General features: G+C 63.3%; 51 protein-coding genes (2 of these 51 running past the window's edge). 29 read left to right on the top strand and 22 right to left on the bottom strand.

The genetic code is table 11. The features are described from left to right. Positions 1-1,070, top strand: partial view of an alanine/glycine:cation symporter family protein gene (locus Q390_RS0103355; RefSeq protein WP_027994807.1) — the 3' portion only. 283 nt of this gene lie to the left of the window's left edge; the window shows 1,070 of its 1,353 coding nt (coding positions 284-1,353); its start codon lies beyond the left edge, outside the window; it ends in the stop codon at positions 1,068-1,070. A 353-nt stretch (positions 1,071-1,423) separates the two neighbouring features. Here the strand turns inward: Q390_RS0103355 and Q390_RS19840 are convergent, their stop codons facing one another. Further along, the gene (locus tag Q390_RS19840; protein WP_156949813.1) at positions 1,424-1,585 is read right to left on the bottom strand and encodes a hypothetical protein; all 162 of its coding nucleotides are present in this window, start codon (positions 1,583-1,585) and stop codon (positions 1,424-1,426) included. A gap of 56 nt (positions 1,586-1,641) precedes the next feature. Between Q390_RS19840 and Q390_RS0103365 the strand changes: the two genes are divergently transcribed. Beyond that, complete coding sequence (locus Q390_RS0103365; RefSeq protein WP_084153748.1) at positions 1,642-2,460, top strand: PEP-CTERM sorting domain-containing protein; 819 nt, start codon at positions 1,642-1,644, stop codon at positions 2,458-2,460. A gap of 405 nt (positions 2,461-2,865) precedes the next feature. On the opposite strand, the gene Q390_RS0103370 is transcribed toward Q390_RS0103365, so the two are convergent. Further along, positions 2,866-3,690 carry a carbon-nitrogen hydrolase family protein gene (locus tag Q390_RS0103370; protein WP_027994809.1) on the bottom strand — a complete coding sequence of 275 codons (825 nt, stop codon included), beginning with the start codon at positions 3,688-3,690 and terminating at the stop codon, positions 2,866-2,868. Continuing rightward, positions 3,687-7,874: a YhdP family protein gene (locus Q390_RS17370; RefSeq protein ID WP_037472033.1), complete on the bottom strand. Its 4,188-nt coding sequence runs from the start codon at positions 7,872-7,874 to the stop codon at positions 3,687-3,689. The genes Q390_RS0103370 and Q390_RS17370 overlap by 4 nt, the downstream gene beginning before the upstream one ends. 100 nt (positions 7,875-7,974) lie before the next feature. On the opposite strand from Q390_RS17370, the gene glnE reads away from it, so the two are divergent. The 4 genes from glnE to Q390_RS0103395 all read left to right on the top strand — a co-directional run bounded on the left by glnE (position 7,975) and on the right by Q390_RS0103395 (position 14,422). Then, positions 7,975-10,734, top strand: coding sequence for a bifunctional [glutamate--ammonia ligase]-adenylyl-L-tyrosine phosphorylase/[glutamate--ammonia-ligase] adenylyltransferase (gene glnE, locus Q390_RS0103380; protein ID WP_027994810.1), 2,760 nt, complete (start codon positions 7,975-7,977; stop codon positions 10,732-10,734). A gap of 120 nt (positions 10,735-10,854) precedes the next feature. Beyond that, positions 10,855-12,057: an HD-GYP domain-containing protein gene (locus Q390_RS0103385; RefSeq protein ID WP_027994811.1), complete on the top strand. Its 1,203-nt coding sequence runs from the start codon at positions 10,855-10,857 to the stop codon at positions 12,055-12,057. A 293-nt stretch (positions 12,058-12,350) separates the two neighbouring features. Beyond that, a complete protein-coding gene (gene purB, locus Q390_RS0103390) occupies positions 12,351-13,730 on the top strand; it encodes an adenylosuccinate lyase (protein ID WP_027994812.1) in 1,380 nt (459 codons plus the stop codon). Between the two features lie 131 nt (positions 13,731-13,861). Next, positions 13,862-14,422: a YaeQ family protein gene (locus tag Q390_RS0103395; protein WP_027994813.1), complete on the top strand. Its 561-nt coding sequence runs from the start codon at positions 13,862-13,864 to the stop codon at positions 14,420-14,422. A gap of 16 nt (positions 14,423-14,438) precedes the next feature. Here the strand turns inward: Q390_RS0103395 and Q390_RS0103400 are convergent, their stop codons facing one another. After that, positions 14,439-15,329, bottom strand: coding sequence for a DNA/RNA non-specific endonuclease (locus Q390_RS0103400; RefSeq protein WP_027994814.1), 891 nt, complete (start codon positions 15,327-15,329; stop codon positions 14,439-14,441). A 464-nt stretch (positions 15,330-15,793) separates the two neighbouring features. Between Q390_RS0103400 and Q390_RS0103405 the strand changes: the two genes are divergently transcribed. Further along, positions 15,794-17,101, top strand: coding sequence for a Glu/Leu/Phe/Val family dehydrogenase (locus tag Q390_RS0103405; RefSeq protein ID WP_027994815.1), 1,308 nt, complete (start codon positions 15,794-15,796; stop codon positions 17,099-17,101). Positions 17,102-17,185: 84 nt separating this feature from the next. On the opposite strand, the gene Q390_RS17375 is transcribed toward Q390_RS0103405, so the two are convergent. Beyond that, positions 17,186-18,346: a hypothetical protein gene (locus Q390_RS17375; RefSeq protein WP_211250407.1), complete on the bottom strand. Its 1,161-nt coding sequence runs from the start codon at positions 18,344-18,346 to the stop codon at positions 17,186-17,188. A 62-nt stretch (positions 18,347-18,408) separates the two neighbouring features. Further along, positions 18,409-19,488 carry a homocysteine S-methyltransferase family protein gene (locus Q390_RS0103415; RefSeq protein WP_027994816.1) on the bottom strand — a complete coding sequence of 360 codons (1,080 nt, stop codon included), beginning with the start codon at positions 19,486-19,488 and terminating at the stop codon, positions 18,409-18,411. Positions 19,489-19,652: 164 nt separating this feature from the next. Between Q390_RS0103415 and Q390_RS17380 the strand changes: the two genes are divergently transcribed. From Q390_RS17380 to Q390_RS0103430, 3 genes are all read left to right on the top strand, one after another. Next, positions 19,653-20,624 (top strand): helix-turn-helix transcriptional regulator, encoded by a 972-nt coding sequence (locus Q390_RS17380; RefSeq protein ID WP_037472108.1) that lies wholly within the window; start codon positions 19,653-19,655, stop codon positions 20,622-20,624. Between the two features lie 47 nt (positions 20,625-20,671). Beyond that, on the top strand, positions 20,672-20,836 hold the full coding sequence (locus tag Q390_RS19845) for a hypothetical protein (RefSeq protein ID WP_156949814.1): 165 nt from the start codon (positions 20,672-20,674) through the stop codon (positions 20,834-20,836). A 168-nt stretch (positions 20,837-21,004) separates the two neighbouring features. Beyond that, entirely contained in the window at positions 21,005-21,370 is a 366-nt protein-coding gene (locus Q390_RS0103430) for a hypothetical protein (RefSeq protein ID WP_027994817.1), read from the top strand. Between the two features lie 272 nt (positions 21,371-21,642). Here Q390_RS0103430 and alkB read toward each other — a convergent pair whose 3' ends face one another. Further along, complete coding sequence (alkB, locus tag Q390_RS0103435) at positions 21,643-22,320, bottom strand: DNA oxidative demethylase AlkB (RefSeq protein WP_027994818.1); 678 nt, start codon at positions 22,318-22,320, stop codon at positions 21,643-21,645. A 207-nt stretch (positions 22,321-22,527) separates the two neighbouring features. Here alkB and recQ point away from each other — a divergent pair, with 207 nt between their 5' ends. Further along, positions 22,528-24,390: a DNA helicase RecQ gene (gene recQ / locus Q390_RS0103440; RefSeq protein ID WP_037472110.1), complete on the top strand. Its 1,863-nt coding sequence runs from the start codon at positions 22,528-22,530 to the stop codon at positions 24,388-24,390. Between the two features lie 72 nt (positions 24,391-24,462). Here the strand turns inward: recQ and Q390_RS17385 are convergent, their stop codons facing one another. From Q390_RS17385 to minC, 4 genes are read right to left on the bottom strand one after another with little or no spacing between them, the layout of a single operon-like run. Beyond that, positions 24,463-25,428, bottom strand: a complete 966-nt coding sequence (locus tag Q390_RS17385) for a M14 family zinc carboxypeptidase (RefSeq protein ID WP_245606852.1) — start codon at positions 25,426-25,428, stop codon at positions 24,463-24,465. Beyond that, entirely contained in the window at positions 25,403-25,663 is a 261-nt protein-coding gene (gene minE / locus Q390_RS0103450; RefSeq protein ID WP_027994820.1) for a cell division topological specificity factor MinE, read from the bottom strand. Before minE ends, Q390_RS17385 begins: the two co-directional genes overlap by 26 nt. Then, positions 25,664-26,482: a septum site-determining protein MinD gene (gene minD, locus Q390_RS0103455; protein ID WP_027994821.1), complete on the bottom strand. Its 819-nt coding sequence runs from the start codon at positions 26,480-26,482 to the stop codon at positions 25,664-25,666. It abuts the gene before it with no gap. A gap of 29 nt (positions 26,483-26,511) precedes the next feature. After that, positions 26,512-27,285 (bottom strand): septum site-determining protein MinC, encoded by a 774-nt coding sequence (gene minC, locus Q390_RS0103460; protein ID WP_027994822.1) that lies wholly within the window; start codon positions 27,283-27,285, stop codon positions 26,512-26,514. Positions 27,286-27,381: 96 nt separating this feature from the next. On the opposite strand from minC, the gene Q390_RS19850 reads away from it, so the two are divergent. Then, positions 27,382-27,540: a hypothetical protein gene (locus tag Q390_RS19850; protein WP_156949815.1), complete on the top strand. Its 159-nt coding sequence runs from the start codon at positions 27,382-27,384 to the stop codon at positions 27,538-27,540. 174 nt (positions 27,541-27,714) lie between these two features. Then, positions 27,715-28,101, top strand: coding sequence for a hypothetical protein (locus Q390_RS18990; protein WP_051603011.1), 387 nt, complete (start codon positions 27,715-27,717; stop codon positions 28,099-28,101). Between the two features lie 17 nt (positions 28,102-28,118). Here Q390_RS18990 and pssA read toward each other — a convergent pair whose 3' ends face one another. The 3 genes from pssA to Q390_RS0103485 all read right to left on the bottom strand — a co-directional run bounded on the left by pssA (position 28,119) and on the right by Q390_RS0103485 (position 30,011). Further along, entirely contained in the window at positions 28,119-28,748 is a 630-nt protein-coding gene (pssA, locus tag Q390_RS0103475) for a CDP-diacylglycerol--serine O-phosphatidyltransferase (RefSeq protein WP_037472035.1), read from the bottom strand. A gap of 262 nt (positions 28,749-29,010) precedes the next feature. Continuing rightward, the gene (uraH, locus tag Q390_RS0103480) at positions 29,011-29,424 is read right to left on the bottom strand and encodes a hydroxyisourate hydrolase (protein WP_027994824.1); all 414 of its coding nucleotides are present in this window, start codon (positions 29,422-29,424) and stop codon (positions 29,011-29,013) included. 41 nt (positions 29,425-29,465) lie between these two features. Continuing rightward, positions 29,466-30,011: a GlcG/HbpS family heme-binding protein gene (locus Q390_RS0103485; protein WP_037472037.1), complete on the bottom strand. Its 546-nt coding sequence runs from the start codon at positions 30,009-30,011 to the stop codon at positions 29,466-29,468. Between the two features lie 146 nt (positions 30,012-30,157). On the opposite strand from Q390_RS0103485, the gene Q390_RS0103490 reads away from it, so the two are divergent. The 4 genes from Q390_RS0103490 to scpC all read left to right on the top strand — a co-directional run bounded on the left by Q390_RS0103490 (position 30,158) and on the right by scpC (position 35,336). Then, a complete protein-coding gene (locus tag Q390_RS0103490; protein WP_027994826.1) occupies positions 30,158-30,829 on the top strand; it encodes a heavy metal response regulator transcription factor in 672 nt (223 codons plus the stop codon). Continuing rightward, a complete protein-coding gene (locus Q390_RS0103495) occupies positions 30,826-32,229 on the top strand; it encodes a heavy metal sensor histidine kinase (protein ID WP_037472038.1) in 1,404 nt (467 codons plus the stop codon). The genes Q390_RS0103490 and Q390_RS0103495 overlap by 4 nt, the downstream gene beginning before the upstream one ends. Positions 32,230-32,353: 124 nt before the next feature. After that, a complete protein-coding gene (locus Q390_RS0103500) occupies positions 32,354-33,640 on the top strand; it encodes a solute carrier family 23 protein (protein ID WP_027994828.1) in 1,287 nt (428 codons plus the stop codon). 178 nt (positions 33,641-33,818) lie between these two features. Then, positions 33,819-35,336, top strand: coding sequence for a succinyl-CoA:acetate CoA-transferase ScpC (gene scpC, locus Q390_RS0103505; RefSeq protein WP_027994829.1), 1,518 nt, complete (start codon positions 33,819-33,821; stop codon positions 35,334-35,336). Between the two features lie 29 nt (positions 35,337-35,365). Here the strand turns inward: scpC and Q390_RS0103510 are convergent, their stop codons facing one another. After that, positions 35,366-36,520: an ABC transporter substrate-binding protein gene (locus Q390_RS0103510; protein ID WP_027994830.1), complete on the bottom strand. Its 1,155-nt coding sequence runs from the start codon at positions 36,518-36,520 to the stop codon at positions 35,366-35,368. Positions 36,521-36,710: 190 nt separating this feature from the next. Here Q390_RS0103510 and Q390_RS0103515 point away from each other — a divergent pair, with 190 nt between their 5' ends. Next, positions 36,711-37,133 (top strand): hotdog fold thioesterase, encoded by a 423-nt coding sequence (locus Q390_RS0103515; RefSeq protein ID WP_027994831.1) that lies wholly within the window; start codon positions 36,711-36,713, stop codon positions 37,131-37,133. 26 nt (positions 37,134-37,159) lie between these two features. Here the strand turns inward: Q390_RS0103515 and Q390_RS0103520 are convergent, their stop codons facing one another. The 3 genes from Q390_RS0103520 to Q390_RS0103530 form a co-directional block, all read right to left on the bottom strand. Continuing rightward, positions 37,160-37,579, bottom strand: coding sequence for a bacteriohemerythrin (locus tag Q390_RS0103520; protein ID WP_156949816.1), 420 nt, complete (start codon positions 37,577-37,579; stop codon positions 37,160-37,162). A 75-nt stretch (positions 37,580-37,654) separates the two neighbouring features. Then, on the bottom strand, positions 37,655-39,232 hold the full coding sequence (locus Q390_RS0103525) for a methyl-accepting chemotaxis protein (protein ID WP_027994833.1): 1,578 nt from the start codon (positions 39,230-39,232) through the stop codon (positions 37,655-37,657). A gap of 157 nt (positions 39,233-39,389) precedes the next feature. Next, on the bottom strand, positions 39,390-39,962 hold the full coding sequence (locus Q390_RS0103530) for a cob(I)yrinic acid a,c-diamide adenosyltransferase (protein ID WP_027994834.1): 573 nt from the start codon (positions 39,960-39,962) through the stop codon (positions 39,390-39,392). 204 nt (positions 39,963-40,166) lie between these two features. Between Q390_RS0103530 and Q390_RS0103535 the strand changes: the two genes are divergently transcribed. Together Q390_RS0103535 and Q390_RS0103540 are read left to right on the top strand one after the other, a co-directional pair. Then, positions 40,167-40,520: an EF-hand domain-containing protein gene (locus tag Q390_RS0103535; RefSeq protein ID WP_027994835.1), complete on the top strand. Its 354-nt coding sequence runs from the start codon at positions 40,167-40,169 to the stop codon at positions 40,518-40,520. A 141-nt stretch (positions 40,521-40,661) separates the two neighbouring features. Then, positions 40,662-42,086 carry an FAD-binding oxidoreductase gene (locus Q390_RS0103540; protein ID WP_027994836.1) on the top strand — a complete coding sequence of 475 codons (1,425 nt, stop codon included), beginning with the start codon at positions 40,662-40,664 and terminating at the stop codon, positions 42,084-42,086. 69 nt (positions 42,087-42,155) lie between these two features. Here the strand turns inward: Q390_RS0103540 and Q390_RS18995 are convergent, their stop codons facing one another. The 3 genes from Q390_RS18995 to Q390_RS0103555 form a co-directional block, all read right to left on the bottom strand. Further along, on the bottom strand, positions 42,156-44,852 hold the full coding sequence (locus Q390_RS18995; protein WP_084153751.1) for a sensor domain-containing protein: 2,697 nt from the start codon (positions 44,850-44,852) through the stop codon (positions 42,156-42,158). Between the two features lie 32 nt (positions 44,853-44,884). Then, complete coding sequence (locus Q390_RS0103550) at positions 44,885-46,009, bottom strand: ABC transporter substrate-binding protein (RefSeq protein ID WP_169737261.1); 1,125 nt, start codon at positions 46,007-46,009, stop codon at positions 44,885-44,887. Positions 46,010-46,270: 261 nt separating this feature from the next. After that, the gene (locus Q390_RS0103555) at positions 46,271-48,550 is read right to left on the bottom strand and encodes a heavy metal translocating P-type ATPase (RefSeq protein ID WP_027994838.1); all 2,280 of its coding nucleotides are present in this window, start codon (positions 48,548-48,550) and stop codon (positions 46,271-46,273) included. 144 nt (positions 48,551-48,694) lie between these two features. Here Q390_RS0103555 and Q390_RS0103560 point away from each other — a divergent pair, with 144 nt between their 5' ends. The 6 genes from Q390_RS0103560 (at position 48,695) to Q390_RS0103590 (ending at position 51,581) form a co-directional block, all read left to right on the top strand. Then, positions 48,695-48,889 (top strand): heavy-metal-associated domain-containing protein, encoded by a 195-nt coding sequence (locus Q390_RS0103560; protein WP_027994839.1) that lies wholly within the window; start codon positions 48,695-48,697, stop codon positions 48,887-48,889. 17 nt (positions 48,890-48,906) lie between these two features. Next, positions 48,907-49,392 (top strand): Cu(I)-responsive transcriptional regulator, encoded by a 486-nt coding sequence (gene cueR, locus Q390_RS17400; RefSeq protein WP_051603014.1) that lies wholly within the window; start codon positions 48,907-48,909, stop codon positions 49,390-49,392. Between the two features lie 352 nt (positions 49,393-49,744). Next, positions 49,745-49,957 (top strand): restriction endonuclease subunit S domain-containing protein, encoded by a 213-nt coding sequence (locus tag Q390_RS0103570; protein ID WP_027994840.1) that lies wholly within the window; start codon positions 49,745-49,747, stop codon positions 49,955-49,957. Between the two features lie 142 nt (positions 49,958-50,099). Beyond that, a complete protein-coding gene (locus tag Q390_RS20270) occupies positions 50,100-50,807 on the top strand; it encodes a helix-turn-helix domain-containing protein (protein WP_245606853.1) in 708 nt (235 codons plus the stop codon). 109 nt (positions 50,808-50,916) lie between these two features. Next, on the top strand, positions 50,917-51,105 hold the full coding sequence (locus tag Q390_RS17405) for a hypothetical protein (protein WP_037472040.1): 189 nt from the start codon (positions 50,917-50,919) through the stop codon (positions 51,103-51,105). A gap of 257 nt (positions 51,106-51,362) precedes the next feature. Next, a complete protein-coding gene (locus Q390_RS0103590) occupies positions 51,363-51,581 on the top strand; it encodes an HP1242/YdcH family protein (protein WP_027994843.1) in 219 nt (72 codons plus the stop codon). A gap of 102 nt (positions 51,582-51,683) precedes the next feature. On the opposite strand, the gene Q390_RS0103595 is transcribed toward Q390_RS0103590, so the two are convergent. Continuing rightward, positions 51,684-53,246 carry a YifB family Mg chelatase-like AAA ATPase gene (locus Q390_RS0103595; protein ID WP_027994844.1) on the bottom strand — a complete coding sequence of 521 codons (1,563 nt, stop codon included), beginning with the start codon at positions 53,244-53,246 and terminating at the stop codon, positions 51,684-51,686. 199 nt (positions 53,247-53,445) lie between these two features. Here Q390_RS0103595 and Q390_RS0103600 point away from each other — a divergent pair, with 199 nt between their 5' ends. The 3 genes in view from Q390_RS0103600 to amt are tightly spaced (at most 42 nt apart) and all read left to right on the top strand, a layout consistent with a single transcriptional unit that may run on beyond the window. Next, positions 53,446-54,177, top strand: coding sequence for a TorF family putative porin (locus tag Q390_RS0103600; protein WP_027994845.1), 732 nt, complete (start codon positions 53,446-53,448; stop codon positions 54,175-54,177). 42 nt (positions 54,178-54,219) lie between these two features. Further along, entirely contained in the window at positions 54,220-54,558 is a 339-nt protein-coding gene (gene glnK / locus Q390_RS0103605; RefSeq protein ID WP_027994846.1) for a P-II family nitrogen regulator, read from the top strand. Positions 54,559-54,596: 38 nt separating this feature from the next. Further along, positions 54,597-55,850: the 5' portion of an ammonium transporter gene (gene amt, locus Q390_RS0103610; protein ID WP_027994847.1), read on the top strand. 177 nt of this gene lie beyond the right edge of the window; the window shows 1,254 of its 1,431 coding nt (coding positions 1-1,254); it begins with the start codon at positions 54,597-54,599; its stop codon lies off the right edge, out of view.

The following is a 55,850-nucleotide window of genomic DNA, read 5'->3' on the forward strand; positions in this document are numbered from 1 at the left end:
CGGGCGCGCTGTTCTGGATGTGGATGACCGCCTTGGTAGGAATGGCCACCAAGTACGCCGAAGTGCTGTTGGCCGTCCACTACCGCGAAAAGGATGACCAAGGTGAATATGTCGGCGGCCCGATGTACGCCATCAAGAACGGCCTGGGCCGCCACTGGCGCTGGGTTGGCACCGCCTTTGCACTCTTTGGCGGTTTGGCCGGTTTTGGCATTGGCAACATGGTGCAGTCCAACAGCGTGGCCCACGTCTTGCAAGCCAATTTCGGCATCAACCCCTGGGTTTCCGGTGTCGTGATGATGGCGCTGACCGGCTTCGTCCTGCTCGGTGGCATCAAGCGGATTGGCGCGGCGGCAGAAAAGCTGGTGCCTTTCATGTGCATCGGCTACATCGCCGTGTCGCTGGTGGTGCTGGGCCTCTATGTCGATCAAATCCCGGCGGCGTTAGCGCTGATTTTTCACAGTGCTTTCAATCCCACTGCGGCCACGGGTGGTTTCGCTGGCGCCGCCATCCTGCTGGCCATGCGCTATGGCGTGGCGCGCGGTATTTTCTCCAACGAAGCCGGCCTCGGCACGGCCGGCATTGCCCAGGCTGCGGGCCAGACCAAGAGTTCGGTCGAATCGGGCTTGGTCGGCATGATGGGCACCTTCATCGACACCATCATCGTCTGCACCATGACCGGCCTGGTGCTGATCGTCACCGGCGCCTGGAACAGTGGCCTCACCGGTGCGGCGCTCAGTTCCAGTGCGTTTGCGCTGGCCTTCCCGGGCATCGGGCCGTATCTGCTGGCGATCCCGCTGGCGGTGTTTGCCTTCACCACCATTTTGGGCTGGTCTTATTACGGTGAGAAATGCTGGGCGTACCTGCTGGGCAGCGCCGTGGAAAAGCCCTACCGTATCTTGTGGACGCTGTTTGTCCTGATGGGCTCGGTCACGCAGCTGGACTTTGTCTGGCTGGTGGCGGATACCTTGAATGCCTTCATGGCGGTGCCGAACTTGATTGCGCTGCTGCTGTTGTCGCCGGTGGTGGTGCGGTTGACGCAGGAGTATTTTGTGGAGCAGCGCAATACCTGAGCTGCAATTGTTGGGGTTGGATGCCAATGAGCGCGATGGCGGTGGCATTGGGCGGCTGGATGGGGCGGGCCGCCCGTAGGTCGGGTTAGCCCCAAAGGCGTAACCCGACAGGTTTTCTGAATCAAAGGCCACCCACTTCAGTTGGCGCCATCAACAATCCGCTGTCAGTTGAATGCGCTGTTAGCACATGCAACTCCCTGACGATGCGTGGCGTCAGCGTGATGCGTATCCACGTGGATGGCCAAGGCGCCTACCAGCCGATTGCGTCCAATGCCACTGCCAGGGGCTGCGCACAAAACCGCCACGTTGAGATTTTTGTCGGTAAGCGTCCGCACTGAGGCACTCACCACGGTTCAATCTGTTTTTCTAACTTGCGCTGGCGCGCGTTGTATTTTGAAAGCTGCACACCCTAAGTCGATATTTTTTACGTTGCCGATAAAAATATCAGCACATTTTATTTTAATTGATTGATTTAAAAGGGAAAATTTAATTGGTATAAAAAATGCTTTAGCCATGTGTGCAACCACAGTTGCAGCCTGCAAGGGTTTACTTGCTATTAGTGAGGTAACACATGAAAGCATTTTCTTGGAAGCACATGGCTGGTGCTTTTGCACTCGCCTGCACGCCGCTTTTGACGCAAGCAGCACCGATTTATTACACAGACTGGGCTCCTGCACAATCAGTCAGTTTCTCTGCACTTCCGCCACCAGACATTTCTGGACGGATTGCCGGCTACATGTGGTACTGCGACCCTGCAATTCCCAACGGCACTTGTTCTGGCACCCATGCTTTTCCCGACATGGCGGAATTCCGATACGCTTTTAACTTGCCCAGTAGGGCAGATTTTGGTCTTCCGCTTTATATCCAGAATGCCTACATCTCTGTGGCTGCCGACGATTACTTCTCACTCTACGTCAACGGTAACCTAAAAACACCCAACGGCGTGTGGCATGACGATACGGGAGGCAGTGAGGTTACTTTCGATTTAACGAGCTCTCTCATCCTCGGGGCACCGAATGAAATTCTCATTTTTGCTTGCGATGGCAATCCGCCTAATCCGCGCGTTGCCGCCGGCGCAACGCCTGCGGGAGGCTGGGGCGGGTGCCCGAAAGCCTCGGATCGGGTGAACAGTTGGCTGCTGACGGATGGGCTGATCGAGGTTAATTACAACACCCCAGGAGGCGCGACTGTCTTCCGTACCACCTTAAACAGCACGAGTGCAGAAGAGCTTACCAATTGGGAAGCGCGCGGCGCTTTCACGGTACCTGAACCGGGCAGCGTCTTCTTGGTCATTGCGGGGGTGGGCTGGCTGCTAGTGCGGCGCAAGGGAGGCAGCATGGCTGCCAAAGGATCTCAGGCAGCGCAGACGCAGGTCTTCCCAGTGGTGTAAAGCTGTTTTTGGATCAAAAAAGCTGTGTTATTGGGGGTCGGATTTCAATTGGCGCGATGGCTCTGTATTCCGCCCACGGGGATAGAGCACGAGTTTTTTGTCTGCAAGCGTCCAAAAAATTGTGATCCAACCCCATGACCTGCTGTTGTGGGTTATCAAACTATTGAATTCACGGTGTGCGATGGCGGCAGGTTGTAGGTCGGGTTAGCCCAAAGGGCGTAACCCGACAGGTTTTTCGGCTCCGGAAATGTCGGGTTACGCTGCGCTAACCCGACCTACGCGATAAACGCAATCCTGATTTGATAGCTGCTACCGCACGTTAAATGGCTGTTTCAAGCCTATTAAACGCTGAGTTTATTGAAATACGTGCGCTAGTAGCTATCAATTTTGCATGGCGCCCACGTCTCACAGCACGCGGTGCTGTAGCGCTGGCAGTTGCATCCGCACTTGCTGCACGCGCGTGGCGTGCAGCTCGCTCAGGACCACGCCGGTGCCTTGGGCTTGCAGCGCCAGCACCTCGCCCCACGGATCGATGGCCAGGCTGTGGCCCCAGGTGTGGCGGCCGTTGTCGTGCACGCCGCCTTGGGCTGCGGCCAGCACGTAGGCCTGGTTTTCAATGGCGCGGGCGCGCAGCAGCAGTTCCCAGTGCGCCTGGCCGGTGGTGTAGGTGAAGGCGCTGGGCACCAGCAGCAGGTCGGCGCCGGCGCGGGCGTGTTGGCGGTACAGCTCGGGAAAGCGCAGGTCATAGCAGACGCTTAGACCGATGCACCAGCGGTGGCCGTCGCCGGACGGCAGGTGAAACTGCACCGGCGCCGTGCCGGCCTCGATGGTGTGGCCTTCGTCGTAGTGCTCGCGGCCATTGTCGAAACGGAATAGGTGGATTTTGTCGTAGCGCGCCACGCACTCGCCGGTGGGGGCATACACCAGACTGCTGTTGCGCACGCGCTGCGCGTCGCCACTGTCCGTGCAGGCCAGCGGCAGTGTGCCGCCGACCAGCCACAGGCCCAGTTCGCGGGCGGCGCTGGCCAGAAAATCTTGCACTGGCCCGTGGCCGAAGGGCTCGGCCAGCGCCAGTTTGTCGCTGTCGCGCAGCCCCATCACCGAGAAATATTCGGGCAATACCGCCAGTTCGGCGCCCAGGGCGGCGGCCTGCTCCAGCAGCGTGCGCGCTTGCGCCAGGTTGTCGGTCAGGCGAGGGGACGAGACCATCTGGATGGCGGCAATTTTCACGGGGCAACTCCTTCTGCGCTCGGCGCTGTGGGTGATGTGGGTGATATGGGTGATATGGGTGATGGTGCTTTGTCGGCTGCGGCGGCGGCCTTGCTGCCGCGTGCGATGCGCTCGACGCGCGGATCGGCCCAGGTGCCGTCAATGCGAAATTCTTGCGTCGCCGCCTGCATCAGTGGGCCGCGCAAAAACATCTGTGCCAGAAAGCTGCCCAGGCCAATCACCGGGTTGATGGCGGTGGCTACCAGCGAGGCGGTCATGGCGTTGATCTCGGGCACGACGACGACGTGCAGGTTTTGCGTTTCGTCGGCCACGTTGGCGCTGCCTTCCATCAGTACGGCGGCGTTGACGCCTTTCATTTGCAGGTTGTTGGTGCTGGCCACGCCATCGGTCAGGGTGACGTCGCCGCGCACAAAGTCAAAGGCAAAGCCCTGGCTGAAGACGTCGCGGAAATCCAGCGTCAGCCGCCGCGGCAGGGATTGCAAACTGAGCACGCTGAGCAGTTTGGCCAAGCCGGGGTCGGCCTTTAAAAACTGGCCGGATTCGATGTCTAGGTGGATCTGCCCGTTCATTGAGGTGTAGTCGGGACTCAGGGGCGCGCCGCGCCAGGCCACCTGTCCCTGCATTTGTCCCTTGCCCCGGCGCACCACGTCGGCCATGCCAAAGCGTTGCAGTAGCGCGCCCGTGTCGCGGATGTCCAACTGAAAATTGAGCGCGGTACGCCGCTGTGCGCCCTGGGCCGTAGCGGGGGTGGTCGGGTTCGGTAACGCCCAGTTGCCGGAGGCGCTCAGCGCAGCGTCGGGCGTGGTCAGGTTGAATTTGCTCAGGCGCCATTCGCGCTGTGCGCCTTCGCCGGCGCGGTTGTGGGCCTCCACCTCCAAGCGGCCCAGGGCGTGGCCGCGCAGGTGCAGGTCGTTGACCACAATGTCCAGCGCTGGCAGGGTGCCGGGCTGTTCGTTGAGCAAGGCTTCCACCTCGGTGTCGGCGCTGGGTGGCACCGTCAGGTGCGACAGGCGGGCCAACAGGCGTCCGTTGGCAGCTTGCGGCGCGCCGGCCTGGTGGTATTCCAGGTAGCCACTCAATTCGCTGGCGTCCAGATTGGCGCGCCACACCCCGCCCTCGTGCGCACCGCCGGCCACCACGTTGTGCAGGGTGCGGCCCTGCACCGTGAGCGCGGGGGTGCGCAGCGCCAGTACGGTCGGCAGGTAGTCGGTGCTGGGGGCGGTGGCGGGGGCGGACGCCGTGGTCGCTGTGCCGGTGTTTTTATCGACTGGCAACAACACCGCCTCCCAGGCATCGACATCGACCAGCGCGGTATGGACGTTGGCTGCCACGCCGTGCGCCGGCATTGGCGCGGCCTCGTCCGGCGCCAGCCCGATGGCGATGGCGCCGCGCAGCACGCGTGACGCAGCGCCGCTGATGTCGCGCACATAACGCACGTGGCCCAGCGCGCCGGCGTCCAGCGTCAGCTGGTCTTGCAGCGCAGCGTCGGATGCCAGCGACTCGGGCGTCAGCTCGGTGGTGTAGCGCATCGGCAGGGCGCTGTCGGCGCCTTTACTGAGCGGCGCGGGCAAGGACAGGGCCAGGCCTTGCAGGCTGGTGTGGACCACTATTTCTGGCACGCCCCGGCGCATCGTCAGGGCCAGCGTATAGGGCGTGCTGCCGTTGGCGTGGCGTGCCAGTTGCGATAAAAAGCCCAGCTCGCGGGCTTGGGCCAAGCCTTCGGCGGAGGCCACACCCTGCGCGCGCATTTGCAGTGCGCTGGCGCTGGGTGGGGCGTTGGCGGCTAACACTTGCATACCGCCTTCGAGTCGCACTTCGCCGCCCAGTGCCTGGGCTTGCACGCCTTGCAGGGTAAAGCCGTTGTCGGTGAACTGCACCACGCCGCGCGCGCGGGTCAGCGCCGGCGTGTCGGGTGTCATGCGCACGTCGCTGCTGGCCAGCGTGACGCCGCCGCGCACTGTGGACTGGTGCAGGTCGCTGATCGGCAGGCGCAAGTCCAGTTGCAGGTCGGCGCTGCCGCTGCCCGTGGCTTGCGCCAAGGCATGGTGGATCAGGCCGTCGATGGGCGAGCTTTTGACGATGTCCAGGAACTCCGGCAGCGGCCCCCGCGCTTGCGCCGAGACTTCGACCACCGGATGGGCGAGATCGGCAATCTGCGTCTGTGCCTTGCGGATGTGGATATTGCGCGCACCGGTGAATAGGCCGGTGGCACCGATGACGTGCATTGACGAGCGCTCAAACACCAGTTGACCGCTCAAGCGCGTCAATGCTGGCCAGGGCCGTTCGCCTTTGGGTTGCACGCTGGGCGGCACAAAGGCGTAAGTGGCGTTTTGCACCTGCGCAGCAATGCGAAATTCGCCCTGTTTCGGGTCGTTGAAGGGGATGTCGTGCAGGTCGCCCTTGACGCGAAAGGCCACGCTGCTGGTGTTGCCGGCGAGTACCGCGTCGCGCACATAGTGGCGCGCATCGGCCGGGATGACCAGGGGCAGGTAGCGGTGCACGCGCGTGCCATCGCCGCGTGTCAGCGTGCCGTTCAAATCGAGCACCCCCGGAAAGCGCGACCCACTGCCCGAGCGCGCTGGGTCACTGGTGCGCCAAGTGGCGCGCAACTGGCCCTGGGCGTCGGCGTTGGCAAAGCGTGTCTCGCCCACTTGCACGCTGATGTGCGGGCCGTCTTTAGCGTCCTTGCCGTCTTGGTTTTCGATCTTCCAATGCACTTCGGACGCTAGCTGGTGCAGCGCCAGCACCGGGTCTTCAAAAATGCCCGGCAGCAGCAGCGCGCCATCGGCCATGCGCAGGGTGGCTTTGCCGCCGGCTTGTGTCATCTCGGCATCGACCGTTGCGCCGCGCAGGCCGATAACGCCAGCGCTGGCGGCCTCGGGCGTGTCGGCCACTGCCAGTCCGCGCACGCGGGCCTTGATTTGGTAGCGGCCCTGCGCATTGAACGGGCCTTGCCATGTCGCCTGCAGCGCCTCGACCTGGCCTTGGGGTGCGTAGGTGCGCAGGGCGTTGTGGGCGGCGTCGCCCAGTGGCAGGCCCTGTGCAATCCGGGCCAGCGCGGCCAGATCCAGGCGGTCGGCGGTCAGTTCGCTGCGCTCTTGGCCGGCGCGCCCGCCGCCGTCGCTGTGTTGCAGGCGCAGATTGCCGCCCGGCCAGCGCAGGCCGTCGTCGGTCACAAACTGCAGTCCCTGGGTCGAGGCTTCAAAGCCGCCGTCCAGCCGGCGCCCGGTGACCCGGCCTTGCACCTGCGGCAATGCCAGCGGCTGCAAATTCTGGCCCAGCGTGGCGCGCACCTGGGCCAGCGCGATGTCGGCACTGCCGCCGACGACTTGGCCACGCGCCACGTCCACCCAGGCGCGCACGGCGCCGTGGCCTTGGGCCAGATCGATGCCGGGGTCGAGCTTCAAGTGATGGCGCAGCTGCGCGGCGTCGATGCGCGTGAAATCGGCAAACAGCTGACCGCTCCATTGCTGCCAATCGCCGCGGTGGGTGGACAGCAAGGGCTGTCGAAAGCGACCCATCAACGTAAAGCGCTCACCCCAGGCGGCTGGCGGTGTGGCGTCGATGCGCAGGCGGTGGCGCCAATTGCCGTTGCGCAGCAACATATCCACCGCGTCCAGCGCCAGCGGTGGGGCGCCGCGCAGTTCGTCCGTCCAGCGCAAGGTGCCGCCGCGCACCACCACTTCGGTCTGGCCAAACAGCCAGTCGGCGGCGCGGGTGTCGCCGGAAGAGGTGTCGGAAAACAGCAATCCGGCGATAAAGATGCGCCCGTCGGCGGTGCGGCGAATGTCCAGTTCGGGGCGCTCGATGTAGAGCTGTTCAAACCCCAGGCGCCACAGCGAGCGCGGCGACAGGGCGACCACCACCCGGGGCAGGCGCAGCGCTTCGCGGCCTTGCGCGTCCAGCAGCGCCACGTCGCCCAGTTCGACCGCCGGGATCAGGCCGTCGCTGCGCGCGCTCAAAGTGCCTATGCGCACCGGTATCCCCAAGGCGTGTCCGGCCTGCTCTTGCAGCTGCACGCGGTAGTCGCCGATACGCGGCACAATCCAGCCGTGAAGTGCCCCCCAGGCTGCTGCCAGCACCAGCAGAACCACCAGCATCAATCCCAGAGACCACCGCGCCAACCATGCCGCTGATTTCAGCAGGCGTGAGGGGTGCGAAGAAGGTGGCAAGGGGTCATGCATGGCGGGCTTGGGGGAGGCAGGAATTATGACCCGCGCTCCTAGTGTGGGTTCCATGCGACCCCGGTCGTTTTACATGCGGCTTACCCTGGCCGCGCAGGCCATGCAGACAGCTCACCTTGACAGCACCGCCCCCGAAGTTCACTGCCCCGCAGCAGCCTATTCGCGATTTTTTCAGCGCCTGCACCGCCGTTATGGCGCGCAACTGTCCTTTCTGGAGCCCGGCGCGCCGGTGCGCTCGCGCATGGCCAGCACCCTGGCCGCGTTAGAGGCCCGCGGCAACGACGTCGGCACCGCCCTGCGCATCCTGCGCCAGCTGGTGCTGGAGCGGCTGATGTGCCTCGATTGCGCCGAGCAAGCCCCGCTAGAGACCATCACCCGCGCCATGACCGATCTGGCCGAGCTGGCGCTGGACCGGGCCTGCCAGCAGGCGCGTGCCGACCTGGATGAGCGCTACGGCCCCCCCTGCGGGCCGCAGGGCCAGGAGGTGCAGTTGTGGGTGATCGGCATGGGCAAGCTGGGCGCGCGTGAACTCAATGTGTCTAGCGACATCGACCTGATCTACGTCTATGAGCACGACGGCGAGACGCGTGGCCGGCCCGATGGGCGTGGGCGCATCTCGCACCACGAATACTTTGCCTATGCCGTCAAGACCATCTACAGCCTGATTGGCGACACCACCGAGCACGGCTTTGTGTTTCGCGTCGATCTGGCGCTGCGCCCGAACGGCAACTCCGGCCCGCCCGCCGTGTCGCTGGCCGCGCTGGAGGAATACCTGCAGGTGCAGGGGCGCGAATGGGAGCGTTTTGCCTGGCTCAAAAGCCGCATCGTGGCGCCCGCTGCCAGCATTGCCAGTCCGGCGGTGCAGGCGCTGCGCGCGGTGGTGCTGCCGTTTGTCTTTCGCCGTTACCTAGACTACAGCGTGTTCGACGCACTGCGTGCGCTGCACCAGCAAATCCGCGACCACGCGGCCAAGCGCAGCGCCGGCCGGCCTGAGCGCGCCAACGACGTCAAGCTCTCGCGCGGCGGCATCCGCGAGATCGAGTTCACCGTGCAGTTGCTGCAGGTGGTGCGCGGCGGCCAGTTCCCTGAATTGCGCCGGCGTCCGACGCTGGAAGCCCTGCAGCGCCTGGCCGAGGCCGGGCTGATGCCGCAGCAGACCGCACAGGCGCTGGCCGAGGCTTACACCTTTTTGCGCCGCGTCGAGCACCGCATCCAGTACCTTGACGACCAGCAAACCCATGTCCTGCCGACACGCGACGACGATTTGGGCTGGATTGCGCAGACCCTGGGCTGCGCCGACAGTTGCAGCTTTTTGCACCAGTTGGACGCACACCGCGAATTGGTGGCGCAAGAATTTGACACCTTGCTGGGCGGCAACGATAAAAAAACATGCCAGGGCGGTGGCTGCGGCGCGCAAAAAAACGGCTCCGCTGCCCCGCCCGAGCTGCAATCGCTGCTCGATACGCTGCCGCCGTTGCTGCGCGAGCGCGTGGCCGAATGGCGCAGCCATGCGCGTGTGCTGGCGCTGCGCGACGAAGCGCGCGCGCGCCTGTTTCGCGTGGTACAGCGCACCGCACAATGGGTCAAAGAGGGTACGGTCAACGAAGCGGCCGCCGTGCGCCTGGTCGATTGGCTCGAACCGCTGTTGCGCCGCGAAAGCTACTTGGCGCTGCTGCTGGAGCGTCCGGCCGTCCATGAGCAAATGCTGCACCTGCTGGGTGCGGCGCGTTGGTCGGCGCGCTACCTGCTGCAGCACCCTGGTGTGATTGACGAACTGGCGGGCAATTCGCTGCTGTCCGAGCGCTTTGTCGCCGCCGACTTTGAGCGCGATTTGCAGCTGCGCCTGGCCTCGGTGCGCTCGACGCAGGAAGACGACACCGAAACCCTGCTCAATCTGCTGCGCCGTGCCCACCACGCCGAAACTTTTCGCACCTTGGCACGCGACGTCGAAGGGCGCCTGACGGTCGAACAGGTGGCCGACGACCTGAGTGCGCTGGCCGACAGCGTGCTGCGCATCACCGCGCAGTGGTGCTGGGCCCGCCTGAAAAACCGCCACCGCGACGAGCCGCAATTCGCCATCATTGGCTACGGCAAGCTGGGGGGCAAAGAGCTCGGCTACGGTAGCGACCTGGACATCGTGTTTGTCTTTGACGATGACGACGAGCGTGCCCCTGAGGTCTACGCCGCCTTTGTGCGCAAGCTGATCAACTGGCTGGCCGTCAAGACCGGTGAGGGCGATCTGTTCGAGATCGATACTGCGCTGCGCCCCAACGGCAGCTCGGGCCTGCTGGTCACCAGCTTTGAGGCCTACGCCAACTACCAGCAGCAGCGCGGCAGCAACACCGCCTGGACCTGGGAACACCAGGCCATGACGCGCGCGCGCTTTGTGTTGGGCAGCGAGGCCCTGCGCGCTCGCTTTGATGTGGTGCGCGAGGCCGTCATCAGTGCCCCGCGCGATGCAGCGGCGCTGCGCGCAGAAATTGTTGCCATGCGCGAGCGCGTGCGCCAGGCCCACCCGGTGCACAGTGACAAATTTGACGTCAAGCACAGCCCCGGTGCCATGGTGGACGCCGAATTTGCCGTGCAGTACCTGGTGCTGTCGCAATCGGGCACACACCCGCAATTGCTCGGCAACGTCGGCAATATCGCCCTGTTGCAACGCGCCGAAGAAACTGGACTGCTGCCCGCTGGCGTGGGCAATGCCGCTGCCGCTGCCTATCGCCAGCTGCGCAGCGTGCAACACAAGGCGCGGCTCGATGAGGCGTCGCTGGAAGTCGAGCCGGCCACGCTGGAGCCAGAGCGCCGCGCCGTGCTGGCGCTGTGGACGGCGGTATTTGGCGCTCCTTTCGCTGTGGCTTGAGGGCGTCCGATAGGCCCCCGATGGCGATGCCCATAAACTTCTGCGCTCGGGTGTCAGGGAATTCCCTTGGCGCATTGCCAGTGACGTATCGCCACACGGTCTGATAATTCGCCCATTACCATGAAACTCATTGCCCTCAATATCGAGTCCATTCAGCTCGGCCAGCCGCTGCCGTTTGCGCTGCGCGCCGCCAGTGGCGCTTTGTTGGCGCGAAGAGGTTATGTCATCCGCTCGCGCTCAGAGTTGGACTCGTTAATTACGCGCGGCGTCGAGCTGTGCATCGATACCACCGAGTCCGGGGACAGCCATCGCCACTATTTGGCCCGTTTGCAAGGTTTGTTGCTGTCGGATAAGTCGTTGGGCCACATTGCTTCTGTCAAATTGGCGGCGGCCGGCCAAAGCCCGCGTGGCAGCGCCTTGGGCGCTGCGCTGGACTGGACGGGCCAGCAAACGCGTGCCACGCAGCTGCTGCGCTCGCCTCAGTCGGCAGACTTCAGTTCACGATTTTGGGCGCTGCATGAAGACCTGGTGCAATCGAGCCAGCAAGTGCCCGACGCCACGCTGTTGGCACTGGTGCATATCTCGGCGCAGGAAACCCGCATGTACAGCGCCACGCACAGCATGTTGGTGGCCTGCGTCTGCATGATCGTGGCGCGCAGCACGCTGCGCTGGCCCGAAGCGCAGGTGCGGCGTGTCGGCTGTGCCGCCCTGGGCATGAACCTGGCCATGACCGAGTTGCAAGACCAGTTGGCGCTGCAGACCGAGCCGCTGGACGCGGGGCAGATCGCCGCCGTCGAAAGCCACGCGCTGCGCTCGGCTGATTTGCTGCAGCAGATGGGCTTTGACGACCCGGTGGTGCTCGAAGCCGTGCGCCACCACCACCACCGTGCACCCGGCTCGCTGGCCAACAAGACCGAAACCCAGCAGGTCGCGCGCCTGTTGCAGCGCGCCGACATTTTTGCTGCCCGCTTGGCGCCGCGTGCGGCGCGTACCCCCATGCCGGTCACGGCCGCCATGCAGGCCTGTTACTACGACGAAGAACAGCAGGTGGACGAAGCCGGCGTGGCCATCGTCAAGACGCTGGGCGTGTATCCGCCCGGCGCTTTTGTGCGCTTGACCAGCCAGGAGGTGGGGCTGGTATTCAAGCGCGGCAGCACCGCCACCACGCCGCGCGTGGCCGTACTGCTCAACCGCGACGACATGCCCACCGGCGAGATGATTCCGCGCGACACGGCGTTGCCCGCCTGGAAGATCACCGGCGCGGTGGCACAGCGTGACGTGCGGGTCAGTATTTCCCTCGAGCGCCTGCTGGCCCTGGTGTGAGATAGCGCCCGCCGCTGGCGCCGCAGCGCTGCAGAACCTCACTTTTTGCAACACAAAGAGACGGGAACTTTCCCGAAATTGCGGCACCATAGTGGAATGCGGCTGGTGTCTGGCCCCCTTCTTTTACTGTTGTGATGCCTTTCAGGCGTGTGCCTGACTGAAAACCCTGGAGTGCTCCTCCTCCCTCCCTCTCTTTCTTCGCTTCGGGGCGCATCACAACATTTTTATTCCGGCCTGGCGTGCTAGACAGGCCTTGTGAACAGGCTCTTTCGGCCCCCTACAATCGGGTCCCTATGAGCCTCACAACCCTTACTGCCCTGTCGCCGCTGGATGGCCGCTACGCCGCCAAGCTTTCTGTTCTGCGCCCCATCATGAGTGAGCACGGTTACATGCACCGCCGTGTGCAAGTGGAGATGGCGTGGTTCATGGCGCTGTCGGATGCCGGTTTTGCCGAATTCAAACCGCTCACCGTTGGCGCCCGCGCCTACCTGTTGGGCTTGGTGAAAAATTTCTCGGAGGCCGACTGCGCCGCCATCAAGGAATTTGAAAAAACCACCAACCACGACGTCAAGGCGGTCGAGTACTGGATCAAGAGCAAGTTTGAAGCGCGTCCAGAACTGGAAAAAGCCACCGAATTTGTCCACTTTGCCTGCACCAGCGAAGACATCAACAACACCAGCCACGCGCTGCAACTGCGCTCCGGGCGTGACCAGGTGGTGCTGCCGGCATTGGATCGCATCATCCTCAAGCTGCGCGAGATGGCGCATCTGCACGCTGGCGTGCCCATGCTCAGCCGCACGCACGGCCAGACTGCCAGCCCAACCACCGTCGGTAAAGAGCTGGCCAACGTCGTGGTGCGCCTCCAAACAGCGGTGGAGCGCATTGCCGGCGTGAAGATCATGGCCAAGATGAACGGCGCGGTCGGCAACTACAACGCCCACTTGGCGGCGTGGCCCGACTTCGATTGGGAAGCTTTCAGCAAAAACGTCGTTGAAACCCCCGAGCCGATGGGCCTGGGCCTGACCTTCCAGCCCTACAGCATCCAGATCGAGCCGCACGACTACATGGCCGAGCTGTTTGATGCCGTGGCGCGGGCCAACACCATCCTGATCGACCTGTCGCGTGACATCTGGGGCTATGTCAGCCTGGGCTACTTCAAGCAGCGCCTCAAGGCCGGCGAGATAGGTTCCAGCACCATGCCGCACAAGGTGAATCCGATCGACTTTGAGAATGCCGAAGGCAACCTGGGCCTGGCCAATGCGCTGCTCAAGCACCTGTCGGAAAAACTGCCGATCAGCCGTTGGCAGCGCGACCTGACCGACAGCACCGTGCTGCGCAACATCGGCGTGGCGCTGGGCTATGCCGCGCTGGCCTACAGCTCGCTGCTCACCGGCCTGAACAAACTCGAACTGAACGAGGCTGCGCTGGCCGAGGATCTGGACGCCGCCTGGGAAGTGCTGGCCGAACCGATCCAGACGGTGATGCGCCGCTATGGCGTGCAGGGCGCCTATGAAAAGCTGAAAGAAGTGACGCGCGGCCAGACCGTGACCGCCGCTGATCTGCATGGCCTGATTCGCTCGCTGGAGATTCCCGACGCTGAAAAAGAGCGCCTGCTGGCCATGACGCCAGGCAGCTACACCGGCAAGGCGACCGAACTGGCGCGCCGCGTCTAAGGTAGCGTAATTTTAAGTATTTTTGGTCTCAAGCGCTTATGCTGTAAGCGCTGATAGCTATCATTTTCAATGCCCTGGCCCCCCAGGGCATTGCTTTTTACGGACCCCCGTCCACCCCTTTGGGACTGCCCATGGCCATCAAATCCACCATCTTCAAGGCGAACCTGCAAATCGCCGACATCGACCACGGCTACTACGCCGACCACGCGCTGACCCTGGCACGCCACCCGAGCGAGACCGACGAACGCATGATGGTGCGGCTGGTCGCCCTGGCGCTGCACGCGCACGAACTGCAGGACACCTGCCACGGCGACGGCACGCTGGCGTTTGGCGCCGGCTTGTCCGACCCGGACGACCCGGATGCCTCGTTGACCGACTTCACCGGTCGCAAGCGCCTGTGGATCGAGGTCGGCCAGCCGGAGGACAAATCGATCAGCAAAGCCTGCAGCAAGGCCGATGCCGTGGTGCTGTACGCCTTCAACCACGCCGCCGAAGTCTGGTGGAAGGGCATTGAAACCAAGCTCTCGCGCCTGGAGAAGTTGCAGGTCTGGCGCATCCCGTCCGAGGCCGCGCAAGAACTGGCGCAATTGGCCCAGCGCAGTATGCAATTGCAGGCGACGGTGCAGGAGGGCGCCATCACCCTCAGCAGCACGCAGGGCAGCGTGCATGTGGAGCCGTTGCGCTGGAAGTGAGCCGATCGGCCGCGCGCTATAGCGCCGCCTTGGGCAGCAACTCCATGCCGATGCGCTGTGTCAGTTCGCTGTAGCTGATGGGCGGACCGACGCGCGCGTCGGCGCTGTTGGCCTGCCAATGCGCCCAAGCCTTGTGTGTGCTCGGGTCGTACACCAGCTTGAACAAGTGCGTCGGCACGGCCACCTGGCCGGAGCCGATGGCCGGGCTGCCGGGCGCAAACACCGGACCGGTGATGACATACACCTCACCCTGGGCACGCAGCGCGTACTGGCGCGTGTCGTTTTCAATTTTTGCCCACGGCCCAGAATTTTGCTTGGGATTCTGCGGAATCATGTTGGCCAGGCTGAACGACTGCGCCATGGCACTGGCGCTGGGCATATTGCCCGCCGGCGCCATGTGGCCCCGGGCGTAGCCGCTGCCTTTGTAGTCGCTCAGTTCGGCGCGCTCGGCGCGCGGCAGGCGGGCGTCGGCAAAAAAGCGGTCGGTGCGCTTTTCGCCGCGCGCCGCCAGGGTCGATTCCCGGCTCAAGCGCTCGGCGACAAACACCGGTGTGCGTGTGTTGCCGCTGTGCAGCACGGCAAAAGCGTCGTAGCACAACTCGCGCAGCCGGGGCGCGGGCGGGGTGCGCGGTGTGACGCCACCGGCAAAAAATTGCGGACAGTCCTTGAAGCTGGTCGGCACCAGCGCTGCCGTGGACTTGCTGACCGCGCCCGTCTTATGCGCCGGGGCGCTGGCGCTGGGGCGCTCGAAGCCGGGCAGGGGGAGGGAGGGCAGCACGCCGCAGCTAGAGGCCTGGAACAGCACCACGCCGCTGGTGACCAGCCACACGCTGGTGCGCCGCAACAGCGGCCAAGGCAGACGCGATTTTGTTGCCTGACGGCGTGGAGATTTTTTGGGGAGAGCCATAGGAAAAAAGCAGTGCGTGAAGAAAAAATCACCAGCGCCGCCGCTGCGCAGGCACTCCGGACAGCGAACAGCCCGGAGTGCTCAGACCGGGGGCAGGCGTGGCACGGCAACGCTGGCGCCTGGCCCTGGCGCAAAGCGCAGGGAGTGAGAGGTGCAGCGGGGGGGGGGAGAGAAACCGGGCGCGCGCGGCGCCGTTACATGAAGAAAGGCATCAAAAGTGGCTTTTTCGCTTACCAGTCAAGCGCTTTAAGCTATGAATTCAATAGTTGTCGAAGCGTAGCGCTTTGTGCATCAACGTGCAGCTGCAGAGGTGAATAGACCTTCTTGGCGCTGCCGTATACGCTCTCCTGCAGAGGCGCCCTTTCATGCCGTACGCACATAACCTTGAAAGTGTCTGGCCTTGGACAACTGCCCCGCATCCTTCTAAGCTGGCTGTCTCGACTTATTGCCTCAAGGACTCCGCCATGTCTTCCGTTCCCAGCACGTCCGCCGTGCCCCAGCACGTCTTGCCTTCGTACCTGCAGGCCGACCACCTCGGCCCGTGGGGCAACTACCTCAAGCAGGTGGACCGTGTCACGCCCTACTTGGGCCACCTGTCGCGCTGGGTGGAAACCTTGAAGCGCCCCAAGCGCATCCTGATCGTGGATGTGCCGATCGAGATGGACAACGGCACCATCGCCCACTTCGAGGGCTACCGCGTGCAGCACAACCTCAGCCGTGGCCCGGGCAAGGGCGGGGTGCGCTTTCACCAGGATGTGACGCTGTCCGAAGTGATGGCGCTGTCGGCCTGGATGTCGGTGAAGAACGCGGCCGTCAACGTGCCCTATGGCGGTGCCAAAGGCGGCATCCGCGTCGATCCGAAAAAGCTCTCGCGCGCTGAACTGGAGCGCATGACGCGCCGTTACACCAGCGAGATCGGCTTGATCATCGGCCCGACCAAGGACATCCCAGCGCCGGACGTCAACACCAACGGCCAGATCATGGCCTGGATGATGGACACCTACTCCATGAACACCGGCTCCACCGCCACCGGTGTCGTCACCGGCAAACCGGTCGATCTGGGCGGCTCGCTGGGGCGCAACGAAGCCACCGGGCGCGGCGTGTTCACGGTGGGCGTGGAGGCGGCGCAGCACCTCGGTCTGAAGATCGAAGGCGCGCGCGTGGCAGTGCAAGGTTTTGGCAACGTCGGTGGCACCGCCGGGCGGCTGTTTGCCGATGCAGGCGCGCGGGTGGTGGCGGTGCAGGACCACACCGGCACCCTTTACCAAGAGGCTGGAATGGACGTGCCGGCGCTGCAAGCGCATGTGCAGCAGACCGGCGGCGTCGCCGGCTTTGCGGGCGCTGAAGTGCTGGCCCACGAGGCCTTCTGGGGCGTGCCGTGCGACATCCTGATTCCGGCCGCGCTGGAGAGCCAGATCACCGCCGATAACGCCGACCAGATCCAGGCGCGCCTGATCATTGAAGGTGCCAACGGCCCGACCACCCCCGAGGCCGATGACATCCTGCACGACAAGGGCGTGCTGATCCTGCCCGACGTGATCGCCAACGCCGGTGGCGTGACGGTGAGCTATTTCGAGTGGGTACAGGATTTTTCCAGCTTCTTCTGGAGTGAGGAAGAAATCAACGCCCGTCTGGTACGCATCATGAAAGAAGCCTTTGCCGGCATCTGGCAGGTGGCGCAAGAGCACCAGGTGAGCCTGCGCACCGCCACCTTCATCGTTGCCTGCACCCGCATCCTGCACGCCCGCGAAATGCGCGGTTTGTACCCTTGAGATAGGACTGTCCGGCCAACGCAGCCGGCACTTTCGCCAACCCCACCGCCTCTGGCGCCCGCCCAACGGAGCCCGGGGCTTTTTTCAGCCGGTGGCGTCTTCGGCGGGCCGGCCTGACAGGGCCTCCCGCACCGCCCTGGGTGCGCCAACCGGTGCGGCCACGCTCATCTCCAGGCAGAACGGCTGGGCGCAGGACGCGCGCAAGGCGTAGGGGCAGCCCACGGTTTGGCACAGACCGGCTTCGCGCTCGCGCTCGCGGGCGATCTCTTCTTCCTTGGCTAGCTGTCCACTGGCTTGCAACTGCGCCTGCTGCACCCAGGGGTCATGGCGCGCTTGCAACATGTCGCGGCCATACACGGCCGCTCCTGCCGCCGCCAACAGTGGCTGAAAATCCAGCACCAGCAGGGCACTGGTGCGCGCCGCCGCCGGCTCCATGCCCTGCAGCACCAGCGCCAACACCCCCGACTGCAAGTTTTGCGCCGCGCCGGTGTAGGCCGTCTGCAGCGACCCGGTTGCTGCCGTGGCAGGTGCTGCGGCTTGGGTGGCCTGCGACGCCAGCCAGGACGCGGGCACGCGCAGCGTCAGCGCCAGACCGCGCAGGCCGTCGGCGGTTTGCACCGTGCCTTGGCGCACCAGCCAGGTTTGCATGGGGGAGGCTTCGCCACCCTCGGCGCCACTTTCCAGTGCGTGCGCCAACGCCAGCGGCCAGACCTGCGCCGCCACCACGCGCTGCGGCCCGACCTGTGCCGTCAGCTGCTGCACCAAGCTGTGCACCATCTGGCGCAGTGGCGTCTCCAGCCCCGCCGCCGGCCAGGCGGCAGTCGCGAGGGAAGCGCTCGCGAGTGCACCCGACAACCCGGCTGCCGCACCGGCACCGGCCGCCCCCATTGGCAGCGGTACCCCCGCACCACCGGGCAAGCCGCCCGCCCGTGCGCCGGCCGACAACAGCGCCGCACCACGCGGATCAAAACCTGCTCCCAGTGCCTCGCGCGCCTGCGCAGAAATATGTGTTTGGTCGGCCTGCGGCAGCACCGGTATTGGCAGGGCGGTGGACGTTGGCGCTGGCGCCGCCGTCAGCCATGGCACCGCGGCCGCTCCGGCCGCGCCACTGATCGCCGGTGCCAGCGTCGCCGCTCCCAGCCCTTGGACGCCCAACAACGTGCTCTGGCGCTGCAAGGCCGCCTCGGCCAGCACCTGCGCGATCGGCGGCAATGGGCCAGCGGAAGAGGGGAGGTTGACGCTCATGGAAATTTAAAAAACAGAGCTATAAGCGCTTGCTGCATAAAGGCTGGAGCCATTTTTGACTCTTATTCCGCCGCACGGTAGAACAAGGGCCGCGTCTTGGTCTGGGCGATGGCCTGGGCAATGGCGCCGATGTGCTCGGGCGTGGTGCCGCAGCAGCCGCCGACGATGTTCACCAGTCCTTCGGCGGCAAACTCATGCACCAGCCGGCTGGTGACTTCGGGCGTCTCGTCAAAACCGGTGTCGCTCATCGGGTTGGGCAGGCCGGCGTTGGGGTAGCAGCTGATGAAGGTCTCGGGCGCGGCCTTGGCCAGCTCCTGGATGTAGGGCCGCATCAGCGCCGCGCCCAGCGCGCAGTTCAGGCCGACCGCCAGCGGCCGCGCGTGGCGCACGCTGTGCCAGAAGGCGGTCACCGTTTGCCCTGACAAAATCCGGCCCGACGCGTCGGTGACGGTGCCGCTGATGATCAGCGGCAAGCGCACGTTCATGTTTTCAAACACCTCTTCGACGGCAAACAGCGCCGCCTTGGCGTTGAGCGTGTCAAAAATCGTCTCCACCAGAATCACGTCCGCGCCGCCTTCGATCAGCGCCTCGGTTTGCTCGTAATAGGCCTGGCGCAGCTGCTCAAAGGTGATGTTGCGCGCACCGGGGTCGTTGACGTCAGGGCTGATGCTGGCCGTTTTGGGTGTCGGGCCCAGGGCGCCGGCAACAAAGCGCGGCTTGTCGGGCGTTGAAAATTTGTCGCAGGCCGCGCGCGCCAACTGCGCCGAGCGCAGATTCATCTCGCGCGCCAGATCGGCCATCTTGTAGTCCTCCTGCGCCACGGTGGTGGCGCCAAAGGTGTTGGTCTCGATCAGGTCAGCGCCAGCGGCCAGATAGCCCTCGTGGATGTCGCGGATCACATCGGGCCGGGTGATGCTGAGCAGCTCGTTGTTGCCCTTCACATCACGCGGAAACTCCTGGAAGCGCTCGCCCGCCGCGCCCGGCCCGCTGTAGCCCTCGCCCCGGTACTGTGCCTCGCCCAGCTTGAAGCGCTGGATCATGGTGCCCATGGCGCCATCGAGGATGGCAATGCGTTGGGCCAGGATGGCGGGAAGCTCGGCGGCGCGGGTGTATTGGAGGGTGGGGGGGGTATGGGATTGCATGGGGACGATTGTAGGAAGGGCGCCTCGGTCCGGTGGGGCGCGCGGGTTTGAAAAAATGCACCACCGCGCAGAAACGACATGCGCTGTCAGGGCCGCCACTTACGATCGCTCACATGCAGCAACACTTTGATTTGTTGCCCGCTCCACCCCACCAAGCATCTGCCATGACCCGTACGACCCGCAAGACAGCTATCGCCGACACCATTGCCTACCGCCTGACGCAAATTTTGCGCCGCCTGAATGAAGGAGAAAAACTCGATCCGCTGGCGCTGGTGGAGGACTTCAAAGTCAACCTGCGCACTATCCAGCGCGATTTGAACCAGCGTTTTGCCTTTTTGGGGCTGGAGAGAAAAGACGGCCGCTACAGCGTCAATCGCGCCCGCCTGGGCACGCTGAGCTTGGCCGATGTGGAGCGCTTTGCCAACTTGGCCGGCCTGCAAGGCATGCACCCGCGCCTGTCCTCGGGGTTTTTGAAAGACATTCTGGACAGCCGCCTGCAGCGCGTACTGCTGATTCGCGGCGTCCATTACGAAAACCTGGGCGACAGCCAGCCGCTGTTTGAGCAGCTCAAGCACGCCACCCAAGAGCACCACGTGGTCAGCTTTGCCTACCAAAAAGCCGACGGCGCCAAGCTGGTCGAAGCGGCGCAACCCTATGGCCTGGTGCTGCAAGACGGCATTTGGTACCTGGCCGCCACCGACGCCGGCCGGCTCAAGTCCTACGCCATCACCAAAATCAGCCGCCTGCTGGTGGCGCCCGAGACCTTCACGCCCGACGCCGATGTCGCCAAAAAAGTGCTGGAAGAAGACAGCATCTGGCTGAACCTGCAAAAGTCCGAAGTGGTGCTGGAAGTCGCGCCGCCGGCGGCCGATTACTTTCTGCGGCAAAAGCTCATTGGCGGGCAAAAAATTGAAAAGCGCCTCGAAGGCGGCAGCCTGATCGTCTCCGGCCAGATCGCCCACCCGAACCAGATCCTGCCCATCGTGCGCCAGTGGATTCCATCGATTCGCATCATCAGCCCCGACGGCATGCAGGCTGAACTGGAAAGCCAGCTGCGCGCTTATTTGGGTGCTGTGCCTGACGCCGACCCGCAGGTGAACCATGGAGAGTCATCCGCCCTGTGCTCTGCTCCCTGAAACCCCAACGCGCATCTTGTCCATCCATCACCGAAAAAGCAAAAACCATGTACCACAGCATCTCGCCCCTGGAAACCCTGGCTGCCTTTGCCTTTGCCTTTGCCTTTGCCTTTGCCTTTGCCTTTGCCTTTGCCTTTGCCGCCGGCGCCCTTTCCACCGCTGCCTTGGGCACCTACATCCAGCGCCTGCGCCAAGCGGCCCGCACCGCCTGACGTGAGCACCTGGGCCTGAGCCGCCCGGTCGCACCTTTCTGCCCCGTACCGCCGATTGAACTTGTGCCCAGCGCACAGGCAGGGCGCAGCTTGGCCAGAAACAGCGCGCTGCCGTGTTTTGTTTGGCCCTCTGACGCATCTCCTTCCACTCTCTGAAAGCTTTTGAGCATGACTTTTTGTATCGGCTGCGGCCACCAGATCCATGAAACCTCGTTCAGCTGCTCGCAGTGCGGCGCTGTCAACCAGAGAGCGGTCGCGCAGCACACGGTTGCCATGGCCGCTGCCGGGACCTTGTGGCTGCCGGTACTGGCGTTGGTGTGCGGACTGCTGTCCACCCTGAGCCTGTTCAGCGCTGCGCCGTGGACGCCAGACCAGGCGGTCGGCGTGTGCCTGTTTGCCGCTGTCGCTCTCTTGCTGGGTGGCGCCGCTCTGGCCAGGCAAAAGCGCGGCCACGACCTGTCCATCGCCGCCGTCGTGCTGGGCCTTATCAGCCTGCTGGGTGCACTGGGCGCTCTGACGGCACTCCTGCTATGAATGCATTCCAAGAAAGCACCCACCATGTCCACCTCCACGGCGCCTTGCCCTCACTGTAAAAAACCCATGTCTATCCACACCAAGACATGTCCCCATTGCAGCGTCAGGCTGATGCGGTTTCCAGCAGAGACTGCGGCCATAGCGGCAAAGAACGACAAAAAGCGACTGCCTGGTAACCTGATGATGCGGCTATTGAAGTGCCTTGGGATAGGTAAGGGGTAGCTGTGCTGGCGCTGGCTGATGCCGGACTGACTCCAACACCCCCGTAAAAGTCAGCGCACCGTAATCGCCCTGGGCGCACACCGCCCCCGCGCCATCCGAAACGTCAAATTCCACCGCTCGCTGCGCAGCAGGTCGTGGTGGCCGTCCTTGAGCGGATTGACGCCGTGGTAATGCATCCGCGACGGGCCGCCCCAGACCAGCACATCGCCGTGCTGTAGCGGCAGGCGCTGCACCGGATCGCTGCGGTGCAGGCCGCCCCACAAAAAAGTGGCGGGCAGGCCGAGCGACACCGAGACGATGGGCGCGCTCAGGTCGGCCTCGTCTTCGTCGCGGTGCGGCGTCAGCTTGGCACCGGGCCGGTAGCGGTTGATCAGGCAGGCGTCGGGCACAAAGCCGGGGTAGCCGGCGGCGTCGGCAGCGGCTTGGGCTTGGTGCTGCAACCACTCGGGCATGGCGGGCCACAGCTGGCCGGTCAGCGGGTCGGTGGCCGAGTAGCTGTAGCGCTGCGCGTCCGACACCCAGCCATAAGCGCCGCAGTTGCTCATCGCCACCGACAGCGGCGCGCCGCCGGGGCGCTGCATCACGCGAAACGGCGCCTGCGCGGTCACGGCGCGCACGTGCGCTATCCACTGCGCTGCCTGCCCCCGCGCCCAGCCGCGCAGTAGCACCGCACCGGGGGACAGGGTTTGCGGGCCGGGGTCGGGCGTGTCGAACAGGGGCTGGGTCATAGCGGAAATAAACGGGTGGGATGGGTGGAGCGATTGTAGGAATCGCCCTCCAGCGGCACGGCGGTTTGCGGTGGCTCACAGCGCACAATAGCCGCCCAGCGCTGCGGGAGCGCTTTACGCTCCCGTTTTCAGCAAAAATACCAGTCAAATCAGCCTCTAGGCCTTTAAATACGTGCGCTAGTAGCTATTAAATAAAGAGTGATCGCCTTGTCCTCCGCACAACACACTGTCCTGCAAGATGTCTTTGGCTACGAGCAGTTTCGCGGGCCGCAGGAGGCCATCGTCGGGCATGTGATTGGTGGCGGCGATGCGCTGGTGTTGATGCCTACCGGCGGCGGCAAATCGCTGTGCTACCAGGTGCCGGCCATCGTGCGCCAGCAAAGCGGGCAGGGCGTGGCGATTGTGGTGTCGCCGCTGATTGCGCTGATGCACGACCAGGTGGGCGCGCTGCATGAGGCCGGGGTGAGTGCGGCGTTTCTCAATTCCAGCTTGGATTACGAGGCGGCGCAGGACGTGGAGCGGCGCTTGCAAACCGGCGCCATCACGCTGCTGTACGTGGCGCCCGAGCGGCTCAATACCCCGCGCTTTCTCGGCTTGCTGGATGACTTGTACCAGCAGCAAAAACTGAGCCTGTTTGCGATTGACGAGGCGCATTGCGTCAGCCAGTGGGGGCACGATTTCCGGCCCGAGTACCGGGCGCTGTCGGTGCTGCATGAGCGCTACGCCGGCGTGCCGCGCATTGCGCTCACGGCCACGGCCGACGACCTGACGCGCGCCGACATCATTGAGCGCTTGCAGCTGGAAGGCGCGCGGCTGTTTATCAGCAGTTTTGACCGGCCGAACATCCGCTACACCATCGTTGAAAAGAAGGTCGCCACGACACAATTGCTGCGCTTTATTGAGCGTGAACACTTGGGTGATGCCGGCGTGGTGTATTGCCAATCGCGCAAACGCGTCGAAGAGCTGGCCGCCACGCTGGTGGGCGCGGGCATCAATGCGCTGCCGTACCACGCGGGTTTATCCAACGACATTCGCCAGAACAACCAGAACCGTTTTTTGCGCGAAGAAGGCATCGTCATGGTGGCGACGATTGCCTTTGGCATGGGCATTGACAAGCCGGATGTGCGCTTTGTCGCGCACGTTGATATGCCGAAAAACATCGAGGGCTATTACCAAGAAACCGGCCGTGCGGGCCGCGATGGCTTGGCGGCGGACGCCTGGATGGCCTACGGTCTGAACGATGTGGTCAACCAGCGCCGCATGATTGACGAAAGCCCGGCGGGGGAAGAATTCAAGGCCGCGCTGCGCGGCAAGCTCGATGCCCTGCTGGGCTTGGCCGAGGCGATTGACTGCCGGCGCGTGCGCCTGTTGGCCTACTTTGGCGAGGCGTCCACGCCGTGCGGCAACTGTGACAACTGCATCAGTCCGCCAGCGGTCTGGGACGCGACCGATTGCGCGCGCAAGCTGCTATCGACCATTTACCGCGTCCATGCGGCCAGCGGTATCAGCTTTGGTACCGGGCACATCATGGATATTTTGCGCGGCCAGAAAACCGAGAAGGTCGAGCAGTACGGCCACGATCAGCTCTCGACCTTTGGCATTGGCGCCGAGTTCAGCGAAGCGCAATTGCGCAGCGTGCTGCGCCAGCTGCTGGCCACCGGCGCGGTGGGCTTGACCAAGGTACACCTGGACAACGGCCACAGTTTTGACACGCTGTGTCTGAGCGAAGGCTCGCGTGCCGTGCTGCGCGGTGAGGTGCCAGTGCAGTTGCGCGAATCGGTCGCGGCGCCGCGTGAGCGCAAGCGCCGCAGCCCGGCGGGGACGCTGTCTCCCGCCGCTGCCGCGCTCAATCAAGACGCCCAGGCGCGCTTCATCAACCTCAAGGCCTGGCGCGCGGAAGTGGCGCATGAGCACAGCTTGCCGGCGTATGTGATTTTTCATGATGCGACGCTGGCGGCGATTGCGCAGCAGTGCCCGCGCACGCTGGGCGAACTGCACGGCATCAGCGGCATGGGGGCGAAGAAGCTGGAGGCCTATGGGGCGGAGGTGCTGCGGGTGTGTGCTGCCTAGCCCCCTTTCTACTGACTTATTTTTAATAGCTTAAAGCGCATGTCCCATAAGGGTTTGATGTGCTTTTGAAGGCTATTTTTCTGTGGGTCGGTTATTTTGCGCTTGCGGTACGGCGGGTGGCGTATCGGAATGCAGCAGGCGCGCATCCATCCAGCCCAGCAGGTCGTTCCACATCGCGCGCACTTCGGCCTCGCGCGGCATCTTCAGGGCGTGGTCCAGTTCGATGGTGACCACCGGCATGCCTTGTTGTATGCCGCCGTAATGTCCCAGTGAGCCGGGGAACACCCCGACCCGGTCCAGGCGCAGGCGCCCCAATCGCTGCGGTGGCTCGTGCGGGCCGTCGAAGTCGAGCACGCCGTAGGGGGCGTGGATGCTGACCACCAGTTGGGGCTGAAAGGCATCCATTTGCGCGTGCAGAAATTGCGACTCGGGCTCGGACAGCGGCGCCGGGCCGGGCCAGCGGCGCGGATCTTTGCGGGTGCGCTTTTCCCAGTAGAGGGGCGCGTCGCGCCGCCATTGTGGGGTATTGAAGTTGCGGTTCAGATCGACACCGCGCGCATTGACGCGGCTGGGCTTGGACGCCAGCAGGCCGTCGGGGTTGAGCACCGGGATAAAGCGCCAGTGCACGGCTTGGCCCAGGGTCTGCATTTTTTCTGCCAGCCCGATCCAATGTAATGCCAGCGAGGCCGAGGTCAGTTCATCGCCATGGATGGCGCCCACCACCAGCACGCGCAGCGGTGCCGCGGTGTTGTGCGCTGCAGCTGGAACGGTGGCCGGTGTGTGCACGTCGCGCCAGAACAAGGGCACGCCCTGGCGTGAGCGGGCGCCGCTGGGCACCAGTTGCGCGGCTTGGCAGCGCTGCGGGCCCACATCGGGCAGGCGTGCCAGAAACAGGGCGCAGGCGCTGGTGGGCGCGCTGTGTGCGCCGGGCGTGACCAAGGCCGAGGCCTGTGCCTGTGGCAAGGCGCTGGCCAGCAGCAGCGCTGCCATGGCAGCGCTGCGCCAAGAGAATTTAGCGTGCTGTATCAGGGAGTTCAATTTTGACTTCGAGCACTTCAAGGTTGTCCTGGCGCTCGAAATTGACGCTGATATCGGTGAGATCGATGGCGACGTATTTGGAGATGACGGCCAGCAGTTCGCGTTGCAGGGCCGGCAAGTAATCGGGCGTGGTGGTGTTGCGGCCATTGCGCTCGTGCGCCAAGATGATTTGCAGGCGTTCGCGCGCCACGTTGGCGGTTTTTTTCTCTCCCATGAACAAAGATAGCAGGGACATTTATTTACCTCCGCCAAAGATGCGTTTGAAGAAGCCGACTTTTTGTGCCTCGGTAAAGCGCAGCGGTCGATCTTCGCCCAGAAAGCGCGCCACCAAGTCTTGATACGCCTCGGCCACGTCGGTGCCTTTGAGGTGGATCGCCGGCAGGCCCTGGTTGGACGCCTCCAGCACCGCCTCGGACTCGGGGATCACGCCAATCAGTTTGATGCGCAGGATGTCCTGGATGTCTTCCACGGACATCATGTGCCCGTCTTCCACCCGGTTGGGGTGGTAGCGCGTGATCAGCAGGTGCTCGAGGATGGGCTCGCCGCCGTCAATGGCGCGCTTGGTTTTGGAGCCGAGCATGCCCAGAATGCGGTCGGAGTCGCGCACCGAGGAGACTTCCGGGTTGGTCACCACCAGCGCTTCATCCGCGAAGTGCATCGCCATCAGGGCACCGCTTTCGATGCCGGCGGGTGAGTCGCAAATGATGAATTCAAACTCCATCGCCGCCAGGTCTTGCAGTATCTTGCCTACGCCCTCGAGCGTGAGTGCATCCTTGTCGCGCGTTTGCGAGGCCGCCAGCACAAACAGGTTGTCGCTGTGCTTGTCCTTGATCAGCGCCTGGCTCAGGTTGGCTTCGCCCTGGATGACGTTGATGATGTCGTACACCACGCGCCGCTCGCAACCCATGATCAGGTCGAGATTGCGCAGGCCGACGTCAAAGTCGATCACGGCCGTTTTGTGGCCGCGCAGCGCTAGGCCCGAGGAAAAAGCGGCGCTGGTGGTGGTCTTTCCGACCCCCCCCTTGCCAGACGTCACGACGACGATTTTGGCCATGTGTTGCTACCCTCTTTTGAAATTGAAAATCACAGCCGCTCAATCAGCAGCTTTTCGCCGTCGAGACGCACCTGGGCGGGCTGGCCGAGGATCTCGACAGGAATGGCCACTTCGGTGGTGCGATAGATCCCGGCAATGGACACCAGCTGGGGCTCCATGCAGGTGGTAAAAATGCGCGCATGGATGTTGCCCCGTGCGCCGGCCATGGCACGGCCACGCAGCGGTGCATAGACGTGGATGTTGCCATCGGCAATCACTTCGGCACCAAAGCTGACCATTGCCAGCACCACCAGATCGGCGCCACGCGCATAGACCTGCTGGCCTGAGCGCAGGGGTTTGTCGATCACCACCGTGTGTAGTCCAACCACCGGGGGCTCCGACAGGTCCTGGGATGGCTGCTCTTGTGGCCCGGGGGCAGGCGCTGGCACCGGGGCAGAGGCGACCGGGGCCCGGCGTTCGGTGCGCACTGGGCCGGCTTCGGGCGCCGCCGTCAGTCCCGCAGCCAATGCGGCCTGCATTTGCGCCGTATTGCCGCCGCGCACCGCCACCGGCATGGTGCGGTGGCTGCGCAGCAACGCCATGATGGCCGGGAAATCGAGCGGGCTGTCCGCCTCGCGCACCGGCCCCAGATCGATCAGCACGGGGTCGTTGTCAAAAAAACCGGGTGCATCAGCCATGCGCAGCGCCAACTCCGCCGTCAGTACCGCGGTGTCGGTGGTCTTGAGCACGACGGCCACCACGGGCAGCGAAGCGCTCTTGAGATCAAAGCTGGTGCGCGTGGTACGCACAGTTTCAATGGCCATGGGGGTTGCAGGGTGTGAAAGGTTCAAAGTGTACCGTGGCCCTGTGGGCGGTTTGTCTCTGAACGTGTCGCTGCACCAGAGGACAGTGCGGCTGCGATGCCTTGGATACTGCCGCAGGTGTTCTTCACGCAAGACACCCCCTGGAGGGGGTTGGCGATTGCGCTGTTGCTGGGCTGTGGCCTGTTCTGGGTTTGCCCGCAGGTGCTGGTGGCGCTGGGGATCGGGTGGGTCAACCGGCGCCCACGCAGCGCCTGAAGCGGGGGGGGCAAAAATTTCTTGCACCGCTGCTACGTGCTGTAGGTGGACGGCCGACAGGGGGTACGGCGCTTGCCTGACGGCGCTGGTGTCCTGTTGCGAGCACAGTCAAGCCCATGGCTTGGCGCGCCATGCGCCTGCTCTTTCTACTTCTACATTGGCAAAGGATTTTCCATGGCCCACAGTAACCTTTTGGGGGGTGATCCGCTGCCCGCCCAACCCAGCGGCACTGACACCGAATCGCTGGGCACCAGCGACAATTCCGATAGCGGCAGCGATGTGGTCGGCGCCCTGAGCCGGGCCGAGTTGCGCAGTGACACCGACTCCACCGGCACCGGCGAGAGCGCGGACGTGGAGCGCGATGATGCGGCCAGTGCCAGCGATATCCGGCCCGACCACCTGCTGCGCAGCGCACAGGACCGCGGTGATGGCGCTGCCCTGGACCGCTTTGAGCGCACTGCGCTGCTGGACGACGCGCGCGAACAGATCGACACCCTGGCCAGTGACGATGACGCCGCGCCCGGCGATGCCGCCGGCCAGGATGCTGGCGACGGCGACTGACGCCCTATGCCTCTGCTTCAGAATTTTGGAATGCGGATGCGGCTGATCATCAGTGAGCCCGACAGGGCGAACAGCAGCACCAGCGGATGCAGCGTGAAGCCGCCCAGATGCAGCGCGCCGCCCCACAACTGCGCGCCCAAGGCGCCTTGCCACGCCGCCAGTGCCAGCAGGCCGACCAGCACGATGGACGTAGGAATGGGCGTGCCCTCGAAATACTTCACCTTGTCGCCCCCGTCCGACAGCGCCTCGGCGGTGACGTTGAAGCGCGCCAGGCGCGAGACGCCGCAGGCGACAAAGTAGGCCAGCACGATGCGGTCGTACAGGCCCTGCATACCGCAGCCGTAGGCAATCACGGCCGGCGCGACGCCAAACGAGATCACGTCGGCCAGCGAATCCAGCTCGCGTCCCAAGGTGGAGCTTTGCTGGCGCCAGCGCGCCACGCGGCCGTCGAGGACATCGAATATCAGCGCTGCCAGCACCAAGGCGCAGGCGTAGTAGACATGCTGCACGCGCCCTTCCTGCAAATAGGAGAGCATGGAAAACAGCGCGCCGGTGCCGCACACGGCGTTGCCCAGCGTCACCCAGTCGGCGAGGTGGAATTCGCGGATCATGGCAAAGCGTTTTTTACGCGCGTCGGATGTGGTCATGGGCAGGGCTCCTGGATCGTTTGCGCCAAGGCGCCGCCAAGCTGCGGACCGGTTGCCATGGCCCGGGGCCTGGTCGGGCGCCGCTGCCATTGATTATGAAGAGCCCCTCTGCCATCCGGTGTAGGTCTGGACCGGACGTTGGCGGCGCAGTGCGCCTTTCAAGCCAAAAGAGCCTCCAGCGCTTATGGAGTATGCGCTGAAAGCTATTTTTTCAATAGCAATAGGCCAAGCCAGCGTTGCCGCAGGTCTGGCCGGGTGGCCATCAGTTGCCGCGGTAGGTCGAGAAACCGTAGGGGCTCAGCAGCAGCGGGATGTGGTAGTGCGGCACGGTGCCGTCCACCGCAAAGATCACCGGCACTTCAGGGAAGAACGTGGCCGTTTTGTGCTCGGCAAACCACTCACCGGTTTTGAAGGTGACGCGGTAGTTGCCCTTTTCCAGCGCCTTACCTTCGGGGAACAGTGCCGGGATGCGGCCCTGTTCATTGGTGGTGCCGGTGTTCAGCTGCGTCCAGTCCTTGCCGTTCTGCTTTTCCAGCAGCACTTTGACGCCGGGCGAAGGCAGGCCGTCTTGCAGGTTCAGCACGTGCACGCTCAGCGGGTTGCCGGCAGCAAAAGCGATGGCCGAAGCGCCGCACAAAGCAATACCGGCGCACAGGGATTTGAAAGTCATGCTCATGGTGAATAGTCCTTGTCAGTGGTTAAAAAAATCGTTAAAAATCAAGGGGCTGGCGCGGGTAATGCCGCCGGCAAAATTTTGGCAATGGCTTGCAGCGCGCAGCTTTCGTCTTGCACCGCGCCGCCCGCGCCGCCGACGCCCATCGCGCCAATCACCTCGGTGCCGATGCGCAGCGGCACACCGCCGCCAATCAGCAACAGTGCATCGACGGTGTTGAGGTTCTGCGAATCCGGGTTGGCGCGCGCATTGGTCGCCAGTTGGCGCGTCAGGCTCTTGGTGGACAGCGCGGTGAAAGCTTTGCGCACAGCCGCATCGGTGTTGTGCGGGCCGACGTTGTCGTCGCGCTGCACCGCAACCAGGTTGCCGCCCCGGTCCACCACCACGGCGACGGCCGAGCGGCCTTCGGCGTGGCAGGCGGCCAGTGTGGCGTTGATCAGATCATTGGCCAACGCCAGCGACACATTGGGCTGCTGCAGCACTTGGGCGGGCAACACTGCGGCGGGCGATGCGGCGAAAGCGCTGGAGGCAGCCGTGGCGTACAAAGCAAAAGCCGTCAGGGAAGAGCGGGCAGATAGGCGAAATGACATGGACGAATTCCTTGGGGCGGTACGAATGACAGAACCGCAATGGTGCGCCGCCGCCCCCGTCAAAACCATGGCGTGTGGATGACAAAGTTGTCATCCACACGCCAGCGGTTTGCGCCTACGCTTGCTGGCTCTGGAGGCACACGTATATGCGGATATTGGTAGTGGAAGACGAGGTCAAGGCAGCGGACTATCTGCGCAAAGGCCTGGGTGAATCAGGCTATGTGGTCGAGGTAGCGCACAACGGCATCGACGGCCAGTTTTTGGCACAAGAGAGCGAGTTCGACCTGATCATTTTGGATGTGATGCTGCCCGGTATTGACGGCTGGCAGCTGCTGCAAATCATCCGGCGCAAGAGCCAAGTGCCGGTGCTGTTTCTGACCGCGCGCGATGCGGTGGAAGACCGCGTTAAAGGGCTGGAACTGGGCGCTGACGACTATTTGGTCAAGCCGTTTTCGTACGCCGAACTGCTGGCGCGGGTGCGCACGCTGCTGCGCCGGGGCCCGCCGCGCGAGGTCGAGCAGTTCCAAGTGGCGGATTTGCAGCTGGATGTGCTGCGTCGCCGGGTGGTGCGCGGCACCGAGCGCATCACGCTGACCAACAAAGAATTTGCCTTGCTGCAGCTGCTGATGGAGCGCAGCGGCGAGGTGTTGTCGCGCACGCAGATTGCCTCGCAGGTGTGGCAGATGAACTTTGACAGCGACACTAATGTGGTGGATGTGGCGATTCGCCGGCTGCGCGCCAAGGTGGACGACCCGTTTTCACCGAAGCTGATCCATACCGTGCGCGGCATGGGTTACACGCTGGAGGCGCCGGAATGAAGAAGCGGCTGTGGCTGCGCGCGCTCAGCCTGCGCCTAGCGCTGATGTTTGCGCTGGTCAGTGTGTTGTTGCTCGGCGCGTTGGGCTTTTATCTGTACCAGTCGCTGGAGCGCGAGATTGCCTGGCGCGATGACCAGGCGCTGGTCGGCCGTGTCGAGCGGATGCGCACGCTGATTGGCGACAGCGCCAGCATCGAGGCGCTGCGCCAGCGCCCGCAGCTCTACGCCAACATGCTGGGCAACCGCGACAACCTGCTGTGGGTGCTGAACGGCGCCGGCCAGCCGCTGATCGAGATCAACCCGGTACAGATGGCGGTACCGGCGCTGCCACCCGGCAGCGGCGTACAGCTGCAGGACCACGCGGGCGCTGAGCCGGCGCGGCTGGCTTGGCAACACGTCCTGCACGAGGGCCAGCCGTTGACGTTGGTCGCTGGCAAGCTGCTGGCTGAGCGTCGGCAAATGCTGGCGGACTATCGGCTCAAGCTTTGGCTGGCGCTGGGCATCGGCGCGCTGCTGGCCTTTGGTCTGGGCTGGATGGTCAGCCAGCGCGGTCTGCGCCCGGTGCGCACGCTGGCGGCGCGCGCGGCGGCCATCGACGTGCAGCACCTGCACCTGCGTGTGCAGGACGTAGAGCAAGTACAAGAGTTGCAGCAATTGGGCGAGGCGCTGAACCAGATGCTGGCGCGGCTGGAAGACGGCTTTGGCCGGCTGTCGCGCTTTTCGGAAGACCTGGCGCACGAGATGCGCACGCCACTCAACAACCTGATGGGCCAGACCGAACTGGCGCTGCGCAAGACGCGCAGCACCGACGACTACCAGGCGCTGTTGGCGTCGAACCTGGAGGAATACCAGCGACTGGCCCGGATGATCGACAACATGCTGTTCCTAGCGCGCGCCGAACAGCCCGACGCCGCCGTGCAGTGCGAGACCATCGACCTGCACGCGCTGGTGGCGCAGCTGTGCGACTACTTTGAAGGCATGGCCGAGGAGCGCGGCATCACACTGGTCAATGCCGCGTGCGGCACGCTGCAGGCTGAACCGCAGCTGCTGCGCCGCGCGCTGGCCAACCTGATCGCCAACGCGCTGCGCTATGGCGCCGCAGACAGCCCGGTGCAGATCGCCAGCACGCTGCAAGGCTCGGGAAGCAAGGCCATGGAAATCAGCGTCAGCAACCAGGGCGCGCCGATCGCGCCCGAGCACCTGCCGCGCCTGTTTGACCGCTTCTACCGCTGCGACCCCGCGCGTGCGCAGCCGGGCGATTCGGGCGGGCTGGGCTTGGCCATCGTGCGCTCGATCCTGCAGATGCACGGCGGCACGGTGCGCGCTGAAAGCGGCGCCAGCGGCACGCGATTTGTTCTGGCATTTGCAAAAATAGAGAAAAATAAGCCGCTAGCCCTTTAGATACATGCGCTACAAGCTATTAAAATAGTAGCAAAAATATATTGTTTAGGCCGTGTGGCAACACACACGTCCGACCTGCGCCCTTACGATGCGCGCCAACTACACAGCTACACCACGGAAAAATATGGCCTTCATGTCTTGGAGAGAAAAAAGCGCCGATGCGCTGCAACACGGCGGCGTCATCGGGCCCGACGAGCGGCTGCCCTGGCCGCAGACCGGCGCCATGGGCGTGCAGCACGTCATCGCCATGTTTGGCTCAACGGTGCTGGCGCCGATCCTGATGGGGTTTGATCCCAATCTGGCGATTTTGATGAGCGGTGTCGGCACGCTGATCTTCTTTTTGATCACCGGCGGCAAGGTGCCCAGCTACCTGGGCTCCAGCTTTGCCTTCATTGGCGTGGTGATTGCCGCCACTTCGTATGCCGGCAAAGGGCCGAACGCCAACATCGGCTTGGCGCTGGGCGGCATCATCGCCTGCGGCGCCGTCTATACGCTGGTGGGTGTCATCGTGCAGCTGGTCGGCACACGCTGGATTGAGCGTTTTATGCCGCCGGTGGTGACCGGCTCAGTGGTGGCGGTGATTGGCCTGAACCTGGCCGGCATTCCGATCAAGAACATGGCGGCGAGCAACTTTGACAGCTGGATGCAGGTGCTGACCTTTGTCAGCGTCGGCTTGGTCGCCGTGCTGACGCGCGGGATGCTGCAACGGCTGCTGATCCTGATCGGCCTGATCGTCTCTAGCCTGCTGTATGCGCTGCTGACCAATGGCTTGGGGTTAGGCAAGCCGCTGGAGGTGTCGGGCGTGCTGGCGGCGCCTTGGCTGGGGATGCCCGGGTTTGCGGCGCCAGTGTTCAGCGCACCAGCGATGCTGCTGATCGTGCCGGTGGTCATCATTCTGGTGGCCGAGAACCTGGGCCACATCAAGGCGGTGACGGCGATGACCGGCAAGGACCTCGACCAGTACATGGGACGTGCCTTCATTGGCGACGGCATTGCCACCATGGTCAGCGGCAGTGCCGGTGGCACTGGCGTGACGACATATGCCGAGAACATCGGCGTGATGGCGGCTACCAAGATCTATTCCACTGCCGTGTTTTTTGTGGCGGGGCTGATCGCTGTGCTGCTGGGTTTTTCGCCCAAGTTTGGTGCGGTCATCCAGGCGATTCCGCTGCCGGTGATGGGCGGTGTGTCCATCGTCGTCTTTGGTCTGATTGCGGTGGCGGGCGCGCGCATCTGGGTGGACAACAAGGTGGATTTTTCGCTGAATAAAAATTTGATCGTGGCCGCCATCACGCTGATTCTGGGCACCGGCGACTTCACGCTGAAGTTTGGCCAGTTTGCGCTGGGCGGCATTGGCACGGCGACCTTTGGCGCCATCTTTTTGTACGCACTGCTGAACCGCAAAGCTTGACCACCGGGCGGGCAAGGGTGCAGGTCCGCAGAATCAGGCCGCGGGTGGGGGGCAGGGGGCCAGGGGAGACAGGGTGATGTAAGGGTTTACCCTTGTGCTGATTTTGTTGCCGGATAAGATCCGCGCTCGTCTGCCCGCAGTCTGCTGCGCCGCCCTTTTTTGTTGCTGGAGTTTCCCCATGTCCCTCGCCGATCGGGTTTTGCATCCCGCCCTTCTTGAACGCGTCATGTCGGCCGACGAGGCCGCCGCCTTGATTCCTGCCGGAGCCAACGTCGGCATGAGCGGCTTTACCGGCGCCGGCTACCCCAAGGCGGTGCCGCTGGCGCTGGCGCGGCGCATCGAGCAGCAGCACGCGGCCGGCAAGCCGTTCAAGATCGGTCTGTGGACAGGTGCCTCCACCGCCCCCGAGCTGGATGGCGCACTGGCCAAGGTCGGCGGTATTGAGATGCGGATGCCTTACCAGTCCGACCCGGCGTGTCGCGAGCGCATCAATGCCGGCACCATGCAATACATGGACATCCATCTGTCGCACATGGCGCAGTTTGTCTGGTTTGGCTTTCTCGGCCACCTGGACGTGGCGCTGATCGAAGTGGCCGGCGTGTTGCCTGATGGGCAGCTGATTCCGTCGTCTTCGGTGGGCAACAACAAGACCTGGCTGGAGCAGGCCGACAAGATCATTCTGGAGGTCAATGACCTGCAAAGCCTGGCGCTGGCCGGGATGCACGACATCTACTACGGCACCGAGCGTCCGCCGCACCGCAAGCCGATTCCGCTGACCGAGCCGAACGAGCGCATTGGCGATCCGTACCTGCGCTGCGACATGAGCAAGGTGATTGCCGTGGTGCACACCAGCCAGTCGGACCGTAATTCCAGCTTTGCTGCGCCGGACGCAGTGTCGTCACAAATTGCCGGCCACATCATTGAATTCATGCAGCACGAAGTAAAGCGCGGCCGCTTGCCAGCCAACCTGCTGCCGCTGCAGTCGGGCGTGGGCAACATTGCCAACGCGGTGCTGGATGGACTGAATCAAGGGCCGTTTGACAACCTGAGCGCCTTCACCGAAGTGCTGCAGGACGGCATGCTGGACATGCTGCGCAGCGGCAAACTGTCCAGTGCCTCCGCCACAGCGCTGTCGCTGAGTCCGCCGGCGCTGGAAGAATTCACACGCAACATTGATTTTTACCGTCAGCGCATCGTGCTGCGCCCGCAGGAGATCAGTAACCACCCCGAGCTGATCCGCCGTCTGGGCGTGATTGCCATGAACGCCATGATCGAGGCCGACATCTACGGCAACGTTAACTCGACGCACATCATGGGCACCAGCATCATGAACGGCATTGGCGGCTCGGGCGACTTTGCGCGCAACGGCTATCTGTCGTTTTTCATGACACCGTCGGTGGCCAAGGGGGGTGCCATTTCATGCATCGTGCCGATGGTCTCGCACGTCGATCACACCGAGCACGATGTGCAGGTCATCGTCACCGAGCAGGGCCTGGCCGACCTGCGCGGCCACTCGCCAACGCAGCGCGCCAAGCTGATCATTGACCGCTGTGCGCACCCGGATTTCCGCCCCATGTTGCGCGACTACCTGGCTCGGGCGGAGGCCGGCCCCGGCGGACGGCACACGCCGCATCTGCTGAACGAGGCGCTGAGCTGGCACCAGCGCTTTGTGGACACCGGAACCATGCGCGCCTGAAGGGGCGGCCAGGGTGCTGGTGCCACCGGTCAGCCGATAAAGCGACCGTTACTGCCCAGCACACCCAAATCGATAAAGCGCGAGCCGACATAGGGCGGCGGGCCGCTGTAATCGATGACAAAATCGCCCAGGTTCCATTTGCGGATGCCCGCCAGGGCGCTGCGCAACTTATCCTGTGTCACGGCTGGGCCGGCACGCTCCAGGCCTTCGGCCAGCACGCGCATGTTGATGTAGGCGTCCAGACTGCCCGGGCTGAAATCGGGCTGTTGGATGGCGCGCATGGCGGCTTGGTAGTCGCGTACCACACCGGTTTTGGTATTGAACGGATTGGGCACGATCAGTGACAGGGCGATACCGCTGGCGAGCTGGCCCAGTTGCTTGGGGCCGTCGCCCATCAGCGTAGCGCTGATGCCGGTCATCAACGTGCCGGGCAGGTTTTTTTTCAGGCCCCGCACCAGGCCCACCGAGGCCGAGCCAGCCGTGGCCAGCAAGACGGCAGCGGGGCGGGCGGCGGTCACCTGGGTCAGTACTGCGGGCAAATTGCTGCTGTCGGTAGCCAACGCAGCTTGCACCACCAGACTGATGCCGTTTTTGTCCAGCTCATGGATCGCATCTTCGAGCATTTCGCGGCCATACAGGTTGTCCAGATACACCACGCCAATGCTTTTGAGGTTCATATCCAGCAGGCGCTGTATCAGGCGGTGCACTTCGGCGGTGTAGCTGGCGCGCACATGGAACACGCTGCGCGCGCCCTTGCGCAACGAAGACGCCCCAGTCACCGGGCCGACGTGCACCATGCCGACCTCTTCGGTCATCGGCAAGATGGCCTTGTTATTAGCGGTGCCGACGCACGACAGCAAGGCAAAGGTGTTGCCCTGAGACAGCATTTGCTTGACGTTTTCCACCGTGCGCGGCGGCTCGTACTTGTCGTCCATGATGTTCAACTGCAGCGTGCGCCCATGGATGCCGCCCCGGCCATTGATCTGCGCCAGCGCGGCGCCCGCGCCCTGGCGAATGTCTTCGCCAAAGGCCGCCAGCGGGCCGGTGACGTCGGCCGAGCAGCCGATGGCGATGCTTTTTGCGCTCAAGCCCGCCTCCTGGGCATAGGCACTGCGCACCAGCACCGGGGCAGCCGTGATCGCCACGGCACTGGAAACCAGAGAGACAAACTGACGACGTTGCATGAAAAGATACCCCACTAAAAAACAACCGAAGCACCGGCAAACCCTGGCCCCCGAGCGACACCCGCCCCTGCGCAGCGCACAGATAATGAGCGGGCAATCTTAGAGCCTGCACCTTTTGTAGACCTTGCACCTGCGCGTCGCCACCCCGGTTACGCACCCTTTGCGTGCTATTTCTGTGCCAAGGAGTCCCATGTCGATCTGGATCAAACCGATTTCCCTGCCACTGCTCAACCAGCTCAATGCACATACGGCCGCTTCCCACCTGGGCATTGAAATGACCGAAGTGGGGGATGACTTTTTGTGCGGCCGCGTGCCGGTGGATGACCGCACGCGCCAGCCCTTTGGCATTTTGCACGGCGGCGTGAGCGTGGTACTGGCTGAAACCCTGGGCTCCATCGGCGCGTTTTATGCCTGCCCCGAAGGGCACCATGGTGTGGGGCTGGACATCAATGCCAACCATATTCGTGCCAGCGCCAGCGGCTGGGTGACAGGTACCGCGCGCGCGGTGCACCTGGGTCGCACCACGCAGGTCTGGCAAATTGACATGGTCAATGACGAGGGTCAGCTGACCTGTGTCTCGCGCCTGACCATGGCGATTCTGGCGCCGCGCTGAAACGGCAGTCCGGGCGCCGCTGGGCCTCAGGCGGCGGTCTTGGTACGGCGTTTTTCCTGCATGAAAGTCAGGATGTCCCTGTCATAGCGCCGGATGTGCAGCGACAGCCAGTCGCGCAGCAAGGTCGAGAGCTGGGCCGCCACGGTGATGTTGCCGGCAGCAAATTTTTGCTGCAGTGCGTGCAGATCGTTCACGAAATCCACATGGCTGGCCTGGTGCTGCTTCAGCCGTGGATAGCCCAACTGGCGCATGACCTGTTCTTCACGCCGGATGTGTTCGACGGTGCTGCGAATCAGCTCGCCTAGCAACTGGCCTACCACTTGCTGGCCGCGTCCGGCCTCGGTGGCGGTATGGAGCTGGTTGACTTGTTCCACCAGCATTTTGTGGTCTTGATCGATGGGGCCATGGTCGATAGCCATGTCATTTGCCCAGATAAAGTAAGCCATAGGCTAGGTCTCGCAGTAGTGAAGAAATGAAGGGGGAACCATCGTCCCGGGCGTCTGCCTTGAGTGCAAGCGTGCTTAGCGGGCCGACAACGCCAGCGAATGCGTTGCCGCACCTACTTTGAACACACTGACGGCTTGCACCAGCCCGTCGGCCTGGTGTTCGAGCGATTGCGCCGCTGCGGCGGCTTCTTCGACCAGCGCAGCGTTGGACTGCGTGACCTGGTCCATCTGCACCATCGCCTGGTTGATTTGCTCCATGCCTTGGGTCTGGTCTTGGCTGGCCAAGCTGATCTCGCCCATGATGTCGGCCACGCGGCGCACGCTGACAACGATTTCATCCATGGTGGTGCCGGCGCGCTCGACCTGTTGGCAGCCGTCGGTGACGTTGTTCACCGAGGCCTCGATCAGTCCCTTGATTTCTTTGGCTGCAGTCGCTGAGCGCCCGGCCAGACTGCGCACTTCGGAGGCCACCACGGCAAAACCGCGCCCCTGCTCACCGGCGCGCGCCGCTTCCACGGCGGCGTTCAAGGCCAGGATATTGGTCTGAAAGGCAATGCCGTCGATCACGCCAATGATGTCGGCGATCTTGCGTGACGAGGTGTTGATGGCTTCCATGGTCTGGACCACCTGGGTCACCATCTGGCCGCCCTGGACGGCCACCTGGGCCGCCGATTCGGCGATCTGGTTGGCGTTTTTGCCGTACTCGTAATTTTGTCGGATGGTCGAAGCCAGCTCGTGGATCGCGGCCGTGGTCTGTTCCAGCGCACTGGCTTGTTCTTCCGTGCGTGCCGACAGATCGGTGTTGCCGGCGGCAATCTGGCCGGTGGCGGTGGCAATGGTTTCGCTGCCCGAGCGCACACGCACCACGATGCTGCCCAGGCTGTGATTCATGTCGCGCAGCGCTTGCAGCAATTCGCTGGTCTCGTCGCGGCCGGTGACCTCGATATGGCTGCCCAGATCGCCCGCAGCCACGGTGCGTGCCAATCCCACGGCGCGGCGCAGCGGCGTGACGATGGAGCGCGTGATGCCCACGGACAGAACCACGCCAATCAGCAGGCCCAGCGCGCCCAGCACCAGCATCAGGGTGTGTGCACTGCGGATGTTTTTCACTACAGCATGGCCATCGTTTTCCACCAATTTTTTCTGCAAGGTGGTCAGGGCATTGATGGGCTCCTGCAGTGCGTCCAGCGCGGGGAGCGTCTCCGACTGGAGCAGGGCGATGGCGCGCTCGCGCTCGTTGGCATCGACCAGTTGGGCCACCCGGCCAAACGACTGCACATACTTGCCGCGCAATTCACTCAGGCGCGCCAGGATGGCCTTGCCTTCGGGCAACGCCACCTTCTGCTGGAGCACGGCAAAGGCTTCGTCAATGCTGTGTTTGTTGGCGGCAATGCCGGCCTTGATCGCTTTGAGCCGCTGGGGATCGGTGGTGATGGCCAACTCCATGGTCAGGCGTGCATTGGCCCGCGTCGTGCCGTCGATGAGATGGGCGGCTTCAGACTTGACCCAACTGTCGTCAATGATGCGTTCATTGATGACGCCGACATCACCCAGGCGCAACACCCCGACCACGGTGATGCCCAGCATCATCAGTACCACCAGACCGAAGGCCAGACCCAGGCGGGTGCCAATTTTCAAAAAGCCAAGATGCATGGAAAAATTCCGGAGTGAGATTCAATTTGTTACCTGATTGTAGGCAGGCGGGTTTTCTGCGTAAGTGCATTTCGACTGCGGCGCTCACGCTCCAGGGGCGCTGCCATGCCAGCGTAGCGCCTCTGCAGAGACAGAAAAATGGGCCTGTGGTCGGTATTTATTCGGCGGCGGCACGGGCCAGCCGCTCGCTCTTCCAGTACACGTCGTCACCACCGCTGCCATCCATGCGGTTGAACACGCGCGAGAGCACAAACATCAAGTCGGACAAGCGGTTGAGGTAGTGGCGCGGTGTCTCACGTACCGTTTCTTGCACGCCCAGGGCGACCACGGCGCGCTCGGCGCGGCGGGCCACGGTGCGGCAAATATGCGCCTGTGCAGCAGCGCGTGTGCCGGCCGGCAGGATGAACTCCTGCAGACGTGGCAAGGCGGCGTTGTGCGTTGCCAGCGCCTGGTCAAGTTGCAGTACGGCCTGTTCCTGCAGCAACTCAAAGCCCGGAATCGACAGCTCGCCGCCCAGGTTGAAGAGTTGGTGCTGCACGTCAATCAACAGCTCGCGCACCTCGGGCGCCATCGGCTCGCACAGCAGCAGGCCGATGTGCGAATTGAGTTCATCGACATCTCCCATGGCCTGCACGCGCAGGTGGTGCTTGGGCACACGCGTGTTGTCTCCCAAACCGGTGGTGCCATCGTCGCCAGTGCGCGTGGCAATTTGTGTGAGTCGGTTGCCCATCAGAAGACCTCTTTATATGTGAATGTGTTTGGCCATTGTGCGTGAGCGGGACCGGTGGCGCTGGTGCGTTCCAGCGTTACGGCGTTCCAGCGTTACGGCGTGCACGCAAATGTTGAATGTCGCAACAAACGGCAAAAGAACTGGCGCCGAGCAAGGCGTTGCAGTGCAATGCCAACTTGTTTCATATTCTGGGAGTTTGGTTGTATGGATATCACACGACGCCGTATTTTTCCTTTTGATTCCTGCAGCGTGCTGCTGTTTACGGCCTTATCGCTCGGTGTCGTCACCGCCTCGCACGCCCAGGGGAGCCAAGCGCAGCTCTCTTTTGGCCCGGCTAGCACTACAGCGGTGACACCGTCCAAATTCACCATTGGCCCGGCCGCACCTGCCACCGCCGACCCCCAGGCCGCGTTTGATAAAGCCGATACCAACCACGACGGCAAGCTCAGTGCGCAAGAAGCAGCAGCCGTGACTGCCATTGGCCGGCGATTCCAGCAGTGGGATATCAACCAGGATGGCGTGCTGTCGCGCAAAGAATTTGAGCAGGGAGCCTCCTAGGGGCCGAATGAAGCCCTGCGGTTCAAGGCCGTAACCTCGTTGAAAAGTGGATACCTACTGTGCCCTGGCGGACTGCAAGCCCGTCAGGGCATTTTTACGTGCGCCAAGTGATATTCTTTTATGTCCTCTTGGAGAAGCCCCATGAACGCCCCAGACACTTTTTCGCACCTGCAGCCTGATGTTTCCTTGCGCCCGGTACCGCCAGCTTTGCTGGCGGCGCTGCAGGCGCGTTTTGGCGTGCAGTACTCCGCCGCCCCGGCGGTGCGCGAGCAGCACGGCCGCGATGAAGGATCGCTGCAGGCGCCGCCGCCCGCCGCGGTGGTGTTTGCGCACAGCACGCAAGATGTGCAGGACGCCGTGCAACTGGCCAGCCAGTACGCCGTGCCGGTGATCCCCTACGGCGCCGGCTCATCCCTGGAAGGACACCTGCTGGCGGTGCAAGGCGGGATCAGCCTGGATGTCAGCCGCATGAACCAGGTGCTGCGCATGGATGCTGAAGACCTGACGGTGACGGTGCAGCCCGGCATCACGCGCAAGGCGCTGAACGACGCCATCAAGGACACCGGCCTGTTTTTCCCCATCGACCCCGGCGCCGACGCCAGCATCGGCGGCATGACGGCGACACGCGCCAGCGGTACTAACGCCGTGCGCTACGGCACCATGCGCGAGAACGTGCTGGCGCTGGAAGTGGTGACGGCCAGCGGCGCAGTGATCCGCACGGGCACCCGTGCCAAAAAAAGCAGCGCCGGCTACGACCTGACGCGCCTGCTCGTCGGCAGCGAAGGCACGCTGGGCGTGATCACCGAAGTCACCGTGCGCCTGTACCCGTTGCCTGAAGCAGTGTCGGCAGCGATCTGTTCGTTTCCGAGCATCGAAGCCGCGGTGCGCACCACCATCCAGACCATCCAGCTCGGTGTGCCGATTGCCCGCTGTGAACTGCTCGACGCCAACAGCGTGCGCATGGTGAATGTGCACAGCAAACTGAACCTGCGCGAAGAGCCGCTGCTGCTGATGGAATTCCACGGCTCGCCCGCCAGTGTGAAAGAGCAGGCCGAGACGGTGCAAGAGATGGTCAGTGAGTTTGGCGGCACCGCGTTTGAATGGGCCAGCACCCCGGAAGAGCGCACGCGCCTGTGGACCGCCCGGCACAACGCCTACTTTGCCGCCGTGCAAAGCCGCCCCGGCTGCCAAGTCATTACCACCGATGCCTGCGTGCCGATCAGCCGCTTGGCCGACTGTCTGCTGGACTCGGTGACCGAGGCCGACGCCAGTGGCATTCCGTACTTTCTCGTCGGCCATGTCGGCGATGGCAATTTTCACTTTGGCTATTTGCTCGACCCGACACTCCCGCAAGAACGCGTAGCGGCTGAGCAACTCAACCACCAACTGGTCGCGCGCGCCCTGGCTTTGGGCGGCACCTGCACCGGTGAGCACGGCGTGGGCATCCACAAAATGGGCTTTCTGCTGGACGAGGCCGGGGAGGGCGCGGTGGCGATGATGCGTGCTATCAAGCAGGCGCTGGACCCGCAAAATATCCTCAATCCGGGCAAGATTTTTGCGGCGTAATTTTTAATTTGATAGCTTCAGCTGCATGTCCCATAAGGCTCTAAGGCTTTTTTGATGCCCAGTGCGTGCCTACGCTGTGACAGGCTGATCCTGCCCGGCCTCAAAGAGATGGATCCGATTCTTGCCACCCTGTTTGGCTTGGTACATGGTTTGGTCTGCCTGTTCGATGAGTTGCTCGGCACCCATCTCCCCCGCTTGCGGAAAGTAGGTGGCGCCCAGGCTGGCGGACACTTGCACCACGGCATCGTCTATCGATACCGGCTGCGATGCCGCCCGCAGCATGCGCTCCATGACCGGCAGCCCTTCGTCGGCCGACTCCAGGTCCACCAGCACCGCCACGAATTCGTCGCCGCCGACCCGGGCCAGGGTGTCCCCTTCACGCAAGCACTGCTGCATGCGCTTGGCGACTGTCATTAACAGGATGTCGCCGGCCTTGTGGCCATGGATATCGTTGACCGCTTTGAAGCCATCCAGATCCAGATAAATCAACGCCAGTAATTTACGGTGGCGCAGCGCTTGCGCCATTGCCTGGTTCAGTCGGTCGGCAAACAGCACGCGGTTGGCCAAGCCGGTCAAGGCATCGTAGTGCGCGCTGCGTACCAGTTGCTGTTCGTAGTTTTTCTTGGCGGTGATGTCGGTGTACAAGGCGACAAAGTAATCAATCTGGTCCTTGTTCTGGCTGTTGCGCACGGCACTGATATTGAGCATGGCTGCATAAAACTCGCCGGTTTTGCGGCGATTCCAGATTTCGCCTTGCCAGTGCCCTTGCGACTTCAGTTGTGCCCAGAGCGCCGGAAAAAATTGGCTGTCTTGGCGCCCTGAACCGAGCATGTGCGGCGTTTGTCCCATCACCTCTTCCTGGCTGTAGCCGGTGATGAAGGCAAAGGCCTTATTGGTCTCGACAATCGTGCCGTTGGCCAAGGTAATCATGATGCCCTCGCGCGAGAAGGTGAACACGTTGGCCGCTAATTGCAGGCGCTCCTTGGCCTGTCTGCGCTCGGTAATGTCCCGAATAATACCAATGAAGTGCCGCAAGACACCGTGGTCGTCAAACATCGGCGTGATGGTCAGCGCATTCCAGAAAACATGCCCGTTTTTGCGGTAATTGAGAATTTCTCCGTCGAAATCACGGCCGGCCAGTTTGGCTTCACGGATGGTCTGAATGGTCTGCGCATCGGTGTCGGGGCCTTGCAAGAATTTGCACGTTACGCCCAACACCTCATTCAGATCGTAGCCCGTGATGTCGGAGAACGCGTTGTTCATGGAGACGATCCGTCCCTGGGCATCGGTCACGATCACCCCCTGAGAAATGGCCATCAACGCCTGGTTGCTGATTTTTAATTTGCGCTCGGCGCTGACACGGTCCGTGATGTCGTGGACGAGAGAAAAAAGCCCCGCCACTTCGTTGATCTGCATCGGCGTCGAATACACCTCCACCTCCCGCACTGCTCCCGAATGCAGCCGGTGCTGAAAGTGGAAAGACTTGCGGCTTTGGTGTTCCACCAAGGCCATTTCAGCGCGGGTTTGTTCGGGCGGCAAACAATTGATGTCGGCAATGTTCATGGCCATCAGTTCATCCAGGCTATAGCCATAAAAATCGGCGGCAGCCTGGTTGGCCAATAGCACCTGCCCGGTGTGGGGCGCGATTTGCAGCATCACGGAGGCGTTGTTTTCAAAAAATCCTCTGAAGCGGCCTTCGCTTTCCAACAGGGCCTTGGTCTTTTGTTCGACCACCCACTCCAAATTTTGCGTGATGTGGTGGTACGCCGCCAGCGCTTTGGCCAGCGTTCTGGACAGAACCCCGATTTCGTCTTGATGCGCATCGGGCGACACTTGGGTGGTACGACCGGCGCCGATGGATTCACATTCGTCGGCCAGTCGCTCAATCCGGGCGGTGATGCGCATGGCCAATTGTCGAGAAACACGCCATACCACCGCCGACAACAACAAGCCGATCAACGTGGCCCAGCCCAGCAGCCCAGCCACGGGTAACCACCAGGGGTTTTGCGTTGAATACAAAACGATGGCCATGTCTGACGCTGGCTCGTTCAGCACAAAAGGTAAATCAAAGGTGGCTGGTAAATAGGCCTTGTGCGGCAAGGCCATCGTGGTCGCGACCACTTGACCCCCGTGCCGGATGTCTATGCCCACGTCCAGCCGCGCCTGATTCACATGCTGCAAAAACAACCCGTTCAGATCGATGCTCGCAGTGAGAATGCCAATCACGTCCTGGGTGTACGGATAAATCACCGGCTCAGCCACCAGCAATTTCACCTGCGCGCCGGGCAATAAAACCATCTGCCGTTGCTTGCTGGCCAATACCGCCACCACCATGGCGTCGATGCGTTGGCGCTCGGACAAGTCTGGATTGCTTCCCGCAAGATGCCGGCCCTTGTAGTCAAACAAGGCGATGGTGCTGGAGGCCAGGCTCTTTTCTCGGGCCGCCAACGCCGGCTTCAAATAAACATCTCTTCCTGCGCTGTCGGTGAGGGATGTCCAGGTGATGGGGTTGGAGGCCAGATCGGTAATGCTCTCGATTTGATTTTTAACTTCGGCCGACAAAATTTGACCGATGACGTTGATGGCCGCGTGATTCGCTTTGCTTTGGGTTTTAGTGACTTCGTTCAGACTCAACGCCAACATCGACCCGCCCAGGCACACCACCATCAGCATCGCCAACCAGAAATTGGCCCGCTGAATTTGAGCCGCCAAACTGTGCGAGTCGCGGCCGGAATGGAGATGCCAGGCGTTTAACGCTAGTTTCATGCAATGACCTCGGTGCTGTGCAGCAGAGCTACTTAGCGTTTCACGGCTGGGATCGGCACCAGCGTGTCTTGTGCGGTGTAGCGGACAAAAAATACGTTGTCCTGCGACAGCGCATCGTGTCGGGTGGCGGTAAAGGGCTTGGCGTAGTGCCGCACTGCGCCCGTCCACGCTGGCAGGTGCTCCAGTGCCTCCCGTATTTTTGGGCGGTCGGTGCTACCGGCTTTTTGCATCGCCTGCACCAGCAGGTGCGTTAAATCGTAAGCCTGGGCCACGCCCACCGGACTCTTGATCTGCGCGGCCGATGCCACGCCGTAGCGGGTCTTCATGGCCGCCGCCAGTTTTTTAGCCCGAGGTGACGGGGGATGGAGGAAGCTGAAGGTTTGAACCACGCTCAGCTCCACTTGGTCGAGGGCGCCTTCTGTCATCCGGGCAAACTCGCCACCGGTAATGCCCCAGTGGCTGATCAGGGGAATGCGCTCTGCAGCCGGCAGTGCCGCTATCTCTTTGACCAAGATGGCGCCTTCGACTTCATTGGCTACCAATACCAGCACCTGCGCGCCCGCCGCACGCAACTCTTGGTAGCGCTGGATCAGCGACTGGTCGCCCCAGTTGTACCAATGCTCGCCGACGATCTTGAGATCAGCGCGGCCCGCGGCCTTGTCCAGCGCGGCCTTGTTGCTGCGCCCCCAAGCTGTGTTGGGCAGCATGAGGCCGATGCGCTTGGCTTGGTATTGCTGCTGCGCAAAGCGCATGAAGGCAGACGCCGCCCAAGCGTCTTTCAGCGAGAGCCGAAAAACATAATTGGGCCGAAAGTGGTGATCGGTGATCTGGTCGGCAGCCCCCCAGGGATCCATCAATGGCACCTGCAGTTCGTGGGCCAGTGGCAAGCATTCGACATAGATGGGGCTGAATTTGCCACCGAACACCGCAATCAGATCTTTGACCTGCGCCAGCTCCTGAAAATTGTCCCTGCCCACCGCCGTGATGGAGCGGTTGTCGCGGGTGATCAATTCAAGCTGCCGACCACCCAAAACGCCGCCCGCAGCGTTGATTTCATCCAGGGCAATCTGTATGCCTTGCTGAACGGCTTGGGCGGAGGTGCTGGTCGCATGGCCAAACTCGGCATCCAGACCGATATACACCGGGTCGGAGGCCATCGCGAAGGTGGGTGTGAATAAGGCGCTCAAGCCGTAGATCAACGAACAAAAAAATCGTCTATGCATCACCAAGCATTTCTATGTGGATTGCTATTTCTATGGCTTTGAGCGGCCCCGCGTGGCTGCAGGCTGGCGCTATGCACATTTTTTGTGCAACCCATGAGCTTAAGCGGCACACCCCCTAAGGGTTACAGATATTTGCGATATTTCTTTTGGTGGTTTGGCGTCCGTTGCTGCGCGGCGGCAAACCCGGCGCCAGCCTCACTCCTTCATGCGCCAGCGTTTGAGCAGCAGCGCATTGGTTACCACACTGACCGAGCTGAGCGCCATCGCCGCGCCGGCCACCACCGGGCTGAGGTAACCGAGCGCCGCCAACGGAATGCCGGCCACGTTATAGGCAAAGGCCCAGAACAGATTTTGCCGAATCTTCAGCACCGTGCGGTGCGAAATGTCTAGCGCCGCCGCCACCAGTTGCGGGTCACCGCGCATCAGCGTGATGCCGGCGGCGTGCATGGCGACATCGGTGCCGTTGCCCATGGCCATGCCGACATCGGCGGCGGCCAGCGCCGGCGCGTCGTTGACGCCATCGCCCACCATCGCCACCGTGTGCGGTTGGCCGCCACCGTCCTGCTGCAGCGCACGCACCTGCGCCGCCTTGTCGCCGGGCAGCACCTCGGCGCGGACTTCGCCGGCGTCCGGGTCGAGGCCCAGGCGCCGCGCCATCACTTCGGCTGCGCCCCGGTTGTCGCCGGAGATCATCACCGTGCGAATGCCGCGCGCCTTCAGCGCCGCCAGCGCCGCGCGTGCGCCGGGTTTGGGCTCGTCGCCAAACGCCATCAGTGCCAGCAATTGCACGCCTTGCGCTGTCCTTTCAGCGACTGCCGACACCGTGGCGCCGTCGTTTTGCAACTGCTGCGCCCGTTCTGCCAGCGGGCCCAGCGCCACGCCCAATGCATCCATCCAGCGCAGACTGCCCAACAGGTAGCTGCGCCCTTGCACCTCGCCCTCGCTGCCGCGCCCCGGTACGGCGCGCACCGCCTCCGGCGCCGTCAGCTCCAGACCGCGCTCTTGCGCCGCCTGTACCACGGCGCGCGCCAGCGGGTGTTCGCTACCGCTTTGCACACTGGCCGCCGCTTGCAGCACGGCGGCCTCGTCTTGCCCTGGTTCCACGTGAAACGCCGTCAGGCGCGGCTGGCCGACGGTGAGGGTGCCGGTCTTGTCAAACGCCACCGTATCGACTTGGTGCGCCAGTTCCAGCGCCTGTGCGTCCTTGATCAAAATGCCGTGCTTTGCTGCTACGCCCGTGCCCGCCATGATGGCCGCCGGCGTTGCCAGCCCCAGCGCGCACGGGCAGGCAATCACCAGCACCGCCACGGCGCGGATCAGCGCCACTTCGCCGCCGACCCCCGCCCACAGCCAGCCCAGCAGCGTGGCCAGCGCGATCAGCAGCACCACCGGCACAAACACATTCGCCACCTTGTCCACCAGCCGCTGGATCGGCGCCTTACCGGCCTGCGCGTCTTCGACCAGGCGGATGATGTGTGCCAGCACCGTCTCGGCACCCACCGCCTGCACTTGCAACACCACGCGGCCCTCGCCGTTGATCGAGCCGCCGGTCAGCACATCGCCCAGCGCCTTGGCCACCGGCAGCGGCTCGCCGGTCAGCATCGATTCATCGACCTGCGTATCGCCTTCGAGCAACGTCCCATCCACCGGAAAGCGCTCGCCGGGGCGCACCACCAGGTGGTCGCCGACCATCACCTCGGCCACCGGCACATCGACTTCGCCGCGCTTGCCCAATAAGTGCGCCACATCCGGCCGCAGCCCGTGCAGCGCGCGGATCGCCGCCGTCGTTTGGTGCTTGGCGCGCGCTTCCAGCCACTTGCCCAGCAGCACCAGCGTGACGACGACGGCGGAGGCTTCAAAGTACAAATGCGGCGTGTGCCCCGGCGCGGCGGTCAGCCACAGCCACATCGACAAGCCCCAGCCGGCGCTGGTGCCAATGGCGACCAGCAGATCCATATTCCCGGTCAGCGCCTTGGCCGCCGCCCAGCCGGCCTTGTAAAAACGCGCGCCCAAGATGAACTGCACCGGCGTCGCCAACAAAAACTGCGCCCAGGCCGGCAGCATCCAGTGCTGGCCAAACAGGTCACCGAACATCGGCAACACCAGCGGCGCCGACAGCAGCAGGCCGATGGCCACCGGCGCAAAGCCGGCCCAGGGGGAAGCGTCTTCCTCGCGCGCCGCGCTGGCGGCCGCCGTCAGGGGCTCGTAACCGGCATTGCGCACCGTGCGGCGCAGCAAGGCATCCATGGCCTCCAGCGCCGCTGCGTCGCCCCCGTCGGGCAAAACCACTTGGACGCGTGCCGACTCGGTCGCCAAGTTCACCGTCGCCTCCTGCACGCCCGGCACTTTGCGCAGCGCGCGCTCGACACGGCCCGAGCAACTGGCGCAGGTCATGCCGCCAATCGACAAGTCCAGCTCTTGCGTGGCGCCAGCGGCAGCACGGGGGGGGGAGAGGGGGGCAATAGTGTTGTTCATGCCTGCTACCGTAAACCCTGACGCCGTGGCAAGGTCAAGTGCAGGGCCAAAATACACACCTTGCGCCTGCGCGCTTGACCTTGCCATGGCGTTAAGGTGATGGTGCAAAATTTGACTTCTTTACCCCTCTGAAAGACAGCCTCCATGAAATACAAATTCACCGTTCCAGACATGCTGTGCGCTCACTGCGAACAGTCCATTACCGACGCCATTAAGCGCATCGACCGCCAGGCTGTCGTCGAAGTGGACCGCCCCAATGACCTGGTCACGGTGGACAGCATTGAGCCGCGCGACGCCCTCGTCATTGCCATCACTGAAGAGGGCTACACCGTCGCTTGAGGCGTCTGCCGCGCGCCATGTCCGAGACCCCGGCTACCGCACCCACCCACGCCGGCTGGCCGGTGCCGATTGGCGTGTCGGCGCAGCGCGCCGGCGTGTCGGCGCGCATGGTGCGCCACTACGAAGCACTCGGTCTGCTGGCCCCGGTGGCGCGCACCGACAGCGGCTACCGCCAATACACCGAGGCCGATGTCCACGCCCTGCGCTTCATTCGCCGCGCGCGCGACTTGGGGTTTTCCATCGCCGAGATCGCCACCTTGCTCGGCTTGTGGCAAGACAAGGCGCGCGCCAGCAGCCAAGTCAAGCGCATCGCCCAAGCGCATATCGACGCCCTGAACCAGCGCATTGCCGACATGCAAGCCATGCAGCGCAGCCTGCAATCGCTGGTGCAGTGCTGCCACGGTGATGACCGGCCCGACTGCCCGATCCTGGATGACCTGGCCGCGGCCAGTAGCCAGCCGTTCCAGCCTGCACCGGCGCAAAAACCATATCAAAAACAATAGCTACTAGCGCACGCATTGATTGAATTTGAAGCATAAAACACCTTAAATCGATTTAAATACATGCGCTAGTAGCTATTGTTTTTGAATACTGTCACCGGTACGGCCAGCGCCCCGCCCCGTGCGAGACTCGCCGCCTTGTCCCTGACGATGAGGACGACTCCAGTTCGATTTACCGTGCGCTGAAAGTCAGTGCTGTCACCTCCTTGGAATACAAGCCAGAACAAAGCAAAGCTGTACCCATTGACGACTTCCCTCCCCAGTCTCCTATCGTGCGCGCTGGCGATCTCTTATGCAGCCGAGTCCCTACCAGCGAGTGGGTTGGCGCCACCGCATTTGTGGAACCAGCGGGTCCATGAAGAACATTTCGCAAGAAAAAGTCTTGTCTATTCGGGTCGAACTCTCCCCGCGCCCTCTCCAGCAAACCTTCGCCCCCCGCATCGAGGTGATTGGAGCCCTCAAAGCCAGCCACCGCAGCGCCCTGAGCGCCCTCGATGCGCTGTTTGTCGCGTTGCAGCAGCGGGCGTTTGCGGGGCAGCTTTCCATCCATCCCCGTAGGTCGGGTTAGCCCAAAGGGCGTAAGCCGACAGATGCCAAAGACGTGAACCGCTCCGTCTATGCCGGAAGTAGAAGGAAGCCGGGAGATGTCGGATTACGCTGCGCTAACCCGACCTACAAAGCTGGTGCAACGTGAGTTACAAGGAGCAGCTATGAACGCTCAAGCAACACCGGCAGAAGTAAAAGCCGCAGAAACCATCGAAATGGGCACGGGCAATGTCTTTGCCGATTTGGGCTTGCCCGATGCCGACGAGCGGCACCTGCGCGTGCAGTTGGCCACGCGACTCAATGACCTGCTCCAAGCCGAAGGCCTGACCCAAGCAGCCGCAGCCAAGCACTTGGGCCTTGCGCAGCCGCATGTGTCAGAACTCAAAAACTACAAGCTGACCCGCTTCTCCAGCGAGCGACTGCTGCACTACATCACGCTGATGCATCGGGATGTAGAAATCTTCATCCGCCCCGGTGCAGCTTCCCCTGTGCCGGGCATGACGGCTGGTGCCGTGACGGATGTGGCCCCCGAGCGGCTGCAGCAATATGACCCTCTGCCGCGCCAGGCTCTAAGCCAGCGTCCATTAGTACCGCTGCTGGACACCATGAGCGCGGTCTTTGCTGCGCCTGACGAGACATTAGCTCTGCACGGTGCAACTGGGTTGGGCGAAGGAGCGCCTGCAGGCAGCAGCTTGACGCCTCTCGCCGACCATGAAGTGCGCGCCATCCTTGCCGAGACCGGCCCGATTTTTCGGCCCAGCCTTGCCCCGGCGCCACGTTGGCCGATCTCTCGCCCGAGGCCGTCGCCCTGTGCCGCGAGCGCTGGGCTAAAAAGAGTGGCGACCCGCGCAAGGCGGCTTGGACAAATATAGAAACCCTGAGCAACGCCGAACTGCTGGTGAAGGGGCCATTCACCTATGCGGCATTGATATTGCTGGGTACTCGCGCGGCATTGGGTGGGCAGTGGGTCGGCATTTGGCCTTGACTGAAACCGCCATTCGCGGCGACACCGCCGCGCTGTTCGATTGGTGGCAGGACGTGACCTTTACAGACATCCACACCATGGGGCCGAACGGCGTGTTTGACGCGGCCAAGGTGGAGCATTTATTTGTCGTCTTGCACGGGCTGGAACTGGCGCCGCAGTGGCCGTTGGCGCAAGCGGTGGCTTGAATGGCAGATAGAAAACAATAGCTGAAACCGTGCGTCTTCATTGGGCTGTAGATACAAAGTGCGATGAATGATTTTGCTGGGGTGCCATTGCAGCGATGCTTTTTCGAAGCGACAGGGTCAGATTCCTTCAGCGGCTTGGGGCGACCTGCATCCGCCCTATTCGGGTGCCAGACCTGCTTTGTATGGCTTACCCCTGGGGCGTATCATGGAGTGGTACTGTAAAAATTTGTTCCTATTCAACCCCCGAAGGAGTGCCGATGTTCCCTGAATTCCGCGACCAGATTGCCCAGCTGCGTGCCAACGACCGCCATTTCACCCGCCTGTTTGACAAGCACAACGAGCTTGATCACCAGGTCAAGGGTCTGGAAGACAAGCACTCGCCTGTCTACGAGACCGAAATTGAAAACCTCAAGAAAGAAAAACTCGCCATCAAGGGCGAGTTGTACGAGATTTTGAAAAAGACGGCCACGGTCTGACATGGCCGGTGGTCGGGGGCGTTTAGCGCCTGCCAGACTTCCTCACGAGGGCGCCGCAAGGCGCCCTTTTTCATGGGCGCAAGCGCCCGTTATGCCTCTGCGCTACCCGTGCCCGACCAGCGCGCGCCGGTATTGCATGGCTTCGGCGACGTGGGCGACTGCGGTGTGTTCGGCGCCGGCCAGGTCGGCGATGGTGCGGGCCACTTTGAGCGTGCGGTGGGTGGCGCGCGCCGACCAGCCCAGGCGCGCAGACGCCGTTTGCAGAAACTGCAGCGCAGCCGGTGCCAGCAGCACGTGGGTGTCGATGGCCTGGCCGTGCAGTGCCTGGTTGGCGCAGTTTTGCCGGGCCATGGCGCGCCCGCGGGCCTGCGCCACGCGCTCGCGGATGCTGGCGCTGGACTCGCCGGGTGGCGCGCCCAGCAGTTCGTTGGCGGGCAGGGCCGGCACTTCGACGTGCAGGTCGATGCGGTCCAGCAGCGGGCCGCTCAGCTTGGACTGGTAGCGCGACACCTGTTCAGGCGAGCAGCGACACGCCCGCTGGGTGGCGCCCAGGTAGCCGCAGGGACAGGGGTTCATGGCGGCAATCATCTGAAAGCGCGCCGGAAACTCGGCCCGCCGCGCAGCGCGCGAGATGGTGATGTGGCCGGTCTCCAGCGGCTCGCGCAGCGCCTCCAGCGCGGCGCGTGGGAATTCGGGCAATTCGTCTAGAAACAGCACACCGTGGTGCGCCAGCGAGATTTCTCCGGGGCGCGGCGGCGAGCCGCCACCGACCAGCGCCACGGCGCTGGCGGTGTGGTGCGGGCTGCAGGTGGGGCGCTGCGCCCAGCGTTCCAGCGCAAAGCGACCGGCCAAGCTGGCAATGGCGGCGCTTTGCAGCGCTTCGTCCACCGTCATGGCGGGTAGCACGCCGGCAAAGCGCTGCGCCAGCATCGATTTGCCCGAGCCGGGCGGCCCCATCAACAGCAGGCTGTGGTTGCCGGCAGCGGCAATCTCCAGCGCGCGTTTGGCGCCGGCCTGGCCTTTGACGTCGGCCAAGTCGGCGTAGTGGGTGCAGGCGGGCAGTGGCACGCTGCGGATGCGCGCCCAACCGGGGTTGTCTGCCGTGCTATTGAGCGCGGCCTCGGCGTTGTCTTCGGCGTGGCTGCCGGCGGGCAAAAACTGGCGCACCACATCGAGCAAATGCTGTGCCCGATAGACCACGGCGTCGGGCACCAGGGCGGCTTCTTCGGCGCTGCCGGGCGGCAACACCAGCGGCACATGGATACCGCTGGTGCGCAGTGCCAGGCTGGTGGCCAGCGCGCCGCGCACCGGACGCAACTCGCCCGACAGCGACAGTTCACCAGCAAATTCGTAGTCTGCCAAGCGTGCGCTGTCGATTTGCCCGCTGGCGGCCAGGATGCCCAGCGCAATCGGCAGGTCAAAGCGGCCGGAGTCCTTGGGCAGATCGGCCGGTGCCAAGTTGACGGTGATGCGCTTGTTGTACGGAAACTCCAGTCCGGCGTTTTGCAGCGCCGAGCGCACCCGTTCGCGTGCTTCCTTCACTTCGATATCGGCCAGCCCGACCAGCGTGAAGCTGGGCAAGCCGTTAGCCAGATGCACTTCAACGGTGACGGGCAGGGCCTCCAGACCCAACAGGGCGCGGCTTTGCACCAAAGCAAGACTCATGACGGTGTTTCTCCCCAGACAAGTGCAGGTGGACGCGGGTGTGCTGCGTCGTGCACCAAGGTGGTGCGTTTGCGGCCTGCGCCAGAGCCTGCACTGTACGGGTGATTGCGCTTTGCCGGGGGCGTTTTTGTGGTGCGCGGGGGCCTGGCACGGTCTGTGCATAACAGCAGGTATCCCTGCACCACTCTCTGGAGAAACCATGACCCACGCATTCACCAAGACTTTCGTTGCCGCCCTGGCCTGTGCCTTGCCGCTGCTGGCCAGCGCCCAGCTCAGCAGCAACCTCTCGCTGACCAGCAACTACAAATTCCGTGGCCAGGACCAAGACAGCAGCAAGGTGCGCGCCTTCAAGCCCGCGCTGCAAGGCGGCTTTGACTACGCCTTTGGCGAGACGGGCTGGTATGTGGGCAACTGGAACTCCAGCGTGAACTGGCTGAGCGGCAACTCCCTCGAAGCCGACCTGTATGGGGGCTACAAATTCAAGGCCGGTGGCGCCGATCTGGACTTGGGCGCGCTGACCTATCTCTACCCCGGCAACACCCATGGCAACACCACCGAGCTGTATGGCGCGGCCACCTATGGGCCGGTCACGGCCAAGTATTCGCACACCGTTTCCGAGGACTACTTTGGCTGGGCCGGCACCAAGTCGGGTTCAGGTCTCAAGGGGCGCAACACCGGTTACCTGAACCTCGCCTTTGCCCAGGAAGTGGCGCCCCAGCTGACGTTGAAGGCATCGGTAGGCTTCACGCGCTTTGCCAGTGACATCAAGCACACCGGCGTGCCCAACTACATGGACTACCAGGTAGGCGGCGTCTACGACTTTGGTGGCGGTCTGTCGCTGGGTGCGGCCGTGGCCGGTGCCAATAAAAAGGACTATTTCGGCGCCGTCAACAAAGCCCGCCTGGTCGTTTCGCTCACCAAAACCTTGTAACCACAGCGGGCGCCTGAGGCGCCCCTCACGGAGGAACTCCCCATGAAAATAGTGACTGCCATCATCAAGCCCTTCAAGCTCGACGAGGTGCGCGAGGCGCTCTCGGACATCGGCGTGCAAGGCATCACCGTGACCGAGGTCAAGGGCTTTGGCCGCCAAAAAGGCCATACCGAGCTGTACCGGGGCGCCGAGTACGTGGTCGATTTTTTGCCCAAGGTCAAGATCGAGGCCGCCGTGGCGGACGAACTGGTGGAGCGCGTGATTGAGGCCATCGAGGGCGCCGCGCGCACCGGCAAGATCGGCGATGGCAAGATTTTTGTCTCACACCTGGATCAGGTGGTGCGTATCCGTACCGGCGAGACCGGCCAGGACGCTCTCTGAACCCCTCCCCTCTTTTTTCCAAGAACGCGAGAATCGCCATGAAAAAACTACTTGCTTGTCTCTTGCTCGGTGTGGGGTTGTTGGCCAGTGCTGTGCCTGTCTTGGCACAAACCGCCGTAATGGCCGAATCCACCACCGCCATCGTCCCTGCAGCCACGCCCCCCGCCGATGCGGCCCTGGCCGTGGCTGCCCCCGTGCCGGCCCCCGCTGGTGCGGCCGTGGTTGCGGCCCCCGCCGCACCCAAGCTCGATTCCGGCGACACCGCCTGGATGCTCATCTCCACCGTGCTGGTGATCCTGATGGTCATTCCGGGCCTGGCCTTGTTCTACGGCGGCCTAGCCCGTTCCAAGAACATGCTGTCGGTGCTGGTGCAGGTGTTTGTGATCTTTGCGCTGATCACTGTGCTGTGGGCCGTTTACGGCTACAGCCTGACCTTTGCCGGCGAGGGGCAGTTCTTTGGCGGCCTCGACAAGCTCTTCCTCAAGGGCATAGCGCCCGACACGCTTTCGGCGGTGCTGCCGACCATTCCTGAATACGTGTTCGTCGCCTTCCAATCGACGTTTGCGGCCATCACTGTGGCGCTGATCGTCGGCTCGTTTGCCGAGCGCATCAAGTTCGCTGCCGTGCTGTTGTTTGCGGTGTTGTGGTTTACCTTCAGCTACATCCCCATGGCCCATATGGTGTGGGGCGGTGGCCTGTTGGCCAAAGACGGTGCGCTGGATTTTGCCGGTGGCACGGTGGTGCACATCAACGCCGGTATCGCTGGCCTGGTCGGTGCCTACATGGTGGGCAAGCGCATCGGCTTTGGCAAAGAGGCGCTGACGCCGCACAGCCTGACGTTGACCATGGTGGGTGCCTCGCTGTTGTGGGTCGGCTGGTTTGGCTTCAACGCCGGTTCGGCCGGTGCCGCCAACGGCGTGGCGGGTCTGGCCTTCATCAACACGACCCTGGCCACAGGCGCTGCCACGCTGTCGTGGTTGGCCGGTGAGGCGCTGCACAAGGGCAAGGCCTCCATGCTGGGCGCCGCCTCGGGTGCCGTGGCTGGCCTGGTGGCTGTTACGCCAGCGGCCGGGTTCGTTGGCCCCATGGGCTCCATCGTGCTCGGATTGATTGCTGGGGTGGTCTGCCTGTGGGGTGTGGGTGGCTTAAAGAAAATGCTGGGCGCTGACGACGCGTTTGACGTGTTCGGTGTACATGGCGTGGGCGGCATTGTCGGCGCCATCCTGACGGGGGTGTTTGCATCGCAAAGCCTGGGCGGCACCGGCGGTCTGACCCCTGACACCTTTGCCATG

The sequence above is a fragment of the Simplicispira psychrophila DSM 11588 genome (assembly GCF_000688255.1).
Taxonomy (GTDB): Bacteria; Pseudomonadota; Gammaproteobacteria; order Burkholderiales; family Burkholderiaceae_C; genus Simplicispira; species Simplicispira psychrophila.

Excerpts from the sequence above, each read along its gene's own strand:
- Q390_RS18990 (WP_051603011.1), top strand. The coding sequence starts at position 27,715 with ATGGCCCACAGTAACCTTTTGGGGGGTGATCCGCTGCCCGCCCAACCC.
- Q390_RS0103570 (WP_027994840.1), top strand. The coding sequence starts at position 49,745 with ATGAAGAACATTTCGCAAGAAAAAGTCTTGTCTATTCGGGTCGAACTC.
- Q390_RS0103515 (WP_027994831.1), top strand. The coding sequence starts at position 36,711 with ATGTCGATCTGGATCAAACCGATTTCCCTGCCACTGCTCAACCAGCTC.
- Q390_RS0103525 (WP_027994833.1), bottom strand. The coding sequence starts at position 39,232 with ATGCATCTTGGCTTTTTGAAAATTGGCACCCGCCTGGGTCTGGCCTTC.
- purB (WP_027994812.1), top strand. The coding sequence starts at position 12,351 with ATGAGCCTCACAACCCTTACTGCCCTGTCGCCGCTGGATGGCCGCTAC.
- uraH (WP_027994824.1), bottom strand. The coding sequence starts at position 29,424 with ATGAGCATGACTTTCAAATCCCTGTGCGCCGGTATTGCTTTGTGCGGC.
- Q390_RS19840 (WP_156949813.1), bottom strand. The coding sequence starts at position 1,585 with ATGGCTAAAGCATTTTTTATACCAATTAAATTTTCCCTTTTAAATCAA.
- Q390_RS0103485 (WP_037472037.1), bottom strand. The coding sequence starts at position 30,011 with ATGTCATTTCGCCTATCTGCCCGCTCTTCCCTGACGGCTTTTGCTTTG.
- minD (WP_027994821.1), bottom strand. The coding sequence starts at position 26,482 with ATGGCCAAAATCGTCGTCGTGACGTCTGGCAAGGGGGGGGTCGGAAAG.
- Q390_RS0103550 (WP_169737261.1), bottom strand. The coding sequence starts at position 46,009 with ATGGCCTCCGACCCGGTGTATATCGGTCTGGATGCCGAGTTTGGCCAT.
- Q390_RS0103500 (WP_027994828.1), top strand. The coding sequence starts at position 32,354 with ATGGCCTTCATGTCTTGGAGAGAAAAAAGCGCCGATGCGCTGCAACAC.
- minC (WP_027994822.1), bottom strand. The coding sequence starts at position 27,285 with ATGGCCATTGAAACTGTGCGTACCACGCGCACCAGCTTTGATCTCAAG.
- Q390_RS0103415 (WP_027994816.1), bottom strand. The coding sequence starts at position 19,488 with ATGCAATCCCATACCCCCCCCACCCTCCAATACACCCGCGCCGCCGAG.
- Q390_RS17370 (WP_037472033.1), bottom strand. The coding sequence starts at position 7,874 with ATGCATGACCCCTTGCCACCTTCTTCGCACCCCTCACGCCTGCTGAAA.
- glnK (WP_027994846.1), top strand. The coding sequence starts at position 54,220 with ATGAAAATAGTGACTGCCATCATCAAGCCCTTCAAGCTCGACGAGGTG.
- Q390_RS18995 (WP_084153751.1), bottom strand. The coding sequence starts at position 44,852 with ATGAAACTAGCGTTAAACGCCTGGCATCTCCATTCCGGCCGCGACTCG.
- pssA (WP_037472035.1), bottom strand. The coding sequence starts at position 28,748 with ATGACCACATCCGACGCGCGTAAAAAACGCTTTGCCATGATCCGCGAA.
- Q390_RS0103535 (WP_027994835.1), top strand. The coding sequence starts at position 40,167 with ATGGATATCACACGACGCCGTATTTTTCCTTTTGATTCCTGCAGCGTG.
- Q390_RS0103405 (WP_027994815.1), top strand. The coding sequence starts at position 15,794 with ATGTCTTCCGTTCCCAGCACGTCCGCCGTGCCCCAGCACGTCTTGCCT.
- glnE (WP_027994810.1), top strand. The coding sequence starts at position 7,975 with ATGCAGACAGCTCACCTTGACAGCACCGCCCCCGAAGTTCACTGCCCC.
- alkB (WP_027994818.1), bottom strand. The coding sequence starts at position 22,320 with ATGACCCAGCCCCTGTTCGACACGCCCGACCCCGGCCCGCAAACCCTG.
- Q390_RS0103555 (WP_027994838.1), bottom strand. The coding sequence starts at position 48,550 with ATGAACAACACTATTGCCCCCCTCTCCCCCCCCCGTGCTGCCGCTGGC.
- Q390_RS0103510 (WP_027994830.1), bottom strand. The coding sequence starts at position 36,520 with ATGCAACGTCGTCAGTTTGTCTCTCTGGTTTCCAGTGCCGTGGCGATC.
- Q390_RS0103395 (WP_027994813.1), top strand. The coding sequence starts at position 13,862 with ATGGCCATCAAATCCACCATCTTCAAGGCGAACCTGCAAATCGCCGAC.
- Q390_RS0103560 (WP_027994839.1), top strand. The coding sequence starts at position 48,695 with ATGAAATACAAATTCACCGTTCCAGACATGCTGTGCGCTCACTGCGAA.
- scpC (WP_027994829.1), top strand. The coding sequence starts at position 33,819 with ATGTCCCTCGCCGATCGGGTTTTGCATCCCGCCCTTCTTGAACGCGTC.
- Q390_RS0103595 (WP_027994844.1), bottom strand. The coding sequence starts at position 53,246 with ATGAGTCTTGCTTTGGTGCAAAGCCGCGCCCTGTTGGGTCTGGAGGCC.
- Q390_RS0103530 (WP_027994834.1), bottom strand. The coding sequence starts at position 39,962 with ATGGGCAACCGACTCACACAAATTGCCACGCGCACTGGCGACGATGGC.
- Q390_RS0103495 (WP_037472038.1), top strand. The coding sequence starts at position 30,826 with ATGAAGAAGCGGCTGTGGCTGCGCGCGCTCAGCCTGCGCCTAGCGCTG.
- Q390_RS0103385 (WP_027994811.1), top strand. The coding sequence starts at position 10,855 with ATGAAACTCATTGCCCTCAATATCGAGTCCATTCAGCTCGGCCAGCCG.
- Q390_RS0103490 (WP_027994826.1), top strand. The coding sequence starts at position 30,158 with ATGCGGATATTGGTAGTGGAAGACGAGGTCAAGGCAGCGGACTATCTG.
- Q390_RS17375 (WP_211250407.1), bottom strand. The coding sequence starts at position 18,346 with ATGAGCGTCAACCTCCCCTCTTCCGCTGGCCCATTGCCGCCGATCGCG.
- Q390_RS19850 (WP_156949815.1), top strand. The coding sequence starts at position 27,382 with ATGCCTTGGATACTGCCGCAGGTGTTCTTCACGCAAGACACCCCCTGG.
- minE (WP_027994820.1), bottom strand. The coding sequence starts at position 25,663 with ATGTCCCTGCTATCTTTGTTCATGGGAGAGAAAAAAACCGCCAACGTG.
- Q390_RS0103540 (WP_027994836.1), top strand. The coding sequence starts at position 40,662 with ATGAACGCCCCAGACACTTTTTCGCACCTGCAGCCTGATGTTTCCTTG.
- Q390_RS20270 (WP_245606853.1), top strand. The coding sequence starts at position 50,100 with ATGAACGCTCAAGCAACACCGGCAGAAGTAAAAGCCGCAGAAACCATC.
- Q390_RS0103590 (WP_027994843.1), top strand. The coding sequence starts at position 51,363 with ATGTTCCCTGAATTCCGCGACCAGATTGCCCAGCTGCGTGCCAACGAC.
- Q390_RS0103400 (WP_027994814.1), bottom strand. The coding sequence starts at position 15,329 with ATGGCTCTCCCCAAAAAATCTCCACGCCGTCAGGCAACAAAATCGCGT.
- Q390_RS19845 (WP_156949814.1), top strand. The coding sequence starts at position 20,672 with ATGTACCACAGCATCTCGCCCCTGGAAACCCTGGCTGCCTTTGCCTTT.
- Q390_RS0103520 (WP_156949816.1), bottom strand. The coding sequence starts at position 37,579 with ATGGCTTACTTTATCTGGGCAAATGACATGGCTATCGACCATGGCCCC.
- Q390_RS0103600 (WP_027994845.1), top strand. The coding sequence starts at position 53,446 with ATGACCCACGCATTCACCAAGACTTTCGTTGCCGCCCTGGCCTGTGCC.
- Q390_RS17380 (WP_037472108.1), top strand. The coding sequence starts at position 19,653 with ATGACCCGTACGACCCGCAAGACAGCTATCGCCGACACCATTGCCTAC.
- cueR (WP_051603014.1), top strand. The coding sequence starts at position 48,907 with ATGTCCGAGACCCCGGCTACCGCACCCACCCACGCCGGCTGGCCGGTG.
- Q390_RS0103430 (WP_027994817.1), top strand. The coding sequence starts at position 21,005 with ATGACTTTTTGTATCGGCTGCGGCCACCAGATCCATGAAACCTCGTTC.
- Q390_RS0103365 (WP_084153748.1), top strand. The coding sequence starts at position 1,642 with ATGAAAGCATTTTCTTGGAAGCACATGGCTGGTGCTTTTGCACTCGCC.